At 73.1% G+C, this 56,920-nt stretch carries 50 protein-coding genes and 1 pseudogene (1 of these 51 only partly in view); 22 read left to right on the forward strand and 29 right to left on the reverse strand.

What is annotated here, in order from left to right; genetic code table 11:
- Window positions 1-112: 112 nt before the first annotated feature.
- Window positions 113-1,054 (reverse strand): AraC family transcriptional regulator, encoded by a 942-nt coding sequence (locus tag CXR44_RS15420; protein ID WP_101786733.1) that lies wholly within the window; start codon window positions 1,052-1,054, stop codon window positions 113-115.
- Between the two features lie 70 nt (window positions 1,055-1,124).
- Here CXR44_RS15420 and CXR44_RS15425 point away from each other — a divergent pair, with 70 nt between their 5' ends.
- Together CXR44_RS15425 and CXR44_RS15430 are read left to right on the forward strand one after the other, a co-directional pair.
- Window positions 1,125-1,970 (forward strand): SDR family oxidoreductase, encoded by an 846-nt coding sequence (locus CXR44_RS15425; protein ID WP_101786734.1) that lies wholly within the window; start codon window positions 1,125-1,127, stop codon window positions 1,968-1,970.
- Complete coding sequence (locus tag CXR44_RS15430; protein ID WP_144069975.1) at window positions 1,967-2,479, forward strand: DUF4440 domain-containing protein; 513 nt, start codon at window positions 1,967-1,969, stop codon at window positions 2,477-2,479. Before CXR44_RS15425 ends, CXR44_RS15430 begins: the two co-directional genes overlap by 4 nt.
- Window positions 2,480-2,538: 59 nt before the next feature.
- Here the strand turns inward: CXR44_RS15430 and CXR44_RS15435 are convergent, their stop codons facing one another.
- Window positions 2,539-3,702 (reverse strand): phospholipase D-like domain-containing protein, encoded by a 1,164-nt coding sequence (locus CXR44_RS15435; protein WP_219601818.1) that lies wholly within the window; start codon window positions 3,700-3,702, stop codon window positions 2,539-2,541.
- A 174-nt stretch (window positions 3,703-3,876) separates the two neighbouring features.
- Entirely contained in the window at window positions 3,877-4,497 is a 621-nt protein-coding gene (locus tag CXR44_RS15440) for a TetR family transcriptional regulator (RefSeq protein WP_101786736.1), read from the reverse strand.
- A gap of 69 nt (window positions 4,498-4,566) precedes the next feature.
- On the opposite strand from CXR44_RS15440, the gene CXR44_RS15445 reads away from it, so the two are divergent.
- From CXR44_RS15445 to CXR44_RS15460, 4 genes are all read left to right on the forward strand, one after another.
- Window positions 4,567-6,552, forward strand: coding sequence for a HelD family protein (locus tag CXR44_RS15445; RefSeq protein ID WP_219601819.1), 1,986 nt, complete (start codon window positions 4,567-4,569; stop codon window positions 6,550-6,552).
- A gap of 165 nt (window positions 6,553-6,717) precedes the next feature.
- Window positions 6,718-7,665 carry a pectate lyase family protein gene (locus tag CXR44_RS15450; RefSeq protein WP_101786737.1) on the forward strand — a complete coding sequence of 316 codons (948 nt, stop codon included), beginning with the start codon at window positions 6,718-6,720 and terminating at the stop codon, window positions 7,663-7,665.
- A gap of 376 nt (window positions 7,666-8,041) precedes the next feature.
- The gene (locus CXR44_RS15455; protein ID WP_245899180.1) at window positions 8,042-8,701 is read left to right on the forward strand and encodes a lysophospholipid acyltransferase family protein; all 660 of its coding nucleotides are present in this window, start codon (window positions 8,042-8,044) and stop codon (window positions 8,699-8,701) included.
- Between the two features lie 82 nt (window positions 8,702-8,783).
- Window positions 8,784-10,364, forward strand: a complete 1,581-nt coding sequence (locus CXR44_RS15460) for a penicillin-binding transpeptidase domain-containing protein (RefSeq protein WP_245899181.1) — start codon at window positions 8,784-8,786, stop codon at window positions 10,362-10,364.
- Between the two features lie 119 nt (window positions 10,365-10,483).
- Here the strand turns inward: CXR44_RS15460 and CXR44_RS15465 are convergent, their stop codons facing one another.
- The 3 genes from CXR44_RS15465 to CXR44_RS39445 form a co-directional block, all read right to left on the reverse strand.
- On the reverse strand, window positions 10,484-15,739 hold the full coding sequence (locus CXR44_RS15465) for a DNRLRE domain-containing protein (protein WP_101786739.1): 5,256 nt from the start codon (window positions 15,737-15,739) through the stop codon (window positions 10,484-10,486).
- Window positions 15,740-15,810: 71 nt separating this feature from the next.
- A complete protein-coding gene (locus tag CXR44_RS15470) occupies window positions 15,811-16,719 on the reverse strand; it encodes a hypothetical protein (protein ID WP_144069976.1) in 909 nt (302 codons plus the stop codon).
- Between the two features lie 232 nt (window positions 16,720-16,951).
- The gene (locus tag CXR44_RS39445) at window positions 16,952-17,125 is read right to left on the reverse strand and encodes a hypothetical protein (protein ID WP_180903450.1); all 174 of its coding nucleotides are present in this window, start codon (window positions 17,123-17,125) and stop codon (window positions 16,952-16,954) included.
- 247 nt (window positions 17,126-17,372) lie between these two features.
- On the opposite strand from CXR44_RS39445, the gene CXR44_RS15475 reads away from it, so the two are divergent.
- Window positions 17,373-17,864: a general stress protein gene (locus CXR44_RS15475; protein WP_101786741.1), complete on the forward strand. Its 492-nt coding sequence runs from the start codon at window positions 17,373-17,375 to the stop codon at window positions 17,862-17,864.
- 28 nt (window positions 17,865-17,892) lie between these two features.
- Here CXR44_RS15475 and CXR44_RS15480 read toward each other — a convergent pair whose 3' ends face one another.
- Entirely contained in the window at window positions 17,893-18,171 is a 279-nt protein-coding gene (locus CXR44_RS15480) for a DUF3040 domain-containing protein (protein WP_101786742.1), read from the reverse strand.
- 133 nt (window positions 18,172-18,304) lie between these two features.
- Between CXR44_RS15480 and CXR44_RS15485 the strand changes: the two genes are divergently transcribed.
- Window positions 18,305-19,348, forward strand: a complete 1,044-nt coding sequence (locus CXR44_RS15485; protein ID WP_101786743.1) for an Rv2578c family radical SAM protein — start codon at window positions 18,305-18,307, stop codon at window positions 19,346-19,348.
- 479 nt (window positions 19,349-19,827) lie between these two features.
- Window positions 19,828-21,240, forward strand: coding sequence for a glycosyltransferase family 4 protein (locus CXR44_RS15490; protein WP_101786744.1), 1,413 nt, complete (start codon window positions 19,828-19,830; stop codon window positions 21,238-21,240).
- On the opposite strand, the gene CXR44_RS15495 is transcribed toward CXR44_RS15490, so the two are convergent.
- Entirely contained in the window at window positions 21,177-22,082 is a 906-nt protein-coding gene (locus CXR44_RS15495) for a S1C family serine protease (protein ID WP_101786745.1), read from the reverse strand. The genes CXR44_RS15490 and CXR44_RS15495 overlap by 64 nt on opposite strands.
- A gap of 42 nt (window positions 22,083-22,124) precedes the next feature.
- Window positions 22,125-25,118, reverse strand: coding sequence for a DUF4082 domain-containing protein (locus CXR44_RS15500; protein WP_245899182.1), 2,994 nt, complete (start codon window positions 25,116-25,118; stop codon window positions 22,125-22,127).
- A 260-nt stretch (window positions 25,119-25,378) separates the two neighbouring features.
- On the opposite strand from CXR44_RS15500, the gene CXR44_RS15505 reads away from it, so the two are divergent.
- Window positions 25,379-26,110, forward strand: coding sequence for an HNH endonuclease family protein (locus CXR44_RS15505; RefSeq protein WP_101786747.1), 732 nt, complete (start codon window positions 25,379-25,381; stop codon window positions 26,108-26,110).
- A gap of 39 nt (window positions 26,111-26,149) precedes the next feature.
- Here the strand turns inward: CXR44_RS15505 and CXR44_RS15510 are convergent, their stop codons facing one another.
- Window positions 26,150-26,986 carry an SGNH/GDSL hydrolase family protein gene (locus CXR44_RS15510; protein ID WP_101786971.1) on the reverse strand — a complete coding sequence of 279 codons (837 nt, stop codon included), beginning with the start codon at window positions 26,984-26,986 and terminating at the stop codon, window positions 26,150-26,152.
- 205 nt (window positions 26,987-27,191) lie between these two features.
- On the opposite strand from CXR44_RS15510, the gene CXR44_RS15515 reads away from it, so the two are divergent.
- Window positions 27,192-28,415 carry an isochorismate synthase gene (locus CXR44_RS15515; protein ID WP_101786748.1) on the forward strand — a complete coding sequence of 408 codons (1,224 nt, stop codon included), beginning with the start codon at window positions 27,192-27,194 and terminating at the stop codon, window positions 28,413-28,415.
- A gap of 28 nt (window positions 28,416-28,443) precedes the next feature.
- On the opposite strand, the gene CXR44_RS15520 is transcribed toward CXR44_RS15515, so the two are convergent.
- From CXR44_RS15520 to CXR44_RS15555, 9 genes and pseudogenes are all read right to left on the reverse strand, one after another.
- Window positions 28,444-29,265 (reverse strand): nitrilase-related carbon-nitrogen hydrolase, encoded by an 822-nt coding sequence (locus tag CXR44_RS15520; RefSeq protein WP_101786749.1) that lies wholly within the window; start codon window positions 29,263-29,265, stop codon window positions 28,444-28,446.
- Window positions 29,262-30,188: a beta-keto acid cleavage family enzyme gene (locus CXR44_RS15525; RefSeq protein WP_101786750.1), complete on the reverse strand. Its 927-nt coding sequence runs from the start codon at window positions 30,186-30,188 to the stop codon at window positions 29,262-29,264. Before CXR44_RS15525 ends, CXR44_RS15520 begins: the two co-directional genes overlap by 4 nt.
- Window positions 30,189-30,216: 28 nt before the next feature.
- Window positions 30,217-32,682: a CoA transferase gene (locus tag CXR44_RS15530; RefSeq protein ID WP_101786751.1), complete on the reverse strand. Its 2,466-nt coding sequence runs from the start codon at window positions 32,680-32,682 to the stop codon at window positions 30,217-30,219.
- Window positions 32,683-32,764: 82 nt separating this feature from the next.
- Window positions 32,765-32,968, reverse strand: a pseudogene (locus CXR44_RS42185) (hypothetical protein); the annotation flags it as partial.
- Entirely contained in the window at window positions 32,938-34,341 is a 1,404-nt protein-coding gene (locus tag CXR44_RS15535; RefSeq protein ID WP_245899183.1) for an amidase, read from the reverse strand. The pseudogene CXR44_RS42185 and the gene CXR44_RS15535, both read right to left, overlap by 31 nt.
- Window positions 34,342-34,396: 55 nt before the next feature.
- Entirely contained in the window at window positions 34,397-34,636 is a 240-nt protein-coding gene (locus tag CXR44_RS15540; protein WP_101786753.1) for a hypothetical protein, read from the reverse strand.
- Window positions 34,633-35,097, reverse strand: coding sequence for a thioesterase family protein (locus CXR44_RS15545; protein WP_101786754.1), 465 nt, complete (start codon window positions 35,095-35,097; stop codon window positions 34,633-34,635). The genes CXR44_RS15540 and CXR44_RS15545 overlap by 4 nt, the downstream gene beginning before the upstream one ends.
- Complete coding sequence (locus CXR44_RS15550; protein ID WP_101786972.1) at window positions 35,094-36,041, reverse strand: 3-hydroxyacyl-CoA dehydrogenase NAD-binding domain-containing protein; 948 nt, start codon at window positions 36,039-36,041, stop codon at window positions 35,094-35,096. Before CXR44_RS15550 ends, CXR44_RS15545 begins: the two co-directional genes overlap by 4 nt.
- Before the next feature lie 5 nt (window positions 36,042-36,046).
- Window positions 36,047-37,411, reverse strand: coding sequence for an APC family permease (locus tag CXR44_RS15555; RefSeq protein WP_180903452.1), 1,365 nt, complete (start codon window positions 37,409-37,411; stop codon window positions 36,047-36,049).
- A 233-nt stretch (window positions 37,412-37,644) separates the two neighbouring features.
- On the opposite strand from CXR44_RS15555, the gene CXR44_RS15560 reads away from it, so the two are divergent.
- Window positions 37,645-38,529: a LysR family transcriptional regulator gene (locus tag CXR44_RS15560; protein WP_101786756.1), complete on the forward strand. Its 885-nt coding sequence runs from the start codon at window positions 37,645-37,647 to the stop codon at window positions 38,527-38,529.
- Between the two features lie 261 nt (window positions 38,530-38,790).
- Here CXR44_RS15560 and CXR44_RS15565 read toward each other — a convergent pair whose 3' ends face one another.
- The 3 genes from CXR44_RS15565 to CXR44_RS15575 all read right to left on the reverse strand — a co-directional run bounded on the left by CXR44_RS15565 (window position 38,791) and on the right by CXR44_RS15575 (window position 40,869).
- A complete protein-coding gene (locus tag CXR44_RS15565) occupies window positions 38,791-39,423 on the reverse strand; it encodes a YigZ family protein (protein ID WP_101786757.1) in 633 nt (210 codons plus the stop codon).
- Window positions 39,424-39,686: 263 nt separating this feature from the next.
- Window positions 39,687-40,304 carry an ATP-dependent Clp protease proteolytic subunit gene (locus CXR44_RS15570; RefSeq protein WP_101786758.1) on the reverse strand — a complete coding sequence of 206 codons (618 nt, stop codon included), beginning with the start codon at window positions 40,302-40,304 and terminating at the stop codon, window positions 39,687-39,689.
- Between the two features lies 1 nt (window position 40,305).
- A complete protein-coding gene (locus CXR44_RS15575) occupies window positions 40,306-40,869 on the reverse strand; it encodes a ClpP family protease (protein WP_101786759.1) in 564 nt (187 codons plus the stop codon).
- Window positions 40,870-41,060: 191 nt separating this feature from the next.
- Here CXR44_RS15575 and CXR44_RS15580 point away from each other — a divergent pair, with 191 nt between their 5' ends.
- Window positions 41,061-42,428, forward strand: coding sequence for a sensor histidine kinase (locus CXR44_RS15580; RefSeq protein ID WP_245899184.1), 1,368 nt, complete (start codon window positions 41,061-41,063; stop codon window positions 42,426-42,428).
- A complete protein-coding gene (locus tag CXR44_RS15585) occupies window positions 42,425-43,063 on the forward strand; it encodes a response regulator (protein WP_101786973.1) in 639 nt (212 codons plus the stop codon). Before CXR44_RS15580 ends, CXR44_RS15585 begins: the two co-directional genes overlap by 4 nt.
- Before the next feature lie 42 nt (window positions 43,064-43,105).
- Here CXR44_RS15585 and CXR44_RS15590 read toward each other — a convergent pair whose 3' ends face one another.
- Together CXR44_RS15590 and CXR44_RS15595 are read right to left on the reverse strand one after the other, a co-directional pair.
- Window positions 43,106-43,972 carry a DUF2268 domain-containing putative Zn-dependent protease gene (locus CXR44_RS15590; RefSeq protein WP_101786760.1) on the reverse strand — a complete coding sequence of 289 codons (867 nt, stop codon included), beginning with the start codon at window positions 43,970-43,972 and terminating at the stop codon, window positions 43,106-43,108.
- A 103-nt stretch (window positions 43,973-44,075) separates the two neighbouring features.
- On the reverse strand, window positions 44,076-44,846 hold the full coding sequence (locus CXR44_RS15595; protein ID WP_245899185.1) for a hypothetical protein: 771 nt from the start codon (window positions 44,844-44,846) through the stop codon (window positions 44,076-44,078).
- 56 nt (window positions 44,847-44,902) lie between these two features.
- Between CXR44_RS15595 and CXR44_RS15600 the strand changes: the two genes are divergently transcribed.
- From CXR44_RS15600 to CXR44_RS15635, 8 genes are all read left to right on the forward strand, one after another.
- Complete coding sequence (locus CXR44_RS15600; RefSeq protein ID WP_101786762.1) at window positions 44,903-45,904, forward strand: AAA family ATPase; 1,002 nt, start codon at window positions 44,903-44,905, stop codon at window positions 45,902-45,904.
- A complete protein-coding gene (locus tag CXR44_RS15605) occupies window positions 45,901-46,893 on the forward strand; it encodes a DUF58 domain-containing protein (protein ID WP_101786763.1) in 993 nt (330 codons plus the stop codon). The genes CXR44_RS15600 and CXR44_RS15605 overlap by 4 nt, the downstream gene beginning before the upstream one ends.
- Window positions 46,890-47,837 (forward strand): VWA domain-containing protein, encoded by a 948-nt coding sequence (locus CXR44_RS15610; protein ID WP_101786764.1) that lies wholly within the window; start codon window positions 46,890-46,892, stop codon window positions 47,835-47,837. The genes CXR44_RS15605 and CXR44_RS15610 overlap by 4 nt, the downstream gene beginning before the upstream one ends.
- Window positions 47,838-47,848: 11 nt before the next feature.
- On the forward strand, window positions 47,849-48,439 hold the full coding sequence (locus CXR44_RS15615; protein ID WP_101786765.1) for a class I SAM-dependent methyltransferase: 591 nt from the start codon (window positions 47,849-47,851) through the stop codon (window positions 48,437-48,439).
- Entirely contained in the window at window positions 48,436-48,975 is a 540-nt protein-coding gene (locus CXR44_RS15620) for a TrmH family RNA methyltransferase (protein ID WP_101786766.1), read from the forward strand. The genes CXR44_RS15615 and CXR44_RS15620 overlap by 4 nt, the downstream gene beginning before the upstream one ends.
- Before the next feature lie 58 nt (window positions 48,976-49,033).
- On the forward strand, window positions 49,034-49,834 hold the full coding sequence (locus tag CXR44_RS15625) for a glycerophosphodiester phosphodiesterase family protein (protein ID WP_101786767.1): 801 nt from the start codon (window positions 49,034-49,036) through the stop codon (window positions 49,832-49,834).
- Window positions 49,835-50,028: 194 nt separating this feature from the next.
- On the forward strand, window positions 50,029-51,471 hold the full coding sequence (locus CXR44_RS15630; protein ID WP_101786768.1) for an MFS transporter: 1,443 nt from the start codon (window positions 50,029-50,031) through the stop codon (window positions 51,469-51,471).
- A 277-nt stretch (window positions 51,472-51,748) separates the two neighbouring features.
- The gene (locus CXR44_RS15635) at window positions 51,749-52,093 is read left to right on the forward strand and encodes an RNA polymerase-binding protein RbpA (protein WP_101786769.1); all 345 of its coding nucleotides are present in this window, start codon (window positions 51,749-51,751) and stop codon (window positions 52,091-52,093) included.
- Between the two features lie 135 nt (window positions 52,094-52,228).
- Here CXR44_RS15635 and CXR44_RS40920 read toward each other — a convergent pair whose 3' ends face one another.
- The 5 genes from CXR44_RS40920 to CXR44_RS15660 form a co-directional block, all read right to left on the reverse strand.
- Window positions 52,229-53,620, reverse strand: coding sequence for a DUF5685 family protein (locus CXR44_RS40920; RefSeq protein WP_101786770.1), 1,392 nt, complete (start codon window positions 53,618-53,620; stop codon window positions 52,229-52,231).
- Window positions 53,621-53,756: 136 nt separating this feature from the next.
- Window positions 53,757-54,149 carry a hypothetical protein gene (locus CXR44_RS15645; protein ID WP_144069977.1) on the reverse strand — a complete coding sequence of 131 codons (393 nt, stop codon included), beginning with the start codon at window positions 54,147-54,149 and terminating at the stop codon, window positions 53,757-53,759.
- Between the two features lie 242 nt (window positions 54,150-54,391).
- Entirely contained in the window at window positions 54,392-56,008 is a 1,617-nt protein-coding gene (locus CXR44_RS15650) for a pectate lyase family protein (RefSeq protein ID WP_219601820.1), read from the reverse strand.
- 238 nt (window positions 56,009-56,246) lie between these two features.
- Complete coding sequence (locus CXR44_RS15655) at window positions 56,247-56,753, reverse strand: FxsA family protein (RefSeq protein ID WP_245899186.1); 507 nt, start codon at window positions 56,751-56,753, stop codon at window positions 56,247-56,249.
- Window positions 56,754-56,820: 67 nt separating this feature from the next.
- Window positions 56,821-56,920, reverse strand: partial view of a polyprenol monophosphomannose synthase gene (locus CXR44_RS15660; protein WP_101786772.1) — the end only. The gene runs 644 nt beyond the window's last position; the window shows 100 of its 744 coding nt (coding positions 645-744); its start codon lies off the right edge, out of view — the gene reads right to left on this strand; it ends in the stop codon at window positions 56,821-56,823.

Here is a 56,920-nt window from a genome sequence, read left to right on the forward strand (position 1 = left end):
GGCCACCCGCCCACCCCACTCGGACCACCGACCCACCCCGCTCGAACGACCGACCCACCCCGCTCGAACCGCCGACGCGCTCCGCCGAGCCTGCCGGACCGGTACGCCGGGGTTACCGGACCGGTACGCCGGGGCCTCCGGATCGGCGGTAGTCGCCGGGGGTGGTGCCGTACCACTGCTTGAAGGCGAGGTGGAAGCCGACGTCGGAGCGGTAGCCGACGCGCCGCGCGATGGCGTGGTGCGGCAGCGCGGTCTCCGTCAGCAGCCGCGCCGCCTCCTGCATCCGCCGCGCGGTCAGGTGCCGCATCGGCGCCTCCCCCACCAGCTCGCGGAACGTCGCGGCGAACGCCGAGCGTGATAGCCCCGCCTCCGCGGCGAGCAGGTCCAGCGTCCACGGCTCGGCGAACCTGCGCTGCACGGCCAGCAGCGCCGCCCCCACGGCCGGGTGGCGCAGTGCCCGCAGCACCGGCTCGCCGGCGGCCAGGCCGCTCAGCGCGGCCCGCAGCGCCAGCACGAAGGCCAGCTCGAACGCCCGCAGCGCCACCAGCGTCTGGCCGGGCACCGCCCGGTCCCACTCGGCGGCGAGGCCGGCCAGTGTGCCGGTCAGCAGTGGCTGCCCGGCCAGCACGGCCCGGTCGAGGACGAGGACGGGCGGCAGCGCCCGGTACAGGGGAGCCGCCGCCGCGGCGTCGTAGTGCAGGCCGCCGCAGAGCATCGTGGTCTCGGCGCCGGGGCCGTCGATCCGGACGCTCCGCGCCACGCCGGGCGGCCGCACGGGCAGCAGGCTCGCCAGCGGCACCGTGGCCCGGCCGGGGGCGTCGGCCAGCCGGTGGGCCGCCCCGTGCGGGAAGACGGCCAGGTCACCCGCCGCCAGCAGCACCGGGTCGTGGCCGGGCAGCTCGACCGTGCACGTTCCGGCCTGCACGTAGTGGATGAGCGCGCAGTCCTCGCCCTCGCCCGCCACGCCCCAGGGCGCGCGCGCCGTCCAGCGGCTGTGGAAGACGCCCTCCAGCCGCAGTGGCGCGAGCAACTCGCTGAGCAGATCATCGGTCATGGACGATCCTTAAAGACTCGCGGACCCGGCTTTATGGAGCGTACCGGCCGCGCGGCGCAGGCTGGTGGGCATGAGAGTTCTGGTGTTCGGCGCGGGTGGCGCGCAGGGCGGAGCCGTGGCCCGGCGGCTGGCGGACGAGGGCCACGCGGTGCGGGGGCTGTCCCGGACGGGGGCGGCGCCGGACGGGGTCGAACCGTTCCGGGCCGATCTGGGGGACGCCGGGCGGGTCGCGGAGGCGTTCGCCGGGGTGACGCACGCCTCGGTGGTGCTGCCGCTGGAGTTCGACCCGGTCCTGGTGGCGGCGTACGTCCGGAACGTGGTGGAGGCGGCGACGGCGGCCGGGGTGCGGCGGCTGGTGTTCTGCACCGGCAACCGGCTGCCGGCGGAGGAGACGGGGGTGCCCGCGTTCGAGACGCGGCGGGCCGCGGCGCGGGCGATGCTGGAGTCGCCGGTGCCGTCGGTGGTGCTGTGTCCCCCGCTGTACCTGGAGAACCTCGCGGCGCCATGGGTGCGGGAGGGGCTGGCGGCGGAGGGGGTGCTGCGTTACCCGGTCCCCGCGGGGGTGCGGGCGGCCTGGCTGAGCCACGCCGACCTGGCCGCCGCCACGCTGGCCGCGCTCACCGGTGAGGGACTGGAGGGCGCCACGCTGGACCTCGGGGGCGAACCGGTGACGGGCCCCGAGCTGGCCGCGGCCTTCGGGGCCCGCTACGAGGCGGTGGACGTGGACGCCTTCGAGGCGGGGCTGGCGGCGGTCGCGGGGGCGCGGACGGCCGCGGGGGTGGCGGCGACGTACCGGTGGATCGCGGGCCGGGGGCACGACCTGTACGCCGCTCCGGCCGGGGGCGCGGAGCGGCTCGGCATCACGGTGACGTCACCGGCCGCCTGGGCGTCCGCCCCGCGGTGGGCGTCCCGATGACGGCCCGGCCGCACGACGCCGAAGCGGACACGCCGCGGGCGGGCACGCCGCGGGCGGGCACGCCGCAAGCCGACGCGGCACAGGCCGACGCGGCACAGGCCGACGCGCCGGTGGCCGACGCGGCGGAGGCGGACATGGCGGAGGGGGTGCGGGCGGAGGTCGTGCGGCATCACCAGGTCATCGAGGGGTGGCTGGCCGGGACGGCGCCCCGGGCGTCGTTCGGGCGGTTCGCCGACGCGCACGCGCCCGGCTTCACGCTGGCCGCGCCGGACGGGCGGCTCCTGTCGCGGGCCGAGGTGCTCGCCGAGGTGGAGGCCGCGTACGGGCGGATGCCGGACGCGCGCATCGAGATCCGCGACGTCACCGTGGTGACCGCGACGCCGACCCTCGTCGTCGCCCGCTACGAGGAGTGGCAGGACGCGGCGGGCCGGCGGGCCACGGTCGTCCTGGAGCGCGGCCCGGCCGGGCCGCGCTGGCTGCACCTGCACGAGACCTGGCTGACCGGCTGAGCCGGGCCGCCGGAGCGGCCGCGGCCGCGGCCCCGGCCCCGGCCCCGGCCCCGGCCGGGTCAGGAGACCGGCGGGGCCACCTCGCGCAGACGCTCGAAGTTCGCCACGTACTGCCGGTAGATCGCCCTGTCGTTGAGCCGCAGCAGCGCCTCGTCGTTGCGGCGCAGCGACGTCTGGTTGTAGTTGTGGCTGCCGGTCAGCACCCAGTGGCCGTTGGCGGGGCCCTCGACCAGCAGGTACTTGGAGTGCAGGCGTCCCGGCAGCGTGCTGCCGCTGCCCAGGGCGCGCAGCTCGATGCGCGGCTCGGCCCGCAGCACCTGCTTGACCTCGTCGTCCATGATCCCGTGGACGATCCGCACCGTGCAGCCCCGCGCGGCGAGGTCGCGCAGCCTCTCCGCGATGGCCCTGCGGTACGCGTCCCACTCGGACATGCCGACCCTGACCGTGGCGCCGCCCTCGCAGGAGACCTTGTCCAGCTCGTCGACGACGGGATCTCCGTCGGCCTTGGGGAAGAAGGAGGCCCGCACGGCGCCGCCGGCGGCGCCGGTCCGGACGACGCGGTAGTAGTCGAGGGTCTTCCGCTCGGCCGCCAGGTCGGCGAAGTAGCCGTCGTAGGCCTCGTACAGGCGCCTGTTGCCCGGCAGCACGAGGGCGTTGTTCCAGTAGGTCGTGGAGTTGAGGTCGGTCAGGTTGGCCGAGGACTGCACGACCACGTCGGACGCGCCGCCCGTGCTGGAGAACAGGTAGAACTTGTTGTGCTGGCCCTTGTCGCCGATGCACGCGGCGGTGCCGCCGGACATCGGGCCGGTGCACACGTGCAGCCACGACCGGGCCGACACGTCGGTGCCGAGCGCGTCGGCCAGCCGCCGGGCCACCGTCTGGCCGCGGCTGTCGCCGTCCACGATGACCCGCACGTCCACGCCGCGCCGGTTGGCCCTGATCAGCTCGTCGGCGAACGCGGCGCCGGCGGTGCCGGACATGACGAAGTGGGCGACCTGGATGCTCGCCCCGGCGGGGGTCCGGCGGATCAGGCCGCAGAGGGTGCGGACGATGGCTTCGGCGTCTCCTCCCACCGGGTCGTTGAAGACGGCGTGGCGGGTCACCGGTGTGTCCGGCGCGTCCGCGCAGGTGGAGACGCTCGCCGCGGCCGGGGCGGCCGGAGCGGCGAACGCGGCCGCGGCCATGACGGCAGCGGCCAGCGCGGACGGGAACGTGCCTGGCATCGTGGTACTCCTTCACGTGGCGGACGTGTGCCGCCCGCACGGGGGCCTGGACAGCCTCGGGGGAAGGGCGCCGGTCGGCCCCGCGGCCCGCCCGCGCGGCTCCCCCGATCAGTGGCCGATCATGGCGTGCCCGTGGAAAAACGATCTGAAGGCGGGATCAACGGGGGACGAACGTCAGCGGGCCCCGCCCGAGGGCGCGCGGTCGAGAAGGGCGAAGGCGTGGTCGGCGGCGCGGACCGCCTCCGGCTCCACCTCGGCGATGGGCCGGCCGGCGGCGAGCGCCGCCCAGTTGCGCCGGGCCAGGACCCGCTGGGCGGCGAGCACCTGTCCGGCCAGCAGGTCTGCCGTGAGCGCGTCGGTCGTCTCGGCCAGCGTCTCGGCCAGCGCCCGCTCGTCCTCGGCCATGTGCTGGAACAGGCGGGCCGCCAGGCTGGGCGTGGCGAAGACCATCCGGTGGAAGGCCACCACCTGCGGGTCGTCGTTCAGCCCCGTGACGGGATCGTGGCGCGCCAGCCCGTCGAGGAAGTGGCGGCGCAGCGCCTCGACGGGCCGCTCCCCCTCGCCGCGCGCGCGCACCACCCGGGCCGCCTCGGCCCGGTGGTCGGCGATGCGGTGGAGCACCAGGTCCTCCTTGGCCGGGAAGTACTTGAACAGCGTCGGCTTGGACACCTGCGCCGCCGCGGCCACCTCGGCGACGCTCACCTCGTCGAATCCCCGCTCCAGGAAGAGCGAGACGGCCGCCGCCGAGATCGCCTCGTGCACCCGCCGCCGCTGCCGCTCGCGTAGTCCCGTCATGCGTCCACTCTAGCAAAGTGTTAACCTGGTCAAAATCTTTACTCAGTTAACGCTTTGGGGGTTCCCACCGTGGAAGGGCTCGACGAGGAGAGGCGGCACGCCGAGCGCTGCCGCGACGGGCTGCGCAGGATGCTCGACGCCGCACGCGACAACGTGATCACCGGGGAGACCGTGGCCGCCGACCGCTACAGCGCCGAACGCCTGGGCAGGCACCTCAAGAGCCTGGCCAAGGAGCTGAGCGAGGAGCCCGACGGGCCACCGTTCTTCGGCAGGCTCGACTTCGGCCGCGACTCCGCCGACCACGCCGGGCGGGCCTACCACATCGGGCGGCGGCACATCCCGGGCGAGCACGGCGCCCCACCGCTCGTGGTCGACTGGCGCGCCCCCGTCTCCCGCGCCTTCTACCGGGCCGGCGCGCGCGACCCTCAGGGGGTCGCGGTGCGCCGGCGGTTCGGCTGGTCCGGCGGCACGCTCACCTCGTACGAGGACGAACGGCTCGAACTGGGCGAGCAGGGCGAGCAGGGCGACAGCCGCATCCTGGCCGCCGAGATCGAGCGGCCCCGGGTCGGTCCCATGCGCGACATCGTCGCCACCATCCAGCCCGAGCAGGACGACCTCGTCCGCGCCGAGCTGGCGGAGTCGGTCTGCGTGCAGGGCGCGCCCGGCACCGGCAAGACGGCGGTCGGCCTGCACCGGGCCGCCTACCTGCTGTACGCGCACCGGCAGCGGCTCGACCGCGGCGGCGTGCTCGTCCTCGGTCCCAACCCGGCGTTCCTCGGGTACATCGCCGCCGTGCTGCCCGCGCTGGGCGAGGCGGGCGTGGCGCAGACCACGCTGGAGCGGCTGCTCGCCACCGCGCCCGTCCGGGCCACCGACGACCCCGCCGCCGAGGCGGTCAAGCACGACGTCCGGATGGCGGAGGTGCTGCGCCGCGCCCTGTACGCGCGGGTCGGGGAGCCGGACGGGCCGCTGGCGGTGCCCGACGGCTCCTACCGGTGGCGGGTGGGCGAGGACGAGCTGCGCGACATCGTCACCGGCACGCTGCGCGACGACCTGCCGTACCTGACCGGCCGCGAGCGGGTGCGCGCCCGCGTGGTCGAGCTGGTACGCCGCCAGGCCGAGGCCCGCGGCCAGGCGGCGAACGCGGCCTGGGTGCGGCGGATCGGCCGCGGCGTCACCCCGTTCCTGGACGCCGTCTGGCCCGCCGTGCGGCCGGAGGAGGTGCTGTGCGCGGTGCTGACCCGCCCGCCCGGCGACGGGCCGCTGACCGAGGAGGAGCGGCGCGCGATCACATGGGCGAGACCGCCGCGCACCTACCGGACCGCCGCCTGGTCGCGGGCCGACCTGGTGCTGCTGGACGAGGTCGCCGGGCTGCTGGAGCGACCGGCCGGGTACGGCCATGTGATCGTGGACGAGGCGCAGGACCTGTCGCCCATGGAGTGCAGGGCGGTGGCGCGGCGCAGCGAGCACGGCTCGCTGACCGTGCTCGGGGACCTGGCGCAGGGCACCACGCCCTGGGCCGCCCGCTCCTGGGCGGAGGTGATGGCCGCGCTGGGAAAGCCGGAGGCGCGGGTCGTGGCGCTGACGACCGGGTTCCGGGTGCCGGCCACGGTGGTGGAGCTGGCGAACCGGCTGCTGACGGCGCTCGACGCGGATGTGCCCGAGACCCGCTCGTACCGCCGCGACGGGCGGCTGCGCCTCATCCGCGTGCCGGGGCTCGAACGGGGCGTCGTGGCGGCGGCGCGCGAGGCGCTGACCTTCGAGGGGTCGGTGGGGGTGATCGCGGCCGACGACCACGCCGAGGCGCTGCGGGCGGCCCTGTGGGACGGCGGGCTCGATCTGGGCGAGCGGCTGAGCGTGCTGCCCGCGTCGCTGGCCAAGGGCCTGGAGTTCGACCACGTGGTGGTGGCCGAGCCGGCCGCCATCGTGGAGGCGGAGCGGCGCGGGCTCAACCGGCTGTACGTGGCGCTCACCCGCGCCGTCTCCCGGCTCGACGTGGTGCACGCCCGGCCGCTGCCCGCCCAGCTTGAGGCCTCCGACCTGGCCCGGACCTGAAACTTTCACGGCCGGTCAACGGAGATGTCACCCCCTGGCCTGCGGCGACGCGCCAGGCGGCGGCCGCGGTCCGGTGGCCGGCTTTGACGGTTCGGAAAGCGCTTTCCTATGGTTGCGGCGTCCGCGTGTTCCACCCCCACCCATCCCCCTGGGAGGAATCCACAGATGCGCGCCCCACGACGTACCCTGATCGCCGGCCTGACCGCCGCCCTCGCCCTGACCGGCCTGGCCGCCGCCACGACCCAGCAGGCCGCGGCCGACACCGCCCTGGTCGGCTGGGCCACCCAGGGCGGCGGCACCACCGGTGGCGGTTCGACCCCGCCCACCACGGTCACCTCCTCCTCGGCGCTGTCCAGCGCCCTGTCGTCCGCCTCCCCCGCCGTGATCCGGGTGTCGGGGACGATCTCCTGCTCCGGCATGCTCCGGGTCGCCTCGAACAAGACCGTCATCGGCAACTCCGGCGCGACGATCTGCGGCTGCGGACTCAACGTCTCCAGGGCGGCCAACGTGATCATCCGGAACCTCACCTTCCGCGGCTGGAACGACGACGCCGTCAACGTGCAGTACTCCACCCGCGTGTGGATCGACCACAACACCTTCACCGACGGCGACGACGGCGCGGTGGACGTCAAGCGCGCCAGCGACTACGTCACCGTCTCCTGGAACAGGGTCCACGACCACGACAAGTCCATGCTGCTCGGCCACAGCGACGACAACGGCGCGGAGGACCGGGGCAAGCTGCGGGTGACGTACCACCACAACTGGTTCGACGGCTCCAACCAGCGCCACCCGCGCGTCCGCTTCGGCAACCCAGTGCACGTCTTCAACAACTTCTACGCCGACAACGGCGGCTACGGCGTCGCCTCTACCCAGGAGGCGGGCGTCCTGGTCGAGGGCAACTCCTTCGAGAACGTCGACGACCCCTACCACCGAGGCGAGGGCAGCTCCCCCGCCGGCAACCTGGTGGCCCGCGACAACCTCCTCGTCAACTCCGGCAGCGGCGACGCCGGCGGCAGCGTCAAGGCGATCCCCTACCCCTACCAGCTCGACGCGCCCTCCAGCGTCAAGTCGATCGTGACGAACGGCGCCGGGGCGGGCCGCATCTCCCTCTGATCCACGCCCGGCTCTGCCGATCCGCCCGACGGGCGGGGATTTCCGGCGGCCGTCCGGGGCGCCGCCACGCGCCCGCGAGCTGCGGGCCGGCCGCGCAACCCAGCGAGATGGGACGAGGATCTGACCGATTCTTTGGGCCGGATGGAATACGGATCACCGGATGTCCGTTAGAGTCGAATGGCCGATGTGGTCTGTGTCCCCCGGGCCGCAAATTACCGCCTTCACGGAATACCGTTCGGCTGGAGCCGTGTTGTGCATCTCGCCGAGGAGGCGACCGCCACATCGGCCTCAACGCTTTTCCCAGGCGCTCCGGCTCCGGCCGGGGCGCCTGCTCTATGGTGGGGTGGCCGACCGACGACCCTCCCAGGAGAGCCTGTTGCTGTACCAAGTGGTCAAGTTCGCCGCGACACCATTCGCCCACATGATGTGCCGCCCGCACATCTCCGGGGCGGCCCACGTGCCGAGGACGGGCCCCGCGATCCTGGCCGCCAACCACCTGTCCGTGCTCGACTCGTTCCTGCTGCCCGCGCTGCTGCCCCGGCACGTCACCTTCGCCGCCAAGAACGAGTACTTCAACGGCAACCCGGTCTCCGGCTGGTTCATGCGGCTCGGCGGCAGCCTGCCGACCGACCGCGAGAGCGCCCACGCCGCACAGGCCATGCTCGACGCGGCGGCGGACCTGCTGGAGCGGGGGGAACTGTTCGGCATCCATCCCGAAGGCACCCGCTCCCCCGACGGCCGCCTCTACCGCGGCAAGATCGGCGTCGCCTGGCTCGCGCTCAAGACCGGCGCCCCGGTGCTGCCCGTCGCGCTCAGCGGCACCGAGAAGGTGCTCCCGGTCGGCGCCACGGTCCCCCGGCCGGCCAGGATCGGCATCACGATCGGCGCGCCGATGACGTTCGACGGCGACCATCGCAACGCCCGTGACCGCCGCCGGGTCACCGACGAGATCATGCAGGCCATCCAGAAGCTGTCCGGCCAGGAGTACGTGCCGACCTACGCGGCGAGCTTCAAGGCGGCACAGGGGATGTCGTAGATCTTGGCTAGGCTCTGAGATCCTGCCCAGCGGGCGCTGCCGACCGATCAGGGGGCTGACAGTGGCGCGTGGCCGTACCATCGTGATCATCTCGAGCGTCACCGTGCTGGCGGCGGGGGCCGCCGGCGGTGGCGCCTACTGGCTGCTGCACACCAGGGGGTCGCCCGCCGAGACCGCGCAGCGCTTCGCCGCCGCCTGGGAGCGGGGTGACACCGCGGCGATGAGCGCCGAGCTCACCGCCCCGCAGGCGCTCACCGCGTACGAGCAGATGCGCAGCGGCCTGGGCGTGGAGTCGACGACGGTGCGGCTGGGCCGGGCCACCGAGGCCGACGGCCGGGCCGGCGTCCCCTACACCGCGACGCTCACGCTGAAGAACCTCGGCTCGTGGACCTACGAGGGGAAGCTCGACCTGGCGGTGGCCGACCGCACCTGGAAGGTGGCCTGGACGCCCGCCGCGCTGCACCCGGCGCTGACCCCGGGCACGACGTTCAAGCTCAGGACGCGCTGGCCCGAGCGGGCCGAGATCACCGACGCCGAGGGCGACCGCATCGACACCGGCCAGGCCGGCGGGTCGGTGCAGCAGCTCGTCGGCTACCTCGACAAGGCGACCAAGAAGGACGTGGCCAGGCTCGGCTCCGCCTACCAGCCCGGCCAGGCGATCGGCCGGGGCGGGCTGCAGGAGACGTTCCAGAAGCAGCTCGCGGGCACGCCGACGACGGAGATCCAGGCCGGCGGCAGGACGCTGCACACGATCAAGGGCGCCGCCGGCGAGCCGGTGCGCACGAGCCTCGACCCCCGGGTGCAGGCGGCAGCCGTCGCCGCCGTGAAGGACGTCGACAAACCCACCTCCCTGGTCGCCGTCAAGCCGGACAGTGGCGAGATCCTGGCCGTGGTCAACAACCGGGGCGGCTTCAACCGGGCGCTCGACGGCCGCTACGCGCCCGGCTCGACGTTCAAGGCCGTCACCGCCATCGGGCTGCTGGCCGGCGGGATGTCGCCGCGCGACACGGTGACGTGCCCCAAGTACGCGACCGTCGGCGGGCTGCGGATCCGCAACTCCGAGCGGGCGGAGTTCGGGTCGCTGTCGTTCCTCGACTCCTTCGCCCACTCGTGCAACACCACGTTCGCGCCGCTGGCGCAGCAGCGCCTCGGGGCGGCCAAGCTGCTGGAGACGGCCGAGCAGGTCGGCTTCAACCAGCCGCTGGCCGTCGGGGTGCCGGCCACCAAGGCGAGCGCGCCCCGCGCGACGTCCGACGCCGAGCTGGCGGCCGAGTCGTTCGGGCAGGCGAAGATCACCGCGAGCCCGCTGTCGATGGCGTCGGTGGCCGCCGCGATCGCCGACGGCACCTGGCGCCCGCCCACGCTCGTGCCGGGCCTGAAGCAGAAGGCGGCCGAGCAGCCGCTGCCCGACGGCGTCAAGGACGACCTGCACGCGATGATGGCGGCCGTGGTCACCAAGGGCACGGCGAAGGCGGCCGGCCTGCCGGCGGGGACGCGCGGCAAGACCGGCACGGCCGAGTACGGCTCGGGCGAGAAGCTCGACTCGCACGCCTGGTTCATGGGCTTCCGGGGCGACGTGGCGTTCGCGGTGGTGGTCGAGGGCGGCGGCGGGGGCGGCAAGGTCGCCGCCCCGATCGCGGCCGACTTCCTGCGCGGCCTCTGACACGCGGCGCCTTCCCGCGCGGCCTCTGACACGCGGCCTCTGCCGCCCCCGTCGCGGCCGGCTTCCCGCACGGCCTGTGCCGCCCCGCCCGGGAGAGCCGGGCGGGGGCGGCACAGGGCTCAGTACGGCCGCTGGAGGAAGCGGCCGAGCGACGGGTCGTACAGGCGGCCCGACACCAGGACCGTCCCGTCCAGCGTGGTCGGGTGGAGCGCACCGCCCAGCCAGCCGAGACGGCGCGGCCCGGACGCCACCCCGAACTCGTCGTACCCGGCCACGGTGGCCAGGCCGCTGTCGAGCTCCAGCTCGGTGCCCACGTGCCCGTCGACGGTGAGCAGCTGCAGGCGCACCGCCCCGGTCGCGCCCGTGAGCGCGGCCAGGTCGGCGCCGACGCCGGTCACGTGCCGGACGACCGCGCCGCCCTCGGCCGTCCAGGAGGGGCGGTCGCCGTCGGAGCCGTAGTGGTGCACGGTGACCGCGCCCGCCTCGGTGGTCTCCGACCTGATCCGGCCCGCCGGGTCGCGCCGCCACGTCAGGCTCCGCGGGCCGGAGGTCTGCCGGGCCGGCAGGCCGTCGGCGAAGTAGCCGACGGTCCGGCCTCCCGGCAGCGCGGTGGCGCGGCCCGCCGGGTCGTGGCCGTAGCCGTCGCCGGTCAGCCTGCCGTCGAAGGTGTAGGCGTACGTCGTGACGCTCGCGGCGGAGTCGTCGGCCACCGGGCAGTCCTCGTCCGACGCCTGCACGGCCAGCCGGACCCGGTTGCCCGCGCCGTCGTGGTCGTAGCGGCGCAGCGTGCACAGCGGCAACGCCATCTCCAGCACCGAGGTGAGCTGCCCCGCCTTGTCGTAGCCGTGCTGCCGCTCGGCCATGGTGTCGGTGCGCAGGCGCAGCTGCTCCTGCCCGTGCGCGTTGCGGCCGACCTGGTCGATCATCAGCGGGCCCTCCAGCCCGTCCCGGGTGTAGATCCGGGCGTAGTTCTGCCCGCGCTCGTCGTACGGCGACTGCACGTGCAGCCCGCCCGGCAGGTCCCCCTCGATCTGGCGGCCGTCGGCGTCGTAGCGGGCGCTGAAGGTGCCGGCGACCGAGTCGGTGACCGAGGTGGGCAGGCCACGCGGCTCGGCCGCGTGGTCGTAGGCGTAGACCCGGGTGGACGGGACCGAGTCGACGACCTTGGCCGGGCGGTCGAGGTCGTCGTACTCGGTGCGGGTCAGGCCGCCGTCCGCGTCGGTGTGGGAGACGGCCCGGCCGAGCCGGTCGTAGGCCGTCACGATCTTCTCGGTGCCGCGCCACCGCTCGGTGGCCCGGCCGGTGGCCGGGTCGTAGCCGATGCCGATCTCGGCCTCCTCTCCGGCCTGGATCGTGACGGGCCGCCCGGCCTGGTCGCGCCGGATCGTGGTGACCGTGCCCCCTTCGGTGATCGTGTGCGGCAGGCCGGAGGCGGTGTGGTAGGTGTACGTCCGCCCGTCGTCCTGGCACACCAGGCCGGCCCACTCGCTCCGGCCGCCGCACGGGCCTTCGCCGGTCGCCGTGTACCTGGCGGGGCCGGCGGCGCCGGCGGTGACCGCCCGGCCGCCGGGGTCGCGGACCGTCCTGACCTGCCGCCCGGTGGCCCAGTCGTAGGCGATGGCGGTGGTCCTGACGTCCACGTCGGGCTTGGACTCGCGTCCCACGATCGCCGCGCCGACCCTGACGGTGGTCGGCAGGTCGCGGGCCGTCGCGGAAGCCGGCCGTCCCTCGTCGTACGTGCTGACGGTGCGGGTCCTGGCGCCGATGGCGTACCCGACGCCCAGGTCGTCCACGTCGGACTCCAGGTTCACGATGTGGACCGGGCTCAGCTCCTCCACCTTGCGCCGGCCGGAGGCGTCGTAGACGGAGCGGGTGGACAGCAGTTCGGCGCGCTCGGCCGGGCCGTAGCCGGTGATGGCCAGCTCGACGAGCCGGTAGTCGGTCTCGGGCCGCTGCGACAGCTCCCTGTTCGCGGCGGTGAGGGCGCGCACGGTGTGGCCAAACCGGTCGTGGTCGGCGGCGGACAGGTGCCCGCCGGGGGTCAGCACGTTGACCGCCCGGCCCGACTCGTCCAGGTAGGTCACGGTGGGGCGGGTCGTGGAGCCCGGCGGGTGGACGGCTGTGGCCGTCACCGGCGCCGTGGCCTGGCCCCAGGCGGCGACGTGCGGGGCCGTCACGTCCGCCGGGCCGCCGCCCGCCGTGGTGAGCGGCACGCCGTAGCCGACCGTGGTCCGCGCCTCGCCGGCGACCTGGTCGGTGGTGCCGGGCCTGAGCGTGGGACGGCTGACGGAGCGCAGGCGGCCGTCGGCCTCGTAGCCGAAGGACCACAGCAGCTCGCCGGGCGGGGTGAGCGTGGCGACGCGGCCGGCCGCGTCGTAGCCGTAGAGCGTCTTCAGCGGCGGGCTGATCCGCGGGTCCCACGTCTCGGCGAGCCGGCCGGCGGCGTCGTAGCCGTACCGGGCGATGACGGCTCCCTTGAGCGAGACGGTGGCCAGGCGTCCGGCCGCGTCGTAGCCGAACTCCAGCGTGTGCCCCGACCGGGTGATCGACGTGGGCCGGAGCCGGTCGCCGGCCTGCTCGTAGGTGTGGCCGTCGGGGACGTACACGTCCCCCTGCCTGGTGAAGGAGGTGACCTCGCCGCGGGAGTCGGTGAGCGTGTACGTGCCGGTGAGGGTGAGGTCCTCGGCGCCGGGCTCCGGTTCCCAGCCGTCGCCGGTCCTGGAGAACTGCACCGGCGTGCCGTCGGCCCGGGTCAGCTCGACGGAGGTGGGCGAGGTCTCCCTGAGCACGGTCAGCACGGGCGACCACGCGGCGCCGGGGTCGCGGGAGCGGGCCGTACGGGTGAGCTCCAGGCCGGCGAAGGGGGTGTCCACGGCGGTCCGGAGGCGGTAGTCGCCGGTGAGCAGGTTCAGCACGCCGGGCCCGATCCGGCTGGTGGCCGCCCGGGTGGCGCGGCGGTCCACGACGACCTCGGCCGGGCGGGACTCCACGCCGGTCCCGGACGGGCCCGCGACCAGCGCGCGCACCTGGACCGCGGCGTCGCCGAGGTGTGCCCCGGCGTCCCAGGTCAGGCCGGACACCCCGTCGGGCGCCGCCACGGGCCAGGCGGTCAGCGGCCTGCCGTCGGCGCCGGTGACGTGCGCCACGGGCAGGTCCGCCCAGGCGTCGGCGCCGGACCGCCGGTACTGGAACCTGGCCTGGGTGAAGGCGGTGCCCGTCACCGCGAGCGGCACCCTGCCGGCGCTGCGCAGGCCGTCGGAGGGGGCGACGAGCGAGGCCACGGCGGCGCCCGACCCCACCTTGAAGGCGTACGTGGTGGCCGGCGAGGCGTTGCCGGCCCGGTCGATCGTGTGGACGCTGAGCGTGTGCGCGCCGGTCGTGGCGGGCGTCAGCCGGGCGGTGACCGCCGCGCCGGTGGTGAGCACCTTCGTGGTGGCGCCGCTGTCGAGCCTGTAGGCGATCCAGCCGGCGTCGGTGTTCGCCGGGGTGAGGGTGAACGTGCCCGCCTTGCCGGCGTCGCCGTGCCAGCCGCCGTCGCTGGGGTAGTCGGCCGAGGTCACCCTGGGGGCGGGCGGCTTGACCGTGTCGACGGAGAACGTCCTCGCCAGGTACGCCTTCGAGGTCAGGGAGCCGTCGTTCGCCCACGTCCGGGCCGTGTACGTCCTGCCGTGGGCGAGCCGGCCCGCGGGCACCTTCGCGCCGGAGAAGCCGTTGCTGGCCACGTACGCGCCGTGGAGGTCGTCGACGAGCGGCGTCGAGCCGGCGTACACGTCGAAGATGCCGCGCACGTTCCCGCCGTCGGGGTCGCGCACGTGGTTGCGCAGTTCCGGGGTGAGCGTGTTGGTCCAGTGGACGCCGTCGTAGGCGCTGTGCGGTGAGAGCCAGGCCGAGACCGGGGTGCTCGGGTAGGAGTTGTACGTCACGGAGACGACCGGCACCTTCGACGGGGCGTTGCCCGAGTGGAACCGCTTCCAGGCGTACGCGTCCGACTCGCCGGCGGCTCGCAGGGCCATGCCGGACTCCTTCCAGCCCCGGTCGGCGTAGTGCTGCACCAGCGAGGTGACGTCGGCGGTGACCCAGCCGTCGGCGCAGCCGCTCCCGTAGCCCTTCGTCTGGCTGGAGGTGGCGTACCTGGCGGCCGCGTGCGGGCCCGGCCAGCGCGTCGACGTCGTGGCCCGGTCGGCCGACCAGACCTCCCACGAGCGGGCGTCGCACGACCACGAGTGGTGGTTCCAGAGCTTCAGCGTGGCCGAGAGGATCTTCCTGCCCGCGATGCCGGGGGTCTTCCAGGTGATGAACGACCGGGCGACCTGGCCGCTGCCGTTGTTGCCGATCTTGAGTTCGGTGGCGCCCGACTGGTCGGTGCCGTAGCCCTCCTGCACGAACGTGTCGAACACCTGGCCCAGGTTGAGCGACGGGTCCACGGTGACGGGATAGGTCGTGGCGGGGTCGTCGAGGAAGGCCGGGTCCGGGGTCAGGACCAGGTCCTGGCCGGAGATCCTCATCTCGACGGGGGCGCGGCGGAGGTGCTCGCCGGAGACCGGGTGCGTGCGGGCGTCCCACATGACCGGCGCGGGAATGGTGACAGCGGTCCGGCCCCTGGCGTCGACCAGTTTCACGCCGCCGTCGGCCGAGCGGCGCGCGTCGAGGCCCGGCGCCTTCAGCCGCAGCGTGTACGTCAGCGGAGCGGCCGGGCGGGACCTGAGCAGCAGGAACTGTTCGGCGCCCGTCCTGGTGGCGGTGACGACCAGGTCGGCGCCCGGCATGACGTCCGGGTACGTGGCCGTCTCGCCGGACAGGCGCGGGGCGGGCAGCGCGCCCTTCCACTGCATGGTCACCTTGGCGGCCCCCTCCCCGATGGTGATCAGATCGGTCGGCCCGGACGCCCCGGCCTGCCGGGCGGTCGCGCGGGGGCGTCCGGCGCCGAGCCTGAGCCCGCGGCCGTGGCCTCGGGTCACGATCTCGCCCGACGGCGCCCTGGCCAGGGTGATGTCCACCGGGGCCCACTCGCCCTCGCGGCGGAACCTGACGGGACCGGCGAACGAGTCGACCGTCAGCGTCCCGTCCGGGTTGGCGTAGGTGGTGGTGGTCTCGGAACGGGCGTCCGCGACCTCGACCCGCCGGCCGCTCAGCCGGGCGGACAGCCGGGCGGAGGCTTCGTCGGGCGCGCTCGGCTCGGCCGCGGGGCCGGCGGGTGCGCTGGGGTCGTCCGCGGGCTTCGACGCGGCGACGGCGGGTGCTGTGGCGGGTGCTGTGGCGGGGGCGGTGACTGGTGCTGTGGGGGGTGCGGCGGCGGCGGGCGACCGAGGCGCGGCCAGCGGGAGCAGCAGGAGGGCGAGACCACCGGCGAGGGCCCGTGGCGTGAGGGCAGGCATGGGAGCTCCGGGAGGTGTGCGCGTAGGACGACGCCCCCGCCGGGGCGGCGGGGGCGTCGGATGGTGCCGGGTTACTTGCTCTGGCAGCTCTTCTTGCGGACCTCGTACCAGACGATGCCCGGAGCCTGGAACCGGATCGCGAAGCACTGTTTCTTGTTGGCCGCTTCCCGGATCTTGTAGATGACCGAGGCGCCGCCCGCCGTGTAGGCGATCTTGCAGATCAGCTTGGCCTTGCCCTTGAGCTTGTCGCAGGCGCCCTTCATCGCCTCGATGGCGCCGGCGACGCCGGCGACGAGCCAGACCCCGTAGATCTTCTTGGTGAGCTTCTTCGAGAAGATGAGCCGGCACATGGCCTTCCACCACTCGCACTGCAGCTTGAGCGCGGGGTCGGCGACCACGGGGTAGGCGGCGCCCGCGTGGTCGACCGTCTGGACGAGCGTCATGCCCTCCACCCGGTACGAGGTCGGCACCGCGTTGCCGTTGGCGTCCTTGGCCCAGGGCAGGTCGATCTCGGCCAGGTAGAAGTCGTTGTTGTAGATCAGGACGGTGCCGTCGTCCTCCTCGACCTCCAGCATGCTGCCCTCGGGGGCGGAGATGGGGAACCGGTACTCGGTCGGCGCAGAGGAGTCCTTGATGATGGTCAACGCGCGGGCGATCTGGCCGGTGCGCTGGTGGGCGTAGGCGACGCTGGGCTGCCGGGCGGCGTAGGTGACCAGGCCGGGCAGCGGCTGGTTGCCGTCACCGGCCGCCTCGGGCATGCCGATGCCGATGTCGGTCTCGCTGACGGTCGCGACCAGGGTGCGGTCAGGGTCCGTCGCGACGGCGAAGGGCCGCTGGACGTCCCCTTCGGGGATCTCGGTGGGCGGGACCGTCCTCGCCTCTTCGACGATCTCGGGGACCACCTGGGTGAGGGCCGCCAGAGCGGGGTCCTCCTGCGCGACGGCCGGGCTGCCGGCCGTGTACACGCTGCTGAATGCCATGGCTGTCGCCAAGGTGACGACGAATGCCCGGGCGGAGACACGCATGGATGTCCTTCCACGTGCTGTGGGGGGCATGGCACGAACGCCGTAAACGTAAAGATCATCGGCGTCCATTCAGGTGATCATGGATGGCCGGGCGGTAAACGTTTGCCGTCCTCAAGATCCCTTACGTTCCCCCACGCGGACACCGGTCCCCGCCGGACCGCGCGGCCACCGGCACAGCCGTGTCCGGTCAGGTCGCCTCGCCGTCGGGGGGATCCGGTGCATGCCGTCCCGGAGGCCGCAGCAGCCGGTCGGCCTGGCGGATGACGCCCGCCAGGTAGCGGCGCGCCGCGGCCGGATCCCCGACCGAGGCGGGGTCGATGAGCATGCGGTACATCGCCGCGCCCACGACCATGTCGATCACGCCGTCGACGGCCGGGTCCCCCCACCCTTCCTTCGCAAACGCATACGGATGCGTTTGCGTAGATCGCGGCCGTGGGGTCCGTGTCAGCCCGGCGGCGACGCCGACGGCAGCCCATGAGATCCGCGACGCCCGAGCCGTCTTCGCGAGCTCAAACCTGTAACTCTGTGTTTAAGTTTTCTCCAAATGGAGATCTATAGGAATGAGGGCCACCTCGGCTTCCGCCCTGCGCCCGAAAAGGAGGGTCGCGATGCGCCTCACCGGCACGCCCAGCACCCCACCGGCGGACCCGGCGCTGCGCACCCCGGTCGGCTCCTATCCCACCTACGAGCAGGCCCGGGAAGCGGTGCGCTTCCTGGCCGACAACGACTTCCCGGTGCAGCGGGTCTCCATCGTGGGCTCCGACCTGAAGACCGTGGAGACGATCATGGGGAGGCTCACGCACGCCCGCGCCGCCGGCGCCGGCGCGGCCACGGGAGCGTGGTTCGGCCTGCTGGCCGGGCTGCTGCTCGGCCTCCTCACACCCGGCGCCGCGACGCCGGCCATGGCCGTCGGCGGCCTGCTCTACGGCGCCGCGTTCGGCGCGATCTTCGCCCTCGTCACCCGGCTGGCCGCCCGCGGCCGGGGCGACCTCGTGTCGCACAGCACGATCGTGGCGGACCGCTACGAGGTGCTCACCGACCACGCCGTGGCCGAGGACGCGCGCAACCTGCTGATCAAGCACGAATGGCGCACGGCCTGAGCGGCAGGGCCGGGCAGGCGGCGGGCGGTCAGAGAGATGCGGCCAGAGCCAGGCCGACGGCCTCCTGGCGCAGGACCATGATGAGCAAAGTGGTGATCAACGTCGCGATGAGCAGCCAGCTGACCAGGATGATGACGGTCGAACGGCGTGGCATGCGCCGGGACCCGGCGGCGCCGGAGGCCCGCGCCTCGTTGCGCCGCGCCCGGTCGTTGAACGACTCAAGTCGCGCCACGAGCCGTGGATCGTCGTCGACGAGGTGACGCTCGATCTGTGCCAGCATCCTCTCCTCGTCCTGCGACCAGGCCATAGATGCACCTCCGGAACGCAAGCTCTGTGCGGGGTTTCTGCCCAACCCTGAAGATCATTAGCCGCCGCCTGGTCAGGTAATTGCAGCCTCTTTCCCTTTGCGATCACGGTCGAATACCTGTTCTCATTCACGTATGCGGTGGGACAATCTGCGCCTTGACGGCACCGATCAGGATGATCCGGTCGTGCCGCTGTTCGCCCGCGGCGCGGTGGCCCGGACGTTCGACACCCCCGAGTTCCGGGGGACGACCTTCTACGAGATCCACGCGCGGTCGATCATCAACCGGGTCCCGGCGGGAAGCCACGTCCCCTTCGGCCACACCATCAACCCCTACCGGGGCTGCGGGCACCGCTGCCTGTACTGCTTCGCCCGGGGCACGCACCGCTACCTCGACCTCGACGCCGGGGCCGACTTCGACTCCAAGATCATCGTCAAGGTCAACGCGGCCGAGCTGGCCCGCAAGGAGCTCGCCGCGCCACGCTGGCGCGGCGAGCACGTGGCCATGGGCACCAACGTCGACTGCTACCAGCGCGCGGAGGGCCGCTACGGGCTGATGCGCGGCATCCTCGCGGCCCTGCGCGACGCCGCCAACCCGTTCTCCGTCCTCACCAAGGGCACGCTGATCCTGCGCGACCTCGACCTGCTCACCGAGGCGGCCGAGGTGACCGAGGTGGCCACCAACGTCTCGGCCGGATTCCTCGACTCCGACGCCTGGCGCTCGACCGAGCCCGGCACCCCGCACCCGGCCCGGCGCCTGGAGACCTGCGCCACGCTCAACGACCACGGCGTGCCCTGCGGGGTGCTGATGGCGCCGATCCTGCCCTACCTCACCGACTCCCCCGGTGAGCTGGAGCGCACGGTCAGGGAGATCGCCCAGGCGGGCGCCACCCATGTCACGCCCATCGTGCTGCACCTGCGCCCCGGCGCGCGCGAGTGGTGGCTGACCTGGCTGTCCCGGGAGCATCCGCGCCTGGTGCCGCGCTACCTCGAGCTCTACGGCAGGGGCGCCTACGCCCCCAAGGCCTACCAGCAGCGCGTCACGGGCCTGGTCAAGGAGCTGGCCGAGTGCCACGGCGTCGGGCGGGCCGGCCCCGCGCGGGCCCGCCGCCTCCCCGCGCGCCCCTCGAAGCGGCCCACCCCCCGCCCGGCCGGGCCCGAGCAGCTCACCCTGCTGTGAATGGGCGCGACGAATGGCACTATGTCGTTTTCAGTGCCAAATGGGTACTACGTCGCTTAGTGTGCCGAAGTAGCACACATGGTTCATACGGGGGTAAACCATGTCTGATACCAAAAAGAAACCGGCCGTCAAGTCCGGCAAGGCCAAGAAGCAGGCGATCAAGACCGGCAGACAGGCCAAGGACGCCAAGAAGGAAGCCCGCAAGCCGGACGAGGCGTGACGCCCACCTGACCCGGTGACCTGGCGGGCGGCCGGGACGCCGCCCGCCTCCCCCTCCGCGACGGCCCCGCGCGAGACTTGTCCCGATCAAGATGCAACCTAAAGACCATTTGTCGCGTCTAAAGATCATAGGTGGGGATAGTGCCACGGGGATGCACGGTGCACTCCGCCTGAACGAGACAATGTGCCGGCGGTGGGGCGAATCCTCAGCGCCGGCCACGCGTGTTTTCCGACACTTGACGCCAAGGGGGATCCCACAGGTGCGCGCACTGGCACGCAAGGGCAGGTCAGCGATGGTCCGGTTGTACCGGGGGTACAACCGGCGCAAGGCGCGCAACGCGCCGCCCCCCTCCGCCGACCGGGTCCGCATCCTGCTGCTCCACGCCAACGGCATGGGCGGCACGATCCGTACCGTGTTCAACCTCGCCAGCTACCTGGCCCGCGACCGGGACGTGGAGATCGTCTCCATCCTCAAGGAGGCCGAGGAGCCGTTCTTCCCGATCGACCCCCGGGTCAAGTTCCGCTTCCTGGACGACCGGCTCAACCCGAGCGCGGACCCGCTGCGGGGAATGCTGTCGAAGATGCCCAGCAGGCTGATCCCCAAGGAGGAGACGGCCTACCATCGCTTCAACCTGTGGACCGACCTCAAGCTGGCCCGCTACATCCGCTCGCTTGACGGCGGGGTGCTCATGGCCACCCGGCCCGGCCTGAACCTCGCCATGGCGCAGCTCGCGCCGCCCGGCGTCATCACGATCGGCCAGGAGCACGTCGCCCTGCGCACCCAGGCCGAACCGATGCAGGAGCTCATCAAGTGGCGCTACCGCCGCATGGACGCCCTCGTCACCCTCACCAAGGCCGACCTGCGCGACTACCGCGAGACCCTGCCCAAGAAGCCGAAGCGGCTCGTCCGCATTCCCAACGCGGTGCCGCCGATGACCGGTGACCTCGCCAGGCTCGACGCCAAGGTAGCCATCGCGGTGGGCCGGATGACCCGCATCAAGGGCTTCCACCGGCTCGTCGCCGCCTGGGAGCAGGTCGCCCAGGCGCATCCCGACTGGCAGCTGCGCATCTTCGGCGCGGGCCCGCAGGAGGACAACCTGCGCACCCAGATCGCCGAGGCCGGGCTGGAGGGCAAGGTGGTCCTGCCCGGCGCCACCACCGACGTGGGCGCGGAGCTCGAACAGGCCTCCATCTACGTCCTCAGCTCCCGCCACGAGGGCTTCCCCATGACCATCCTCGAGGCCATGGCCAAGGGACTGTCGATCGTGAGCTTCAACAGCCCGCACGGCCCCAAGGAGATGATCACCGACGAGGTCGACGGGCTGCTGGTCAAGCCGCGTACCAACGCCAACCTCGCCGCCGCCATCATCCGCGTCATCGAGGACGAGGAGCTGCGACGGCGGCTGGGGGCCGGCGCGCTGGAGACCGCCCGCACCTACGACCTCGACGCCATCGGCGCGCGCTGGGACGCGCTGCTGGACGAGCTGGTCGCCCGCCGCAACGGCACCTGGGTCCGGCCTCAGCCGGCCGACAGCCCTCAGGCCGCCGACAGCGCCCCGACAGGCGACAGCCCTCAGGCCGCCGACAGCGCTCAGTCCGCCGACAGCCGTCAGACGGGCGATACGAGCTCCACCGGCTCGGCGATGACGTCGACCAGCGCCCCGTTGCGGTAGACCGTGATCGGCAGCGGCCTGCCGATCGCCTCGGCGAACATCAGCCGCTGCAGGCCCTGCGCGTCGCCGACCGGGTTGCGGCCCGCGCTCAGCACGAGGTCGCCGGCCCGCAGGCCCGCCCGGTCGGCGGGCGAGAGGGGCACCACCTCCATCACCCGCAGGGCGTTGTCCTGCCCGGTCCGCTCGCGCAGCGGCTCGGGCAGGGGCGCCGGCGACGTCACCAGGCCGAGGTAGGCGCGCCGGACGCGGCCGTCCCTGACCAGGGCGGCGACGATCGAGCGGGTGGTGGCGTTCACCGGAACGGCGAGGCCGACTCCGACTCCGGCGACCGCCGTGTTCACGCCGACCACGCGGGCGCGCGCGTCGGCGAGGGCGCCGCCGGAGTTGCCGGGGTTCAGCGCGGCATCGGTCTGGATCACGTCCTCGATCAGCCGGACGGCGGAGCCGCTGCGCGCGGGCAGCGAACGCCCCAGCCCCGAGACCACGCCGGCCGTCACCGATCCGGCGAGGCCGAGCGGGTTCCCCACCGCCACGACGAGCTGGCCGACGACCAGTTCGTCGCTGTCGCCCAGTTCCACCGGCTCCGGTGTGGCGCCGTCCGCCCTGATGACGGCCAGGTCCGACAGCGGGTCACGCCCCACCACCCGGAAGGCGCTCGACGACCCGTCGGCGAACGCCACCGTCCCGGACGCGGCGGAGCCGACCACGTGCGCGTTCGTGAGCAGGAGCCCGCCGGGGGCGAACACCACCGCCGAGCCGCCGCCCCTGCCGGCCCGGACGGCGGCGACCTTCGGCAGCAGCTCCGCGGCGACCGACGAGACGATCTGCGAGTAGGAGTCCATGCTTACATCATTACGCCGCAACGCCGGCAGCGCCACGGCAGCTCAGGGGTCGGCGGTGAACACCACGTCCACCCAGTAGTTGCTCGCCTGGTAGCTGGCGGTGGGGAAGCTGTGGGCCGCCCCGTACCGGTACACCCCGTTGCCGCCGACCGCGCCGGTGTCCGGCGCGACGAGCGGCCCGTTGGCGTAGGGCGCGGAGAAGTACGACCTGTTCAGCGCGTAGAACCCGGACGGGGTGTGGTAGGAGACCACGTACGTGGTGTTCGCGGTGATCGCGACCGGCGTCGCGAAGTCCATCCGCTGCCAGCCGCTCGCCGTCTCCCCGGTGAACGTCACCGACGCCAGCAGCCGGCCGCCGCTGGTCCACAGGCTGCCCGTGTGCGTGCCGGTGTTCTGGGCGCCCTTGAAGAACCTGACGCCGCGCACCGTCCCGCTCGTCGTGGCCCTGAACTTCAGGCCCAGGGTCACCGCGCTCGGATCGTCCGCCGACTGCACCGCCGGAAGCGTGGCGTCGCTCCACAGGCTGCTGGTCACGGGAGGCTGTCCGGAGGGGGTGAACACGACGTCCACCCAGTAGTTGCTGGCCGCGTAGGTCCGGGTGGGGAAGGCGCTGCCCGTGGCGTAACGGTACACGCCGTTGCCGCCGCTCGCCCCGCTCGCCGGCGCCGTGAGAGGCCCGTTCACCACCGGGGCGGTGAAGTACGAGGTGTTCTGGGCGTACTCGCCGTTGGGCGCGAAGTACGAGGCGACGTAGGTGGTGCCGGGGCTCACCTGGACCGGTGTCGAGAACCGTGCCTGCTGCCACCCGCTGGGCGTCTCGCCGGTGAACGTCACCCTCGCCAGCAGCTGGCCGCCGCTGGTCCACAGGCTCCCCGTGTGCGTGCCGGTGTTCTCCGGGCCCTTGTAGAACCTGATCCCCGTCACGGTGCCGGGGGTCGAGACCTGGAACTTCACGCCGAGCTCGACCGAGCGGGTGTCGTTCGCCGAGGCCACGGCGGGCACCGCGGACGACGGGAAGATGCTGCACGGGCAGCTCGAGGAGACGGTGAGGGTGGTGGGGGACGTCTGGAGGTTGCCGCTGTCGTCCACCGCCCGCACCATGATCGTTTTCTCGCCGCTGCCCTCGATCGTCCAGGTGGTCTGCCAGCTCGCGCGGCCCGTCGCCTGACGCCACCTCGTGCCGCCGTCGGTGGACACCTCCACGGCGGCCACCACGCCTCCCCCGGAGTCGGCCGCCGTGCCCTGCACCACGATCGAGCCGGAGCCCACGCTCTCCCCGGCGGCCGGGCTGGTGATCGTGACGGTCGGCGGGGTGGTGTCGGTCGACGCGGTGGCCGCTACCAGGCCGGGCTGGAGGCTGGCCGGCTGGGCGCGCATGTCGGCCAGCAGGTTGACCGTGGCCTGCCGCATCCGGGTGTCCGCCGGGGTGCCGGGGAAGTCGTGGTTGGCGTCCAGGCCCCACGACCACTGCACGGTGCCGGCGCCGAAGACGAGCGCGCCGCTCGGCGCCCTGTACAACGTCAGGCTGTGCGTCGCCGTACCGGCGCCGTAGACGGTGCCGAAGTCCTGCAGGTACTTGGACGAGGTGGACACCGTCGTCCGGGAGAGCCGCACCGTGCCGGGCGGCGAGAAGTCGTTGTCCGGCGCCTCGTCCCACTCGAAGCCGAGTGTCCCCACGGGAAGCGTCGCCGTCTGCCCCGGTTGCAGGGCGGCCACCGAGGTGTCGCGCCAGAACCGCATCGGCCCGTACTCGGCCGGGACGACGATGGGGTCGCTGACGGGGCCGTTGACCATGAAGAAGGTCCCCGTCGCGCGGTTCTCGGGCCGGCCGCCGTCCGACGGGGGCGAGAACCGGGGGTCGCGCCACGTCCCGGTCCATTCGGGGCTGGGATCGATCTTGGCGTTGGCGTGCGTCTCCTTGTAGCACACCAGCGTCCGGAACGGCGTGCTCGTACCGTCGATGCTCGGCTCCCACCGGGCCTTCCAGAAGATCTCGTTGCCGGAGAAGAACGCCACGTTGACGCCGTCGTCGCGGGCGCTCTCCACGTTGTCCCGCATCTCGTTCGACCAGTATTCGTCATGGCCGACCGACAGGAACACCCGGTGCTCCACGAGCTCCTGGCCGCGGGAGGCGGTGTCCACGCCGGAGAAGTAGCTCACGTCGTAGCCGTTGGCCTCCAGCCAGCGCACCATGGGGTACTCGGCGCCGAAGAAGAAGGACTCCGGGGCGTCGCTGGTGGTGGTGCCGCGGGTCCGGAACGGGCGGTTGTAGCTGACCTTGTAGGCGCGACCGGCGGGCGAGCCGAAGTAGAGGCTGTTGCCGCCGTACCTGTTGTAGGCCTGCCAGGTGGTGTCGGAGGTCTGCAGCAGGATGTCCGACCCGCGGGTGTCGTCGCGCACCACGAAGATGATGTGACTGGCGCCGGTCGGGCCGTCCTCGCGGACCAGCTTGGCGATGTAGACCCCGGACACCGCGGTCGCCGGCACCACCCAGGACGCCGACACCGCCCAGCGCCCGCAGTCGATCAGCCCGGTCTGCGTCTCGACGGCGCACGCCGGCTGCTGCTGGGGCAGCGTGGCCGACGGCTCCACGGTCGCGACCTTCCGCGCGCCCATCCCGCCGTAGTAGCCGATGCGATAGATGTCGAGGCGGTAGTTCGTCGCCACGGTCTCCACCTTGAACCGCACGGTCTCGCCCAGGCCGACGCTCATCTGCGTCGCGTAGCCCTGGATGGCGCTGCTGCCCGCCCCCGCGATGTCCCATTCGCTGGGCGGGTTGCCGGGTTTGTTGTTCTCCTCGCAGATGACGGACGCGCCCGCGCACACCGCCGCCTTCGCCGCGGCTCCGCCGCCCGCGCGGATCTCCCTCTCCTGCTGCCGCGCCCCTTCGGCGGCCAGGGCGGCGAACGCGGCCGCCCCACCGGCGCGACCACCCGCCGGACGGCTGTCGGCGGCCGGCGCCGACGGTGACACCAGGGCCACACCCGCGGCCAGCGCGACGGCGGACCAGATCCGGAACAGCATGCGCCCAGCCACGCCCCGCCCCCATCAAACGATCATCGGTACCCGGGGATACTAGGCAGAACGCGTGGCCGCATATCGCCATAGCGAGGAAACGACGCCCCTGGGCAGGAAAAGGGCGTGTCGCTCCAGTTGGAAAGGTAAACAGGCATAAATCCGTACCTGTCACGTGGAGCGAGAGGCTTCCACGGAACAGCTGCCGCGACACCGTGTCGAAGCGGCAGAACTCGGGCATCTCTAGAGAAGTGCCGGTCTCCCCACCCCCGGAGGCGCGCTTGACCACCAAAGACGTCGTCGCCCTGCTGGCCGGAGCCGTGATCCTCGCCGCGCTCGCCGGCAAGGGCACCGGCGCCGGCGAGGCCGCCGCCGGCCACGCCGCCGCCGCCAGCCCGCTCGGCAACGCCGGCGGCACCCTGCCGGGCCTCGCCCCCGTCACCGGCCGCGCCGACCGGGCCGCCGCCCGCGCCCTCGTCCACGACCTGCGCGTACGAGGACGCGGCCCCAGCACCGGTTACGCCCGCACCCGCTACGGCGACAACTGGGCCGACACCGCCACCGGCGTCCCCTACGCCCGCAACGGTTGCCGCACCCGCGACGACCTCCTCGCCCGCGACGGCCAGGACCTCGTCTACCGCGAGGGTTCGCCGTGCGTGGTGGTCGCCATGCGCCTCACCGACCCCTACACGGGCCGGACGATCGACTGGCGCAAGAGCCACGCCGACGAGGTGCAGGTGGACCACGTCGTCCCGCTCGCCTACGCCTGGCGGATGGGCTCCGCCCGCTGGCCCATGTCCAAGCGGCTCGACTTCGCCAACGACCCGCTCAACCTGCTTCCCGTCTACGGGGCGGCCAACGAGCAGAAGGACGCCTCCGGCCCGGCGAGCTGGCTGCCGCCGCAGCGCCGCATCCGGTGCGCCTACGTCACCCGCTTCGCGCAGGTGGCGCTCAAGTACGACATGCCCGTCACCAGAGCCGACAAGAGCGCCATGCTCACCCAGTGCCGGTGAGGCGGGGCCCGCGGCGGTGGCCCGCGCGGCCCCGGGGCGTCAGCGGGTGTCGGCCCAGTCGAACCCGCGCGGGAAGGTCAGGTCGGCGAGCGCCCGCTGCCCGGCCGCGTTCGGGTGGAAGTAGTCCCACCCGCTGATGTGGTCGAGCGTGAACCTGTAGCGGAACACCGCACCGCCGTCGGTGCGGCACGCCTCCCCCAGGGCCGCGCACGCCTCGGCGGCCTCCCGGTTGTAGGCCATCACCCGTTCGCGGACCCGGTCGCGCCGCTCCACGTCGGCCCGCTTCACCGACGTGGGGCGCGCCAGCATCGTCTGGCAGATCCGCCCCACCGCCCAGAATCCCCGGGCGAACCCGTTGCCCTTGCCGACCTGCCACAGCCGCCGCAGGTCCGGGATGCTCGCCACGAACACCCGCACGCCGGGCACCCCGTCGCGCAGCGCGGTCAGCGCCTCGTCCAGGCGCCGCCGGTAGGTCTCGACCGGGGTCATCTCCCGTTCTGTGCGCATACAGGCGTCCTGGGCGCCGATGAGGACCGTCACGTAGCCCGGCTTCAGCTCGATCGCCCGCCGCACCTGCGCCATCAGCCCGGCGCTCGTCGCGCCCGGCGTCGCCAGGTTGGTGTTGTGGCCCCTGATGCCGCCGTCCAGGCGCAGCAGCCGCCGGTAGTGGCTGTCGACCGCGGCGTGGTCGCCGGTCGACCATGACCGGGACGCGCACGAGATGTACCAGCCGCACACGTTGAACGCCGCCGAGATGGAGTCGCCGAGCGCCACCATCGTGCCCGGCACCGGCACCCGCGACGACACGGCCTGCGCCGTACCGGAGCCGGCGAGGACCGCGACGGCGGCGGCCACGGAGGTCATGCGACTGATCATGGGGTCACGGTAGGGACCACGCCGGCGCCCCACCATGACGTCACCGCCACGACGGCCATTTCCGAACCCACTTCATATCGCCGCTTGACAGTGCGAAGTCGAGCTGGATGCCCTCTATGGGGGCCATATCCTGGATCGGCACAGTAACCGGGCATTCGCGGGGGTCCCAGTCGAACGTGTTCAGTTCCCGCATAGAGTGTCTTGGGTGAGTGTCGCGCTCGGAACAACCCGCCCGCTGCCGGTTCGCACAACCCCTGTGAGCGACCCCGGCGACCTGCTGGCAGCTCTCCCCAGGACCGCGCCGTACGCGTGGGTCCGGCACGGCGAGGGCCTCGTCGGCTGGGGAGAGGCGGCCCGCGTCACGGTCCCACCGGGGCCGGGTCGCTTCGCGTGGGCGCGCCGGTGGCTGGCCACCGTCCTCGGCGAGGCCGACACCGCCGGCCCGCTCAACGGCCCCGGCCCGGTCGCCTTCGGCACCTTCACCTTCGACGAGGACTCCCGCGGCTCCACCCTCGTCGTCCCGCAGACCGTCCTGTCACGCCGCGACGGGCGCGCCTGGCTCACCACCGTCGGCGAGTCGCGTCTGCACACCTTCGGCCCGCCGCGCCCGCCGGGCCGCATCCGCTACGGCGACGGCAGCCTGACCGCCCCCGAGTGGGAGCACATCGTCGCGCGCGCCGCCCGCCGCATCCGCGACGGCGAGCTGGAGAAGGTGGTGCTCGCCCGCGACCTGGTCGCCACCGCCGAATACCCCATCGACGTCCGCCTCCTGCTGGCCCGCCTGGCGCGCCGCTATCCCGAGTGCTACACGTTCTCCGTCGCGGGCCTCGTCGGCGCCACCCCCGAGCTGCTCGTCCGGCGCACCGGCGAGCAGATCGAGTCCCTGGTCCTGGCGGGCACCACCCCGCGCGGCACCAACGCCGCCGACGACCTCGTCCGGGGCGCCGCCCTGTTCGCCTCCGAGAAGGACCGCCACGAGCACGAGTGCGCCATCGCCTCCGTGCGCCAGACCCTCGCCCCCCTCTGCGCCGAGCTGCACACCCCCGACGAGCCGGAGCTGCTCGTCCTGCCGAACGTCCAGCACCTGGCCAGCCATGTCAGCGGCCGGCTCGCCGACGGCGCGTCCGTGCTGGACGTGGTCGCGGCCATGCACCCCACCGCGGCCGTCGGCGGCACCCCCACCGACACCGCGATCAAGGTCATCCGCGAGCTGGAGGGCATGGACCGCGCCGGCTACGCCGGGCCCGTGGGCTGGATCGACGCCCACGGCGACGGCGAGTGGGGCATCGCGCTGCGCTCCGGCATCATCGACGGCCGCCGCGCCCGGCTGTTCGCCGGCGGCGGCATCATGGGCGACTCCGACCCCGGCTCCGAGCTGGCCGAAGCCCAGGCGAAGTTCCGCGTCATGCAGTACGCCCTGGAAGGCTGACCCTCCATCCGGAGTGCCGGTTCCGCGGTCAGCCGCCGCCGGTCCCCTCGTCCCCGGCGCGCTCCACGGCGAGCGCGCCGTAGAGCGCGGGCCTGCGCTCGGCCACGTAGCCGAAGACGGCCCGGGCACCGTCGACGGCGTCGGTGTCGATCGTGGCGCACACGAGGTCGGGGCCGGTACCGGCGGCCGCGAGCTCGGTGCCGTCCGGACCGATGACGCGGCTGCGGCCGACGTACGCGGTCGTGCCTTCGCCGCCGCACCGGTTGACGTAGGCGAGGTGGACCTGGTTCTCCCAGGCTCGGGTCCACATCACGTGGTCATTGACGGCGCCGTACGGATGCATGTTGGCGGTCGGCACGAGCACCACGTGCGCGCCCGCGAGCGCCGCGACCCGCACGGGCTCCGGGAACTCCGCATCGAAACAGATCACGACGGCGCACCGCACGCCGTGGTAGTCGAAGACAGCCGTCGGCGCCTCTCCTCCGTGGAACCGGCGGTCGATCTCACCGAACAGATGGGCCTTGGCGTAGCGGGCCAGCACCTCGCCACCGTCGTCGACGACGACGGCCATGTTGCCGACGCCTCCGCCTGGCACGACGGCGGGCAGGCCCGCGACGATCGCGATGCCGCGGGCGGCCGCGATGGTGGCGACCCGCTCGGTCAGCGGCAGGGCGGCGAGCTCGGTGACGTCCCCGACGTCGTATCCGGTCACGAACATCTCCGGAGTGACGAGCAGGTCCGCGCCGGCGGCGGCCGCGGCGGCCGCGGTCGAGTCGAGTTCGGCCAGGTTCGCTTCGACGTCACGGCCGTGGCCCGCGCTCTGCAGGCATGCGATCCGCAGAGTGCTCATGACGGGCGCACCGCGGCGAGCTCGGCGCGCAGCTGCTCCGGAGTGGCGATCGGGCGCTCCAACTGGCCGGCGATCGCCACGGCCGCCGCGACGAGTTCGGCCGAGTCGGCGGCCTGTCGGCGGCGCCGGATGCGCAGGTTGTCCTCGACCCCCACCCGGACGTCCATCCCGGACGCGGCGGCGATGGCGCCGAGCCGGAGCTGCCCCGGGTAGCCGACGCCGGCGACGCTGACGGCGGCCAGATCGGGTCCGAGGATGCGGTCGGCCGCCTCACGCAGCGCGAACAGGTCGTGCGGGCTGCCGCCGACGCCGCCGAGCACGCCGAGGATGAACTGGATACGGACCGGTGCGGTGAGAGTACCCTCGTCGAGCAGGAATCGGGCCATCGACAGGTGACTGAGGTCGTACACCTCGAGCTCCGGGGTCACCCCGAGCTCGCGGAACGTCGTGGCGAACCGGCGGATCGTGGCGAGCGTGTTGGTGAAGACCACCGAACCGGACTGCTCGAGGACCTGCCGCTCCCAGTCGTGGCGCACCTGCGGCCACCGGGAAGGGGTCGGGAAGCCCTCGAAGTTCATCGTGCCGAGATTGAGCGTCGCGATGTCCGGCGTCACGGCCATGACTCCCTCCAGCCGCTGGTCGGGCGTCATGTCGACGGATCCGCCGGTGGTGATGTTGATGACGACGTCGGACTGCTCGCGCACCCCGGCGACGATCTCCTTGAACATCGAGGCGGAGCCCGTGGGGCGGCCGTCGGCCTCCCGCGCGTGCAGGTGCACGACGGTGGCGCCGGCCCGTGCGGCCGCCACGGCCGCCTCGGCGATCGCTTCTGGCCCGCACGGGACGGCGGGGCTCTGGCTGGGCAGGACGTCGCCTCCGGTGACGGCGGCGGTCAGGACGATGGGGTCGTACGGCGCGCGCATCGAGCGCTCCTTCCGGATCGGGTGTTGTTCAGGCGGGCAGGTAGGTGTGGTCGGCGGTCCAGCCGTCGGCGATCGCGCCGTCGGCGGCCATCGTCTCGATCTCGGTGGGCGTGAAGCCCAGCTCGGCAAGCACCTGGCGGGTGTGCTCGCCGTAACGCGGGGCGTCGGACGGCATCCGCACCGACGCGTGCCGGGGCCGGATGGCTTGCGGGGCGATGAGGTCCACCTCGCGGCCGCTGGGGTGCCGGTCATGACGGACGAACACCGCCGATCCGCGCAACGGGACGGGCCCGGCGCTCTCCCGTACCAGCCCCCGGGAGCGCAGGGCGGCGATGTGCTCGATCCGGTGCACGGCGACCCCGTGCGGGCCGAGCAGCTCGGCCCACGTTTCGAGCGGGTGTTCCCGGAACCGGGCCGCGAGCAGGTCCTGCGGCGCGGCCGCGTCGAGACCGAGCCCGGCCGCCACCACATCGGCCGGGCCCGCGAGGAAGAACCATCCGTCCGCGGCCGGGTAGCACCGGTATCCCGCCCCCTCGCCGAGGACGTCGGGACCGGCCGGCTCCGGCACGTCGTCGCGGCCCGCTCCGTCGAAGAGGAACGGGATCTGCAGCAGCTGCCCGGCCGCGGCGAGGGAGGTGCGCATCACCGGTGCATGTTCGCCTCGTCCGGCCAGCGCGGCGACGACGGCGAAGGCGCCGCAGAATCCGGCGAGGGCGTCGATCGTCCCGAGGTGCGCGTGCTCCTCCGGGGTGTCCGGGCCGCCCCCGAACCGGGTCATGATCCCGGTGCACGCCTGCACGTTGTCGTCGTATCCCGCCGCGTGGCTCCGCGGCCCGTGGCCCGGCCCGCCGTAGGCGTCCACCCGCACGAGCACGATCCCCGGCCGGATGTCCCGCAGCCGTCGCGGGTCCAGGCCGAGATCGCCGAGCTGGCGCTCGCTGCCGTTGAACGTGACGACGTCGACGGTACGCAGGAGCCGGTCGAGCACCTCACGACCGGCCGGAGTGCGCAGGTCCGCCAGCACGCTGCGCTTGCCGCGCTGGGCGTGCATGCCGATGACCACGGCGTGGTACGGGTCGAAGCCGGGCGTCGGTGGGTCGATCTTGACAACCTCGGCGCCGAAGCGGGCGAGGGTCGCGCCGATCATCGGCCCGGCGATGACATTGGTGACGTCGAGGATGCGGACGCCGGCCAGCGGGAGCCCGCACGGCGCGCCCGGCGGGTCTGCCGGCGGGTCCACCGGCGGGTCCGGCGGCAGGTCGGCGAGGATCGCGGCCCGGTCCGCGTCGAGCGCGGGAGCGGGCCGGCGTCCGAGTGGGGTGCCTTCTGTCCAGACGACGGGGCCGGGAACGGTCAGCTCGCCGTGAACCGGATCGTCGACGGTGGCGACGAGCCCGGCGGCGCGCGGGTGCTCCGAACGCATCCATTCCAGGCTGCTGCGGTGGGCGGCCCCCGGGATGCCCGCCGCGTCGAAGCGCCGTTCCCACTCCTCCGCCGGATGCCGCCGGAAGGCGGCCGCCATCAGCTCCGACAGCCGCGCCGCCCAGCGGGCGGAGAGCGGGTAGGCCAGCAGCGTGCAGTCGGCGTCGTCGGGCCAGCGGTCGGAGGACAGGTAGGGGTCGACCGTCGGGATGCCCTCCGCGCGGACGGTGTCCCAGATGCCGAGCAGTTGCAGTGACCTGATCGCGTGAGTCCGGTGTGCGGGGCAGCAGTGGTAGAACAACCGGCCGTCCTGGCAGGGGTAACTGCGGTAGAACGGATCCAGGAGTTCCTGCAGCTGCGCGTAGGTGAGATCCATCGGCTCCCCGGCGGCACGCCGGCGGGCGACCTCCTGCTCGCGCAGCGAGAGGTAGCGCGGGGGCAGATCGGAGACGGCGAGCGAGTTGAACGCCAGCCCTTCCAGCACGGCTTCGGCGAGCGGCACCTCGAACGCGTCACCGCGGCCGGTGCGCTGCCTGGCGACCAGCCCGACGCCGACCGCGAGCGCGCCGAGCGCCGCGGCGTAGGCCGAGGCCAGCGGCAGCGGCGTGTACGACGGGTCGACGCCCATGAGGATCCGGTTCAGTCCCATGTCCGTGAAGCCGCCGGTCGCCGCCAGCACGATCCCCTCCCAGGCCGGTAGGTCGCGGCGCGGGTCAGCCGCGGCGAAGCCGGGCAGTGACAGGTGGATCACGCGAGGGTTGAGCGTGAGCGTGTCCTCCGGTCCGAGCCCGAACCGGGACATGACGCCGGGCCGGAAGTTCTCGACCACCACGTCGGCACCGGCCACGAGCCGGCGGGCGGTCATGGCGTCGGCGGGCTCGGTGAGGTCCAGCACCATGCTCCGCTTGCCCGCGTTGAGCGCGGAGGCCGCGGGAGTGGTCCACCGCGGACCGCCGGGCGGGTCGATGCGGATGACTTCGGCGCCCAGGTCGGCGAGCAGCAGGGCGACGGCCGGGCCGGCGACGTACTGGCCGAAGTCGAGGACGCGGATGCCGTGCAGTGGCGCGCTCATACGCGGCTCCTTGCGGTGAGGCGGCGGCGATCAGTTCGCCGGTTGCAGGGGCGGGCGTCATGCCCGGGTGGCCATGCCCGGTGGCGGCGACGATGCCGGGCGGATCTCTCGGACAGTCGGCGGACCGTCCGGGGTCATGGGACGGGCACCGCACCGCCCACGACGCACGGCCGCGCACGTCGACCCGCGCGCCCGCCCGGGCGAGGCGGTGGGCGACGAAGGCGGCGGCCACCGCGGCGTGGGCGTCCGGCGCGCTCATGTCCCGATCTCCGGCCAGTGTGGCCGCTGCTCGACCGCCACCCCGATCCGGAAGGGCGTGGTGTCGTCGAACGGCCGCCCGACGATCTGCACGCCGGTCGGCACGCCGTTGCCGGCGACGCCGGACGGCACGGCCAGTACGGGGCAGCGGTTCATGATGTTGAACGGGAGCGCGAGCAGCGATTCCAGGTAGTGCCCGAGCCGCTCACCGTCGACCTGCGGGCCGTGGTCGAGGTAGTCCTCGCCCGCCACCAGTCCCTGGGTGGCTGCGGTCGGGCAGACGAGCGCGTCGAACCGCTCGAACAGCTCGCCGACGGGCCGGTACAGGTCGGTTTCGATCGCGAATCCGTCGAGCAGGCCGGCGCCTGCCGCGCCTTCGGCCGCCCACCGGGCGAACTCCGTCGCGTACGAGGTGAGACGGGCGCCGGGCCTGCGCGCCTCGGCCGCGATGGCGGCGCCGAATCCATGGTGGAAGTGGATGGCCGCCGCGCGCAGCACCTGTGCCCGCGGCACCCGGAGCCCGACGTCCTCGACACGGGCCCCGGCCGCTCGCAGCCGCTCGCCGAACTCCCGGGTGTTGCGACGGACCGTCGGGTCGACCGCCCAGTCACCGAGATCCTCCGACAGGGCGATCCGCATCCCGCGCAGGTCGCGGCCGAGTTCGGCGGGGTCCGGCAGCACGTGACGGGGCCGCAACGAACCGATGTCCCCCGCATGGGGCCCGGCCACGACGTTCTGCGTCAGCGCGACGTCGGCGACGGACCGGGCCAGCACGCCGGAGTGCACATAGGTGTCGAGGTGGTAGGGCGGGTCCACCGGCACCCGGCCGTGCGGGGGCTTGAACCCGACCACGCCGCTGAACGAGGCGGGCACCCGGATCGATCCCGCGGTGTCCGAGCCGGTCGCCAGCACCGTCGACCCGGCGGCGAGCGCCGCGGCCGAGCCACCCGACGAGCCGCCAGGGGAGAACACGGGATTCCACGGGTTGCGGGTAACGCCCCAGAGGTCCGAGTGTGTGAACGCAGCGGAGGCGAACTCCGACGCCGTGCTCCGGGCGTGCACGATCGCGCCGGCGTCGAGGAGCCGCTGGACGAAGACCGAGGTGTGCCCGGCGACGACGTCGCGGTACAGCAGCGAACCCTGGGTCCAGGGTTGCCCCGCGACAGGTTCGTCCTCCTTGACGACGGTGGGCAGCCCCTCCAGCGGTCGCGGCGGCCCGTCCTGGCCTGCGTAGCGGCGTTCGGCCTGCTTGGCCTGCCGCAGCGCCTCGTCGAAGAACCGGTGGCACAGCGCGTTGACGACCGGCTCCGTACGTTCGGCGCGGGCGATCACCGCCTCGGTCAGCTCGACCGGTGACAGCTGCCGGGCGCGAAAGGCGCGCAACGCGTCCGTCGCCGACATGTGGTGCAGTTCATCCATTAGGATCTCGGCTCTCGTCGTGGTCGGCGCGCCCGGGTCACCAGGCGACTTCCTGTCCGGTGCGCAGCGGTTCGGGCATGGGCGGTCGGCACGTGTCGACGACCACTGCGGCGGCGGGGCAGAGAACGGTGGAGCGCGCGCCGTCCGGACCGCCGCCGATCCTGTCCGGTTGCCCGGCGTCACCCGTGGCCGGCGTCGCGACCGCGGCCCGGCGGGTCGCGGTCGCCGCGTCCAGGTCGAACAGGGCGTCCGCGCCGGTCGCGGTGAGCAGCCTCATCGGCGCCCCACCCGGCCGGCTGCCGGCGGCACCGGGCGAAGCCGTGCCCGGGCGGCGGCGCGCACCCCGTCCGGGAAGGGACGAGACGTGCCGCTCGGGATGTCGACGTGGACGCCGAGCACCTCCGCCGTGGCCCGCAGCCGCCCGCCGGCGGCCATCTCGTGCCACAGCAGCAGCCGCTTCCCGTCCGCCCCGATCACCATCGTGCGCACCTCCAGCCGCTCGCCCGGCAGCACCTGGCCGAGGTAGCGCAGATGGGCCTCCACCGTGAACAGCGAGCACCCCGTCTCGGTGCGGTAGGCCGACGTCATGCCCACCTGCGCCATCGCGTGTTCGGTGGCCTCTCCGAATACCAGCACGTAGTACGCCTCGCTGAGGTGCCCGTTGGCGTCGATCCACTCGTCCCGCACGGACCGGTGCAGCGGCGGGATCGGGTGCGCGCCGCTCGGAGCGCCGCTCATGCCTGCGCCTCTCGCAACGCCCGCAGGACCGCGATCAGCCGGCGGTCCCGCTCGGCGATCAGGTCCGCGGTGGACCGGCCGGCGGTGACCTGAGCTGCCCCCGTCACCAGCGTGTCCCGCAGGTCACCGGTCAGCGCCGGGCCCGGCAGCCTGCTCCACGGGTTCTCCAGCCCGAAGTGGTCGAGTGCATGCGCCATGCCGCCTTCGCCGCCGGCGAGGTGGAAGGTGCTGCACGGGCCGTGGAACGGCCAGCGCAGCCCTGGACCCGCGGTCACCGCGGTCTCGATCTGGGCCACGGTGGCCTCGCCGGCGGCGAGCATGTGCAGCGCCTCCCGCCACAGCGCCTCCTGCAGGCGGTTCGCGATGAACCCGGGCACCTCGCGGTCCAGCACGATCACGGTCTTGCCGGCCAGCGTGTAGAACTCCTCGGCCCAGGCGACCGCAGCCGGGTGTGTGCTTTCCCCTCCGGCGACCTCGACCAGCGGCACCAGGTAGGGCGGGTTGAAAGGGTGGCCGACGACGAGGCGTTCGGGATGCGCGGCGGCACGCTGCATGTCGGTCATCCGGTAGCCGGACGTCGACGAGCCGATCACGACGCCGGCGGGCGCCGCGGCGTCGACGCGGGCGAGCAGGTCGGACTTCAGCGCGAGGTCCTCCGGTGCGCTCTCCTGCACGAACTCTGCGTCGGCGACGGCCTCCTCGAGCGTGCCGACGACGGTGAGACGGTCGCGCGCGGCGCCATCGGCGAGCCCGAGCGCCTCCAGCGCGGGCCATGCGGCATCGACGAGCCGGCGCAGCCGGTCCTCGGCGTCGGGTGCGGGATCCCACGCGGTGACCCGGTGGCCGCGGGCCAGGAAGTGCGCCACCCAGCCGCCGCCGATGACGCCGGCTCCCACGCAGGCGATCCGGTCGACGGCGTCGGGTGCGATGGACGGTTGCCACATGCTCATCACCTCGAGTTCTCGTAGGTCGGGGTCCGATCGCCGATACGGCGGGCGGCGTAGAGGGTCATGGCCAGGGCCAGCACACCGAGCCCGATCAGCTCGTCGCGCCAGCTGCCGTAGCCGGTCAGTTCCGGGTTGAGTGCGGCGACTGCCAGCAGGAGCAGGTTGATCGCGGCAAGAACGGCGGCGATCGGCATCCAGCACCGGTGCAGGCGAAACGCCCGGTCAGGGGTCGTGTTCGCCCGCCGCAGCCGCAGGTAGCCGCAGAGCGCGACGACGACCGCGATCATGTAGCCGATGTTCGAGGCGAACACGACTCCCAGCAGGTTGCCGATGAACACGACCAGGCCGACGTTGACCAGAAGGCCGACGGTCATGGAACGGGCGGGCATGCCCGCGGCGTTGAGGACGCCGAGGCTGCGGACGGTCAGCCCCTCGACCGCCATACCGTGCAGGGCGCGCCCGCTGTCAGCGGTCGCCACCGACATGAGGTTGAGCATGGCGAGGCACAGCACGACCACGGCGAGCCAGCCGGCACCGCCGAACAGGTTCTCGAACATCACGACGGTGAACCCGAGAGGCTCGGCCATGATCGCCGCCTCACCCGTCGTGCCCGCGGCGAGCACCGGCATGAGCACGAACACGGCCAGCGCGGCGATGCCCGACGAGACGAGCGCCCGGGGAGCGTCCGAACGCGGGTCGCGGTACTCCGGGGTGAACGTGGCGGCGATCTCTGTGCCGTAGACGGTCCAGCCCATGAGGAAGAGCCACACGCAGGCGACCACGAACGGCGATCCGCCGTCGCCGCCCAGGCCCCAGGTCAGCCGGTCCAGGTGCAGCTTCCCGGTGAGGAGCGCCGTCACGGCGGCCGCCGCGAGCACCAGCAGCACCAAGGTGTTGACGATCGTGCTCAGCCGGACAGCGGGCCGGATCCCGGCCAAGTTGAGCAGCCAGACCAGCACCAGCGCGGCCACCGCGACAGCATGTGCGCCGCCCAGGTGCAGCGGGCCGACCTCCAGTGTCCCGGTTCCGGGGAACCACTGCGCCTCGATCAGCCCGCCGACCACGAGGGCGTTCCCGGCCAGGCCGAACGACCATCCGATCCAGTAACCCGCCGCGGCGAGGGCACCGAGTGGACGGCCGCGGCCGCCCCAGGCGGCCGAGGCGTACAGCGCGATGCCTCCGGGCTTGTCCGGGAACATGGCCGCCATCTCGGCGTACACGAAGTTCTGGCAGATCGCGAGCAGCCCCGACACGGCGAGCAGCGTGACGGCCGCCCATGCCCCGAGTGCGCCGGTCCAGTAACCGACCAGTGCGAACGCGCTGGCGGGGAGCGTGATGGCCAGCGAGAACGCGTCCCGCCAGGTCATCACGCGATGAAATCGCTGTGGAGGCTCTTCGACATGGGTGGGAGGTTCGGACATGGCGGTTTCCTTCCATCGCCGTTGCCCAGAAAGGCGATCACTCCGGTCCGCGTCTGAGTGGCGGCGGAGAGCTAGCCGCGAAGGAGATATGTGGCGGCATGGGAGAAATCGTCATCTCTCATTTGAGATAAGTCAATTCTCGTATTTTGTCGTAGACCTATAAGTGATAACTTCTGCTTGTGACGCTGGACGATCTACGAGTGTTCGTCGAGGTCTGCGAACGGGGCAGCTTCACCGCGGTGGCGCGGGCCCTGTCATGCAGCCAGTCCGCGGTGAGCCAGCACGTGCGCCGCCTGGAGCGGGAGTTCGGCTTGAGCCTTCTCGAGCGGCGCCCACGGGGGGTGCTGCCCACGGCGGCCGGGCGGCTGCTGCGTGACGCAGCCCTCGCCGGAGTGGGCCGGATCGACGCGGCGGCGCTGCAGCTGCGCGCCCTGGCGGCCGGCGGCGTCGGTGAAGTTCGGGTCAGCTCCGGCGCCGCCACCATCCGGCACTTCATGCCCGAGGCGATCCTGGAGATGCGCCGTCGCCACCCCGGCGTGCAGCTGACCCTGCGCACACAGCCGACCAGCCGGGCCTGCCTGACCGACCTGGCAGCGAACCGCGCCGACATCGCCCTCATCACCATCAGCGGCCCGATCGCCGACGTCGAGCTGCGCCCGCTGGTCGATCTGCAGTGGTCGCTGGCGGTCAATCGGGACGACCCGATGGCGGAGCGGGCGAGCCTGAGCACGGCCGAGCTCGCCGACATCCCGAACATCGTGCTGCCCACGTCGTCGAGCTCCCGGGGACGGCTCGAAGCGGTGCTGGGCGAGGACGTCCTCCCGTCCCAGGCCGTCTCCGACTGGGACACCGCGCTGCTGCTCGCCGAGTTGGGGGTGAGCCGAGCCGTCGTGGCGACCGTTCCCCGTTGGGCTCCATCGGCGCACCCCGCGCTCCGGCTGGTGCCGATCCCTGAGCTGCCCGGACCGACTGCGGGCTGGGCCGCGCGGTCGTGGGCCGGACTGGAGCCGCATACCGTCGAGTTCGCCGAGCTGGTCGCGCGGCAGATGGCGGGTCCGCGATGACCGCCCGCCGCCGCGCCCGGGGGCGGCAGAGCGGCGGGCGCGATGGCCGCCGACAGGGCACACCTCCCCCACGGTGACCGCTCCCGCCTGCGCCGATGTCCCATCGAGGCCATCCGCCGGAGACGACCGGCCGAGCGACCCGCCGGAGACGACCGGCCGAGCGACCCGCCGCGAGGATCGTGCCGCCGCTCAGGAGTCCAGGGCGGGTCGAAGCCGGCCGCCTGCCCATGCGGCCGGTGGTTCACCCATGCGGCCGGTGGTTCACCCGGCGGCGACGTGGATGCCCTCCCCCCGGTGCACGCGCGCACGACCGGCCGTGAGCGTGGCCACCCACTCGGCGAACGCGTCCACCTCGTCCTCCCCCACCGCCACCGCGAAGTCGACGACCGACCCGTAGGCCACCTCGCGCAGGGCGTACCGGGAGGCGCGCAGGTCGTTCTCCACCCGCCCGGCCTGATCGTGGGCGACGGACACGCGCACCACCCTGGCGGGCACCATGCGCACCACCACCCCGCCCGCCTCGGCCCGGTCCAGCGTCTCCGTCACCGCCGAGCCGTACGCGCGGACCAGGCCGCCCGCCCCCAGCAGCACCCCGCCGAAGTAGCGCGTCACCACCGCCACCACGTCACTGAAGCCCCGGCCGACCAGCGCCTGCACCATCGGGGTTCCCGCCGTGCCGCCCGGCTCGCCGTCGTCGTCGCCCTTCTGGACCCGCTGCCCCACCACGTAGGCCGTGCAGTTGTGCGTCGCGGCGGGGTGCAGCCGGCGCCGCTCCGCGATGAACTCGACCGCCTCCTGCACCGTGCGGGCCGGGGCGACGGCGCAGACGAAGCGTGAACGCTTCGCCTCGGTCTCGTGCTCGACGCGGTCGTTGACGGTGAGGTAGGAGGTCACGCTGTCAAGCTATCGCCTTTACAAAGTAGATCAACGCGTGACCCCGCCCCGATCTCTCGGACGCCAGCACCTCACGGCGACGCCGAGCGGGGGCCCCGACGACGGGCCCCCACCACGACGCCGACCGAGGGCACCCCACGACAGGCCACCCACCACGACGCTGGGTTAGGGCACCCCACGACGGGCCCCCACTACGACGCCGGCCGAGGGCATCCCACGACGGGCCCCACCGCGGTGCTGGGTGAGGGCGGCGGGTGGGTGGGTCAGCGGGACGGGGTGAGGGTGCGTTTACGGGAGGCGTAGATGTCGTCGATCAGCCCGTACGTGCGCGCCTGCTCGGCCGTGAAGACGCGGTCGCGCTCGATGTCGCGCCGGATGTCCAGCTCGGAGCGGCCCGTGTGCCGGGCGAGGATCGTCTCCTGCTGGTCGCGCATCCGCAGGATCTCGCGGGCGTGGATCTCCAGGTCGCTGGACTGGCCGCGCGCGCCCTCGGTGGCCGGCTGGTGGAGCAGGACGCGGGCGTGCGGCAGGGCGGCGCGCTTGCCGGGAGCGCCGGCCGCCAGCAGGACCGCCGCGGCCGAGGCGGCCTCGCCGATGCAGACCGTGTGGATCTCCGGCCGGACGAACTGCATCGTGTCGTAGATGGCGGCCATCGCGGTGAACGAGCCGCCCGGCGAGTTGATGTAGAGGCTGATGTCGCGATCGGGGTCGATCGACTCCAGGGTGAGCAACTGGGCCATCACGTCGTTGGCCGAGGTGTCGTCGATGGGCGTGCCCAGGAAGATGACCCTGTCCTCGAACAGCTTGTTGTACGGGTTGAGCTCCTTGACGCCGTAGGAGGTGCGTTCGGTGTAGGAGGGCAGCACGTAGCGTCCGGTCATGTCAGTTGATCCCTTCGGCGATGTGGTCGACGAAGCCGTACTCGAGCGCCTCCCGCGCCGTGAACCACCGGTCGCGGTCGGAGTCCGCCTGGATGCGCTCCAGCGGCTGGCCGGTGTGGTGGGCGATGATCTCCGCCATCCGGCGCTTGGTGTAGAGCATGTTCTCGGCCTGGATCTGGATGTCGGCGGCCGAGCCGCCGATGCCGCCGAGCGGCTGGTGCATCACGACCCGGGCGTTGGGCAGGATGTAGCGCTTGCCCGGGGCGCCGGCGGACAGCAGGACCTGGCCCATGGAGGCGGCGAAGCCCATGGCGACCGTCGCCACGTCACACGGCACGAACTGCATCATGTCGTACAGCGCCAGGCCGGCGTGCACCGAACCGCCCGGCGAATTGATGTAAAGGGTTATGTCGCGCTTCGGGTCCTCGGCGGCCAGCAAAAGCAGCTCTCCGCAGAGCCGGTTGCATATGTCGTCGTCGACCTCCTGGCCGAGAACGAGGATGCGTTCTTTGAGCAGGCGCTGGCTGAGCTGGTCGGGCCAGGACGCGCGCATGGTCTCCGTCATCGGTCGCCTTTCCGCCGCGGGCCGCGGGCCGCGGGCCCACGGGCTTTTCCGCAGCCGTCGAACTGGTGTCGAACTATTTCCCAAACGCTAGACCCGGCGCGTGGCCATTCTTCGAGTTTTTCGCTGGCGGCGCATTTCTCTAAAAGCGCATTACTCCCGTAGCGAATTCACATCGACATATAATCCCCGGTGTGAGAGTGAACCTCGCCCGCCGCTGGGCCTGCCTCATCCTGGGCGGGGCGCTGTTGATGCCGTACATGATGGTCGGCGTGCTGGTCTCCGGCCTGACCGGGCAGGGGGCGGCCACGCTGATGATGCCGGCCGAGCTGGGGGTGTTCGTGGCGGTGCTGCCGGTCGTCGCGCTCACCGGCCTGTTCCTGCCGGTGCGCGGGCTGGAGGTGAACGCGGCGCAGGGGCTGCTCGGGGCACGGGTGGTGACGCCGCCGCGGCAGGCGTACCGGTCGTGGCAGGAGCGCCGGCGCACGGCGGCCTGGTTCACGCTGCACCTGTCGGTCGGCGGCGTGGTCAGCGGGTGCACGCTGGCGGCGGTCCCGTTCGCGGTGTTCACGATGGCGCAGCCGTTCGTCGCGGGGCCGACCGACGTGTTCGGGCTGCGGGTGGCGACGGGCTGGCCGGAGGCGGCGTGGGCGCTGCTGGGGGTGGTCGTGCTGGCGTCACTGGTCGCCATGGCGGCGGGCTCGGGCGCGCTGCTGGCCCGGCTGGCGCCCGTCCTGCTCGGCCCGACCCCGGGCGAGCGGCTGGCGGCGGCCGAGGAGCACGCCCGCACCCTGGCCGAACGCAACCGACTGGCGCGGGAGCTGCACGACTCGGTCGGCCACGCGCTGAGCGTCGTCACCCTGCAGGCGGCCGCCGCCGGCCGGGTGCTCGACCACGATCCGGCGACGGCGCGCACGGCGCTGGCCGCGATCGAGCAGTCGGCCCGCTCGGCACTCGACGACCTCGACCACGTCCTCGGCCTCCTGCGCCGCGGCGAGACGCCGCCCGGGCAGGAGGCGTCCCCTGGGCAGCAGGCGTCCCCTGGGCTGGAGACGCCACCCGGACGGGAGAGGGGGGAGCCTTCCGGGCGGGAGCGAGCCGCGTCCTCAGGGCAGGAGGAGGACGCGCCTTCCGGCACGCGCGCGCCGCAGACCACGTTGGCCGACCTCGACAGGCTGGTGGCCGCCTCCGGGGCGCGGGTGCGGCACGAGGTGGGCGACCTGTCCGGCGTCCCGGCGGTGGTCTCGCGGGAGGCGTACCGGATCGCCCAGGAGGCGCTGACCAACGCGATCAGGTACGGGCGGGGGCCGGTCCGGCTGACCGTCGGCGTCCACGACGGCGAGCTGCGGCTGGAGGTGCGCAACCCGATCGGCACGCGGACCGCCCGGCCGGGGGGCAGGGGACTGACCGGCATGCGCGAGCGGGTCCGGCTCCTGCACGGCGAACTGGAGGCCGGCCCCCTCCCCCCACCCGCGGACGCCACCGGGGACGGCGAGGGCGGCGAGGCCGCTGAGGGCTGGTGGCGCGTCTCCGCGCGGCTGCCGCTACGGTCGGGCGCATGACAGTCAGGATCGTGATCGCCGACGACGAGGACCTCGTACGTACCGGCCTGCGCGTCATCCTCGAGTCGGAGCCCGGCCTGACCGTCGTCGGCGAGGCGGCCGACGGGGCGGAGGTGGTGCCCGTGGTGCGCCGGGAACGGCCCGACATCGTGCTGATGGACGTGCGCATGCCCGCGCTCGACGGCATCCAGGCGACCCGGCGGCTGGTGGCGATGGACGAGCCGCCGAAGGTGCTGGTGGTGACGACGTTCGAGAACGACGACCACGTCTACGACGCGCTGCGCGCGGGCGCCGACGGCTTCCTGCTCAAGCGGACCCGGCCCGACGAGCTCGTCCGCGCGGTCAAGCTGGTGGCCGCCGGGGAGACGCTGCTGTTCCCGGCGGCGATCCGGACGCTGGCCGGCCGCCGCCCCACCGTGCGGGTGCCGGGCGTCGACCGGCTGACCGGCCGGGAGGGCGACGTGCTGCGCCTGATGGCCAGAGGCCTGAACAACGGCGAGATCGCCGCGGAGCTGACGCTCGGCCAGGAGACGGTCAAGACCCACGTCGGCAACGTGCTGGCCAAGCTTGGCGTCCGCGACCGCACCCAGGCCGTCATCGCGGCCTACGAGTCGGGGTTCGTCTCACCCCGCTGAGACGGCTCACCCCGCTGAAACGGCTCACCCCGCTGAGACGGCTCACGCCGCTGATCCGCCCCGTGACGCCTCCAGGACGCGCGCGGCGGGCAGCAGGGAGGACTCGGTGGCCGTCATGCCGGTGGCCGCCAGGTGGGCGTCCACCAGCCTCAGCCCCACGGCGTATCCCGCCATGTCGGGGATGCCGCGCGGTTCGGCGCCGAACCGGGTCATGGCGGTGTCACCCAGCACGTACGCGGGCGTGTTGGCCATCCCGGGCAGCTCGGCGTCGGCCATGATCCTGGCGTACGCGGCGTCGAACGCCTCCCCGGTGACCATCGACGACCACGGCCCCATGGCCTCGGGCCCCGACAGCTCGCGGACGAACGCCTCGGCCAGCCCCTCGGCGACCACGTGCTCGGCGACGGTCACGGTCGCCGGGTCCCACGGGACGCTCCGGTAGCGCACGTTGTGGTGGAACTCGTGCACCGCGCAGTGCGCGATCCTGCCGATGGTGTCGTCGGTGGGCCAGGCCAGCAGGTAGAGCCACCCGGGCGAGCCGCCCATGCCGTAGTAGCCGCCCGCGACGCGCATCAGGTAGTCGTCGTCGGGGTCGCCGAGCATGAGCATGACCTGGAGGGGGTCGCCCTGACGGGCGTCGAGCCGTTCGGCGGCGCGGGCCAGCTCCCGCTCGACCTGGCCGAGCACGTCGGCGTCGATCATGCGGCGGACCGCGGCGAGATAGCGGTCGTCGTCGGCGTCCACCCGGAAGCCTGACCCCAGGTGATGGATGTCGACGATGTCGCCCGGCATCGGGACGGCGGAGCGCATGGGGGCGAGCAACTCGCGCAGCGCGTCGGGGCGGTCCTTCAGCGGCCGCTCCAGCAGGGCGGCCATGGCGGTGAGCGTGTCGTGCACGATGAACGTCATGCCGCGGACGCTAAAGCCTCCCCCCACGTGAGGCTCAAGCCGGAAAGCCCCGGACGTCGGAGCGGCCCCTCCGACGGGTCCTCGCCCTGCGACGGGCCGGGTGTCAGAGCGGCCCCTCGTCCAGCGGGTCCTCGCCCTGCGACGGGCCGGGAGTGCCGGGCCCCGACGTCGAGGGCGACGGGGACGGGCTCGGGGAGGGCTGGCGCGGGTCGGGTGAGACGGGCGTCGGCGGCGGGCTCGGCTCGAAGCTGGTGGGCGGCAGCGGCCGGGGCACCTGCTCGGTGTCGGCCCGGCCGAGCAGCATGAGCAGCGCCATGACGGTGAGCAGCAGCACCAGCCCGACCAGCACGAGCAGGGCGGTCAGCACCCTCTTGCGCGTCTCGGTCAGCGGCCTGCGGCCGGGCGGCGGGCCGGGCAGCGCGGGTGTCCGGTCGGTCAGCCAGTAGGGGACGAAGTCCGGGCCGTGCGCCGGCCCGATGAACGTGCCGCCGACCATGACGGGCTCCAGGAACCGTTCGGCTCCCGGCCGGCCCGGCGCGTACGGCACGGCCACCCACGGGGCCCGGCCGGTGTCCATCGCGAGCACCTCGGGCGCGTCCTCCAGCACGGCGGCGCGCGCCCGCACGGCCCGGCCGAGCCAGCCGCGCACGCCGCTCCGCGTCTCCGACTCCCTGATGGCGGTGACGAACCGCTCGCGCGCCGCCGCGTCGAGCGCCGCGCCGCGCGTCAGCACCGCCAGGGACACCGCGCGCCCGTCGGCCGCCTGTCCCAGGTACACGAACCCGGCCGGCGCCACGTGCAGGCGTGCCTGGACCATGAACGGCCCCAGCCGGGGAGGATCGCCATACTGCAGCGGACTTGCCACGTTTGCCATGAAAGCACAGACGTGGCGTGGTGCACGTTCGCGGCGCGTTTGGTGGAATGGGCTGCATGAGCGTCGCCGAAGAGTTGCCGGGCGGGACCGACGCGGCTGTGCTGCGTCAGGCCCTGGACGAGGTCCGCAGGGTCATCGTCGGGCAGGAACACATGGTCGAGAGGCTGATCGTCGCCTTGCTGGCACGCGGGCACTGCCTGCTCGAAGGGGTTCCGGGCGTCGCCAAGACCCTCGCCGCCTCCACCCTCGCCACCGTGGTGGGCGGTTCGTTCGCCCGGATCCAGTTCACCCCCGACCTGGTGCCCAGCGACATCGTCGGCACCCGCGTGTTCCACCCGTCCAACGAGAAGTTCGACGTCGAGCTGGGCCCGGTCTTCGTCAACTTCCTGCTCGCCGACGAGATCAACCGCGCCCCGGCGAAGGTGCAGTCGGCGCTGCTGGAGGTCATGGCCGAGCGCCAGGTCACGCTGGCCGGCGTCACCCACCCGCTGCCCAGGCCGTTCATCGTGCTGGCCACCCAGAACCCGATCGAGTCCGAGGGGGTCTACCCGCTGCCGGAGGTGCAGCGCGACCGGTTCCTGTTCCGGGTCCGGGTGCCGCACCCCTCGGCCCACGAGGAGCTGGAGATCCTGCACCGGATGAGCGTCAAGCCGCCGACGCCCGAGCGGGTGCTCGACCCCGAGCGGCTGCAGGCCCTCCAGGAGGCCGCCGAGCAGGTCTCGGTCCACCAGCTGGTCGCCGACTACGTCGTCCGGCTCGTCATGTCCACCCGCGCGCCCGCCGAGTACGGCCTGGGTGAGCTGGGCGACACGATCGAGATCGGCGTGAGCCCGCGCGCCACGCTGGGCCTGGTGTCCGCCGGGCGCGCCCTGGCGCTGCTGCGCGGCCGCGACTACCTGCTGCCCGACGACATCCGCGACGTGGCCGTGGACGTGATGGCGCACCGGCTGATGCTCACCTTCGACGCCCTGGCCGACGGTGTCGACCCCGAGCAGGTCGTCCGGCAGATCCTGCACGCGGTGCCGCCGCCCCTCGTCGTCTGGAACCAGCAGCGGTGACGACCCCGCCGACCCCCCCACCGACACCACCGGCGCCACCCCCGACCCAGCGGACGACGACGGCCGAGCAGGCCCTGCGCCGTCTGGAGCTGAAGGTGCTGCGCAAGCTCGACGGCCTGCTGCACGGCGCTCACCAGGGGCTGCTGCCCGGACCCGGCAGCGAGGCCGGCGACAGCCGCGTCTACGTGCCGGGCGAGGACGACGTGCGCCGCATGGACTGGGCGGTCACCGCGCGCACCACGGTGCCGCACGTGCGTGACCTGATCGCCGACCGGGAGCTGGAGACCTGGGCGCTGGCGGACCTGTCGCCCAGCATGGACTTCGGCACCGCCGACACCGACAAGCGTGACCTGGTCGTGTCCGCGATCGGCGCCATCGGGTTCCTGTCGAGCCGGCTGGGCGACCGGTTCGGCGCGATGGTGATCCACGACGAGCACGTGCACCGCATGCCCGCGCGTTCCGGCCGCCCCGCCCTGTACGGGCTGCTCCACTCGCTGATGGACGCCCCGCGCGGCCGGGTCGTGGCCGATCCGCCCGACCTGGCGGAGGGGATCGACGTGCTGGCGGCCGCCCGCAGGCGGCGCGGCATGCGGGTGGTGGTGTCCGACTTCCTCGACGCCCGGCCGGTGCTCGACCCCGACGCCGAGCGGCCGTGGGAGCGGCCGATCCGCCGTCTGGCGGCCCGCCACCAGGTGCTCGCGGTCGAGGTGATCGACCCCCGCGAGCTCGAGCTGCCCGACGTGGGCCGGGTCGCGTTCGCCGACCCCGAGACCGGGAACGTACGCGACGTGCACCTTTCGCCCAGAATCCGCCGCGCCTACGCCGAGGCCGCCGCGCTCCAGCGTGACGGCACCCGGGCGGCGCTGCGCCGCGCGGGCGTCGCGCACCTGGTGCTGCGCACCGACCGCGACTGGGTGTTCGACATCGCGCAGTTCGTGCTCCGCCAGCGGCGCACGGGTCATCTCGTGCAGCGGAGGGCGGCGAGATGACGTTCCTGTCCCCCGGATGGCTGTGGCTGTTCGCGCTGCTCGTGCTGCTGGTCGCCGGGTACGTCGTCGCGCAGCTCGCCCGGCGCCGCTACACCGTGCGCTTCACGAACCTGGCGCTGCTGAACCTGGTGGCGCCGGCCGGGCCCGGCTGGCGGCGGCATGTGGCCCCGCTGCTGTTCCTGGTGATGATGTCGCTGCTGGTGATCGGCGCGGCCAAGCCCGCCGACCAGGTGCGGGTGCCGCGCGACCGGGCGACGATCATGATCGCGCTGGACGTGTCGCTGTCGATGGAGGCCGACGACGTGCAGCCCGACCGGATCACCGCCGCCAAGGCCGCCGCGCAGGCGTTCGTCAAGGAGCTGCCCGACCGGTTCAACGTGGGCGTGGTGTCCTTCGCCCGCTCGGCGAACGTCGTCATCTCCCCCACCACCGACCACCAGGCCGTGGTGACTTCGATCGGCAACCTGTCGACCCGGCCCGGCACGGCGATCGGCGAGGCGGTGTTCAACGCCCTCGACTCGGTGCGCTCGTTCGACCAGGAGGCCGCCACCGACCCGCCGCCCGCCGCGATCGTGCTGCTGTCCGACGGCGACAACACCTCCGGCCGCTCGGTCGCCGAGGCCATCGAGTCGGCCAAGCAGGCGCGGGTGCCGGTCTCCACGATCGCGTACGGCACGCAGGAGGGCACCGTCGAGATCGACGGCCGGCCGGTGAACGTCCCGGTCAACAAGCAGACCCTGCAGACGCTGTCCGAGGGCACCAGCGGCCGGGCCTACGCGGCAGAGTCGGGCAGCGAGCTGCGCGACGTCTACGAGCAGATCGGCACCTCGCTCGGCTACAAGCTGGTGGACCAGGAGATCACGCAGTGGTTCCTGGTGGCGGCGATCGTCGTGGGGACGCTGATGGCGGGCGCCGCCGTCCTGCTCGGCACCCGGATCCCGTAACGTCTAGGCCTGTGGCGCACTACTTCTCCGAACGGCCGGGCACGGCGAGCAGGCCCGGCAGCGTCGACCTGGTGCTGCCGGACCTGCACCTGCGGCTGGAGACCGACAGCGGCGTCTTCTCGCCCGAGCGGGTCGACCTCGGCACCCGGATCCTGCTGGAGACGGTCCCGCCGCCGCCGGGCGAGGGCGACCTGCTCGACCTCGGCTGCGGCTACGGCCCGATCGCGCTGACCATGGCCTCGCGCGCCCCCCGGGCGACCGTGTGGGCCGTGGACGTCAACCGGCGCGCCGTCGAGCTGACGGAGCGCAACGCCCGGGCCGCGGGCCTCGACCGCGTCAGGCCGGTGCACGCCGACGAGCTGCCGGACGGGGTGACCTTCCGGGCGATCTGGTCCAACCCGGCCATCCGGATCGGCAAGCAGGCCCTGCACGACATGCTCACCAGGTGGCTGTCGCGGCTGGCGCCCGGCGGCGTCGCCTACCTGGTCGTCCAGAAACACCTCGGCTCCGACTCCCTGCAGCGCTGGCTCGGCGAGCAGGGCTGGCAGGCCTCCCGTGAGGCCTCCCGGGCCGCCTACCGCATCCTGAAAGTGGAACGTTGAGAAGGCAACTACGACCCACCGACGTCAAGCGGCTCAACCGCACCTGGCGGCGGCAGACCGGCAACAGGCTCTCCCTGATCCTCGAGTCGGTGACCGGCCCGTTCAACGTGGGCTCGATCTTCCGCACGGCCGCGGCGTTCGGCGTGGACCAGATCTGGCTCGCCGGCAACGCCACCCCGCCGACCAACCCCAAGGCGGGCAAGACGGCGCTGGGCACCGACCGGCTGGTCACCTGGCACGAGCCGACGCCGGTCACCGAGGCGGTCAAGGCCGCCCGCGACGACGGCTACACCGTCCTCGCCATCGAGCTGACCGCCGAGGCCGTGCCGCTGCACCGGGCCGACCTCGGCCGCGACGTGTGCCTGGTGGTCGGCAGCGAGGACCACGGCTGCTCCCCGGCGCTGCTCGACGCCGTCGACGGGGCCTGCTACATCCCCCAGGTCGGGCGGGTCGGCTCGGTCAACGTGGCCGTGGCCGCCGCCATCGCGCTGGCCGAGGCGCGCCGCCAGGAGTGGCAGAATCTGCCTGATTCGTAAGCCACTTCTTCACTGTCGGACTTCATCCACAGATCACGCGGAAGGCATACTTCAGGACGTGTACGCCCGCCGATTCCCCTTCCTCGACCATCCCGGCCCGCTGGCCTTCGCGCACCGCGGCGGAGCCGCCGAAGGTGCCGAGAACTCCGCCGAGGCGTTCGAGCGGGCCGTGCGGCTCGGCTACACCTACCTGGAGACCGACGCCCACGCCACGGCCGACGGCGTCCTGCTGGCCTTCCACGACCACACGCTGGACCGGGTGACCGACCGGCGCGGGCGCATCTCCGAGCTGCCCTACCGGGCGGTCAGGCAGGCCCGCATCGGCGGCGTGCACGAGATCCCGCTGCTGGAGGACCTGCTCGGTTCCTGGCCGGAGATCCGGTTCAACATCGACGTCAAGGAGGCGGCCGCCATCGCCCCGCTCGCCGAGGCGGTCCGGCGGACCGGCGCGCACGACCGGATCTGCCTGACCTCCTTCTCCGACGAGCGGCTGGCGATGGCCAGGGCCGCCCTCGGCAACGAGGTCTGCTCGGCGCTCGGCCCGCGCGGCGTCGCGGCGCTGCGGGCGGCCGCGACCACGTCCGGCTACGGCCGTCTGCTGGCCCGCCTGTCGCGCGCGGGCGTGCCGTGCGCGCAGGTGCCGGTGGGCTTCCGCGGGCTGCGGGTCACCACCCGCCGCCTGGTCCGTACGGCACACGCCATCGGCATGCAGGTGCACGTATGGACGATCAACGACCGCGACCGCATGGAGCAGCTCCTCGACCTCGGCGTCGACGGCATCATGACCGACGACATCACCGGCCTGCGCGACGTGCTCGACCGACGCGGCCTGTGGCACCCCCAGGGCAGGGCGGCGTGATGCGTGCCCCCGCGGCCCGATCGGCTCCGCCCGGCGCGCACCCGGAAAACGCGCCCCGGCGGCGTGGGACATGGCTTGCCGTCGCCCTGTACCTTCTTGGTGGTCCACGGCCCAGCCCGGCCGACTGACCGTCCGACCGTCCGATCCGGGGCCCGGCATCCGCGCGGGCCACGCCTGAGGAGCGACCCGACACCATGTCCGCATCCGCACCCCCCGCGGCCTCCGACCCCGCCGCCGAGTCACCGGCCGCCCGCCGGCGCGAGCAGCGCGGCTGGTACGTCTACGACTGGGCCAACTCCGCCTTCAACACCACGGTCATCTCGGTCTTCCTCGGCCCGTACCTGATCCCGGTCGCCCGCACCGCGGCCTGCGCCCAGGACTTCCCGGACGTGCCGGCCGCGACGTGCGCGAGCGACTTCGACCGGCTGACCGCCGCCTCCCCCGGCCTGGGGTACGTGGACGTGCTGGGCTTCGACGTGCGGCCGGCGGCGTTCTTCGGCCTGGTCGTGACGATCTCGGTGTTCCTGCAGATCGTGTTCCTGCCGATCGTGGGCGCGCTGGCCGACCACACCGGACGCAAACGGGAGATGCTCGGCGGGTTCGCCTATGTCGGCGCGCTCGCCACCATGGGCCTGTACTTCGTCGAGGGCGACCGCTACCTGCTGGGCGGGGTGCTGTTCGTCGTGGCCAACGTGGCCTACGGCTCGTCCATCGTGGTCTACGACTCGTTCCTGCCGCAGATCTCCACGCCCGACGAGCGGGACGCCGTCTCCTCGCGCGGCTGGGCGATCGGCTACCTGGGCGGCGGGCTGCTGCTGGCCCTGAACCTGGTGCTCTACCTGCGGCACGAGAGCCTCGGGGTGGGCGAGGGCATGGCGGTGCGCATCAGCATGATGTCGGCCGGCCTGTGGTGGGCGATCTTCACGCTCGTGCCGCTGCTGCGGCTGCGCAACCGGCCCGTCCCGGCGCACGAGACGACGGCGCTGCGCTCGGTGGGCGGCAGCTTCCGCCAGCTCGGCCGGACGCTCCGGGAGCTGCGCCGCTACCCCCTGACGCTGCTGTTCCTCGTGGCGTACCTGGTCTACAACGACGGCATCCAGACGGTCATCGGCAACAGCGCGGCGTTCGCCGCCGAGGCGCTCAAGCTCGACAAGACGGTGCAGATCAGCGCGATCCTCATGGTGCAGTTCGTGGCGTTCTTCGGGGCGCTGCTGCTGGGGGCGCTGGCGCGCAGGCTCGGCACCAAGCGCACGGTGCTGGGCAGCCTGGTGGTGTGGACGGCCATCGTGATCGTCGCGATGTTCGTCCAGGAGGGGCAGGCGCTGCAGTTCTACCTGATGGCGCTGGCCATCGCGATCGTGCTGGGCGGCACGCAGGCGCTGTCCCGGTCGCTGTTCTCGCAGGTGATCCCGAAGGGGCGCGAGGCCGAGTACTTCAGCCTGCTGCAGATCAGCGACAAGGGCTCGGCGTTCATCGGCTCGCTGACGGTGACGATCGCGTTGCAGCTCACCAACAGCTACCGGATCGCCATCGTCTCGATGATCATCTTCTTCGTGCTGGGGTTCGCGCTGCTGGCGCTGGTCAACCTGCCGAAGGCGATCCGCGCCGCGGGCAACGAGGTGCCCGAGCGGATCTGAGTCCTCCGACCGGCCCGGGTCAGGAGCGGCCGACCGTCATCGTGCCGCGGCTCGGTCGCGCTGACCTGCGGCCGGAGCCGCCACGGACATTTCCTGACATCCCCAGACACGAGAGAAAGGCCGTCTCCTGTGGGGCTGTCGCGCCCGACAGGGCAACTCCTGGGGGCCGAGGAGATTGGATCACCCCGCAGGTGGGAATCCCATCACGGTACCAAGCGTTAGACACCGTGGGAGACAGACCCCCCACGCATGGGGGCCCTGTAGGAGGCATTTAGACATGGGCGAGCGCGCACTTCGTGGCACCCGGCTCGGGGCAACCAGCTACGAGAACGACCGTAACACGGATCTGGCCCCGCGCCAGGAGGTGCCCTACACCTGTCCGAAGGGCCACAACTTCGAGGTTCCGCTCGCCGCCGAGGCCGAGATTCCCGCGACGTGGGAGTGCCGGATGTGCGGGGCGACCGCTGTCCGGGTCGATGGCGAGCAGCCGGAGTCCAAGAAGACCAAGCCGCCGCGGACGCACTGGGACATGCTGCTGGAGCGGCGTTCCATCGAGGACCTGGAGGAGGTGCTCAACGAGAGGCTGGCCGTCCTGCGCGCCCAGCGTCGCAAGAGCGCCTGATCCGATTCCACGGTGTGAGCCCCCGGGCACCCGCCCGGGGGCACCTTTGTGCCCGCCCCCGCCCTGGGGGGCGCCTTTGCGCTCATCACCGGCACTCACCCGTGCCCGCCGCGGCCAGGCGCGCCGGCAGGCTCCTCATTCGCAGCACGAGCACGCGCAGCACGAGCAGTTGGCGCAGCAGTCGCAGGACTCCCAGCAGTCCTGGTTGCATACGTAACAGCGGGATGCGCAGGAGCCGCCCCGTTTGCGGCTCCACCGCGGGCGCCACAGACCGCAGGTGAGAAAGGTGCCCGCACCGGCCGCCGTCCTGCGGATCCACCCCGGCCGCCGATACGAGCCGGTGGCGACCCCGGTGCCGGACGCCGGGGCGGCCCCGGCCGGGGGACGGCAGGCCACGGCGCCGAACGTCCGCTCCACCGCCCGCCGCACCTCCGTGACGAGCAGCACCTCCACCAGGTGCCGTTCCGCCAGCCGCAGCTCCCGTACGGCGAGCGCGAGCCCGTGCGCGGCGTCGTCGCACAGCCGCCGCGCCTCCTCGCGGGACGTGCCCGTGACAGTCAGCGGGTTGAACGCGCCCCGCTCCGCGTCCTCGGCCTGGTCCTCCACGGCGTCGAGCAGGTGCGCGATCCGGCCGAAGAACCTGCCCGCCTCGGCCAGCGGCTCGACGTTGCCCGGCAGCCCGGCGAGCACCGCCGTATGGGCGAACGCCTGCGCGACCGCCTCCTCCGCGGGAGCGGTCAGCTCAAGCAGCGTCACCGGCCCTCCTGCCCCCGCGCCGGGTCTGGCCGTCCCCGCGCTGGGCATGCCGGTCCCCACGCCGCTGCCGGTCCCCACGCCGCTTCCTGCTCCCGCGCCACTTCCTGCTCCCGCGCCACTTCCTGCTCCCCCGCCGGACCCGGCCGGCCCGGTGCCGGGCGCGCCTGTCCTCGTGCCGGGGTCTCCCCATTCCGTGACGGCGCGGTGTTCCAGGGCGAGCTGGCGGTCCACGGTCGAGGCCAGCGTCGTTGTGTCGAAGCCGACGGACGCGCCCAGCCTGGCCCCGGCCGCCTCCCAGCGGGTCGCGAGCCGGCGGCGGGCCGCCGCGGCACCTCCCGCCACGCCCCCCACCATGCCGACCAGTGTGCTCACCGGGCCCGCCGTGCTGACCGTCGTGCCCGCCGCGCCGATCCTGCTGACCGTCGTGCCCGCCGCGCCGTCGCCGTCGGCCGCGTGGTCGCGCAGCCGACCGGCCGCCAGCATGAGGGAGACCGCCGCCGCGAGCCGCGCCCCGCTGCCGCCCGAGTCCACCACCTCGGCGGAGCGGAACCCGCGCAGCGCGCACGGCCCGGCGGTCCGGCGCGGGGAGGAGGACGGCAGCTGGGCCTCGGCGAGCGCCGAGACGATCAGCGTGTCGTAGTTGGTGGCCAGCCGGGCGGACTGGCCCTGCCCATCCCGCAACGTCAGGCACAGGCCGCACAGGTGCGCCCGCCATGCCTCGCGCAGGGTCGCGCAGGCATGCGCGGAGCAGGGGCGGATGATTCCGAACACACGACCTCGCCAGCTTCGTCCAGCTCCATACGGGTGATCGCAGGATCGTACTGGGAACCAGCCGAATGTCGCCTTCGGGGGTGCCCGCCCGGCGGCGATGGGCCACCGGGCGGGAGGCGGGGCAGCCGCGAGGAGGTCAGTAACCGATCTTGCCGACGCCGGCGCCGACCTGGACGACGGCCGGCACGTCGGCGGGCGAGTCGGCGATGTAGGGGTAGTAGGTGCGCGGCTCGCTCACGCTGCCCCGCGTCTCGATCGGGTGGTTGCCCGCGACGAGGATGTTGTTCCGCTCGACCAGCCGGCCGAGGTCGCCGCTGAAGTCCACCCGCCCGGGATTGTTGACGCTGTGGAAGTAGTCGCCCTCGGCCGGCACGCCCGCCTCGTAGGTGGAGGCGATGCCGTAGCTGCTGTCCCGGTAGTAGTTGTTGTAGACGTGCACCAGCTCGACGGTGGCGAACCCGCTGACCGGCTCGGCGGCCGCGGCCTGGACGGGCTGCGTGACGGGGCCGGTGACGACGGCGGCGGTCACCAGGGCCACCACCGATGACGGACGTGCGCGCCGCGCGCCATCGTGACGGCGGCTCGGGGGTGAGGGCCGGCGTGTGGCCGGGAGCGGTTCCGGGGGGCATGATCGCTCTGCTTTCTGTACGGCACCGGCCCGCGGGTGACGCGGGACGGCGGAGACCTACGGGGGCAGGGGTGCGCGGCTCGCCGTGCGGTCGGATCGAAGGTCCGGGCACATCCGGAAGGGCCGGGCGCCCGGCGCGGGCGTCAGGCGCCGATCTTCCCGACGCCCGCGCCCGCCGTCACGGCGGCCTTCACGGAGTTCGGGTCGTCCAGCGTGTAGGCGTAGAAGTCGCGGGCCTCGCGGACGCTGCCGCCGCAGTCGGGCCGGCCGGACTCGACGAACACGTTGTCGCGGGCGACGCACCTGCCGGACGGGCCGGCGTAGCTGTTGGTGACCGGCTCCTCGACCAGCTCGAAGTAGTTGCCCTCGACCAGGCATCCGGCGTTCGCCTGGCAGGCCACCCCGGCGTCGGTATTGTAGACGTAGTAGTTGTTGTAGACGTGCACCGGCTCGCCGAACCTGACCCGCGGGTTGCGCTGCGGCGTCCGGTCGAACCAGTTGTGGTGGTAGGTGACCATCAGCCGGCCGACGTCCTGCGCGGCGTTGCCGTCGGAGTGGCCGAGCAGCATGTTCTTGGTGTGCTGGTGCGCGTGGTTCCAGGACACGGTGACGTACGAGGAGCCGCGCTTGATGTCGAGCAGCCCGTCGTAGCCGCAGCACAGGTCGTTGTGGTCGATCCACACGTGGTGCGAGAACATCTGCACGTTGATCGAGTCGTCGGTGGCGCCGCGGAACACCAGGTTGCGGATGATGACGTTGTGCACGGCGTTCGCGGGCGGTGAGGTGACGGCGTCGTCCACGGGCAGGCCGATGTTGAGCCCGCCGCCGGTGATGCCGGAGCCGGAGCCGACGCCGACGATCGTCTTGTCGGAGGCGACGTTGTGCATCCCCGCCGGAACGGCGATCATCCCGCGGACGCAGACGTTCAGCGGGCCGCTCTGGCCGATCGCCATGATGAGCTCGTTCGCCGTGTCCACCTCGACCGTGGGCCCGCCGGCGCCACCGGTCGTCCCGTTCTGGCCCCAGGCGTTCACCGAGGCGAACCCGGACGGCGTCCCCGAGGTGGGGCAGTCACCCGGCGGCGGAGGCGTGACGGTGGGGGTGACCGTGGGGGTGACCGGCGGCCCGCTCGGCCCGCCCACGTCGGTCACCAGCACGTCGTCGAACGAGGCGCTCGCGTAGTAGCCCGCCAGGCCCGCCCGGCCGGAGGAGTAGGTGGCGTCCATCGCGGAGACGACCTCGACGCCGTCGACGAAGCCGCGCAGCGAGGTGCCGAACGCCTCCAGCCGCACGGTGTACCAGGTGCCCGGCGTGACCGTCGCGGCCGCCGTCGCCAGGGTCACCGGGCCGCCACCGGAGCGCTTGCCGAGGACGACGCCGCCGTCGCCCACCCCGAGGAAGTAGTGGGCGCTGGTGCTCTGCGCCCTGGCCAGTACGGCGGCGTACCGGCCGGTGCCGTTGAAGGCGATCGGCCTGACCCGCGCCTGCACGGACTGGCCGGTCCAGCCGGCGCCCGCGAGGGCTCGGGCGTCGGCGCCGGTGCCGGACTGCCGGTAGGCCCTGGAGCCGTCGGTGACCACCGACCAGCTGCCCCCGGACCGTGACCAGCCCGTGGTGTCGCCGTCCTCGAAGTCGTCGCCGAACAGCGTCGCGGCGGACGCGCTGGGTACGAGCGCCAGCGCTCCGAGTAACGTCGCGGCGATGGCCGCCGCCAACGCGGCGAGCAGTGATCGGGTGCTGGTCGCTTTCCTGAGTCGCACGGGGGAGCCTCCGCTGGCAAGCCGTGACCACGGAACCCGCTCGTGAACGGATTCCTTACCGGATGTGGTGCTGTGCGTCAGCTCGGCCGGGCTTGACCCTCTTTATGCAACCGATTGCGGTACGCGTCAAGGCGCAGCGCTGTGCAGTTTTGTTGCAGGAGTCCAGGTCGCTTCCCCAGCGGGAGCTGCGCGACCCTCAGAACACGCAAGCCTTCTGCAATCGCTTGCAGGCAGCCGTCTACGCCTCGCGGTCGTCGCGGATGACCTCGCCGTGCACGACCTTGCCGTGCACGGCCCCGCCGTCCGCCCCCAGGCCCGGCCCGGGCGCGCCGGGCTGCGTCGGGAACAGATGCGCGTACGGCGAGGCGGCCGCCATCCGCCTGACCCGGCGCTCGAAGAACCAGGAGCCCAGGCGGCGCATCATCGGCCGGGTGACCGGCAGCAGGCACGCCATGCCGACGACGTCGCTGAGGAAGCCGGGCGTCAGCAGCAGCGTGCCGCCCACGAGGATGATCGCGGCGTCGGCCAGCTCACGGTCGGGCATCCGGCCCGACTGCAGCGACTCCTGCAGCGCCCGCCAGGCCCGCCGCCCCTCGCGGCGCACCAGCCAGGCGCCGAGCATGCTGACGGCGACGAGCACGGCCACGGTCGTCCAGCCGCCGATGGCCTGGCCCACCTGGATGAGCAGCCAGATCTCCAGGACCGGGATGACCAGGAAGGCCAGGAAGAGCAGCAGCCGCATCATGTCCTCGTCTCAGCGCAGCGCACACGTACGTCTGGAACAACGCCCGGCGGGGCCGGAGCGTTCCGGGTCAGCGGCGTCTGCCGCGCAGCCGGGCGGGCAGCCCGGCGAAACCCCACACCGCGATCCGCCAGAACGCCTCGACCATGATCCGGCGGCTCATCTTGCTC

This window comes from Nonomuraea indica (genome assembly GCF_002850745.1).
In the GTDB taxonomy this organism is placed as follows: domain Bacteria; phylum Actinomycetota; class Actinomycetes; order Streptosporangiales; family Streptosporangiaceae; genus Nonomuraea; species Nonomuraea indica.

What these genes read in the sequence shown, in the direction of transcription:
- CXR44_RS15440 (WP_101786736.1), bottom strand. Translation starts at nt 4,497, where the DNA reads ATGACGGGACTACGCGAGCGGCAGCGGCGGCGGGTGCACGAGGCGATC.
- CXR44_RS15480 (WP_101786742.1), bottom strand. Translation starts at nt 18,171, where the DNA reads ATGGCCTGGTCGCAGGACGAGGAGAGGATGCTGGCACAGATCGAGCGT.
- CXR44_RS15535 (WP_245899183.1), bottom strand. Translation starts at nt 34,341, where the DNA reads ATGTCGGCGACGGACGCGTTGCGCGCCTTTCGCGCCCGGCAGCTGTCA.
- CXR44_RS15550 (WP_101786972.1), bottom strand. Translation starts at nt 36,041, where the DNA reads ATGTGGCAACCGTCCATCGCACCCGACGCCGTCGACCGGATCGCCTGC.
- CXR44_RS15435 (WP_219601818.1), bottom strand. Translation starts at nt 3,702, where the DNA reads ATGCCAGGCACGTTCCCGTCCGCGCTGGCCGCTGCCGTCATGGCCGCG.
- CXR44_RS15595 (WP_245899185.1), bottom strand. Translation starts at nt 44,846, where the DNA reads ATGGCAAACGTGGCAAGTCCGCTGCAGTATGGCGATCCTCCCCGGCTG.
- CXR44_RS15495 (WP_101786745.1), bottom strand. Translation starts at nt 22,082, where the DNA reads ATGGACTCCTACTCGCAGATCGTCTCGTCGGTCGCCGCGGAGCTGCTG.
- CXR44_RS15450 (WP_101786737.1), top strand. Translation starts at nt 6,718, where the DNA reads ATGCGCGCCCCACGACGTACCCTGATCGCCGGCCTGACCGCCGCCCTC.
- CXR44_RS15475 (WP_101786741.1), top strand. Translation starts at nt 17,373, where the DNA reads ATGCGCCTCACCGGCACGCCCAGCACCCCACCGGCGGACCCGGCGCTG.
- CXR44_RS15470 (WP_144069976.1), bottom strand. Translation starts at nt 16,719, where the DNA reads ATGGCATTCAGCAGCGTGTACACGGCCGGCAGCCCGGCCGTCGCGCAG.
- CXR44_RS15485 (WP_101786743.1), top strand. Translation starts at nt 18,305, where the DNA reads ATGCGGTGGGACAATCTGCGCCTTGACGGCACCGATCAGGATGATCCG.
- CXR44_RS15600 (WP_101786762.1), top strand. Translation starts at nt 44,903, where the DNA reads ATGAGCGTCGCCGAAGAGTTGCCGGGCGGGACCGACGCGGCTGTGCTG.
- CXR44_RS15610 (WP_101786764.1), top strand. Translation starts at nt 46,890, where the DNA reads ATGACGTTCCTGTCCCCCGGATGGCTGTGGCTGTTCGCGCTGCTCGTG.
- CXR44_RS15465 (WP_101786739.1), bottom strand. Translation starts at nt 15,739, where the DNA reads ATGCCTGCCCTCACGCCACGGGCCCTCGCCGGTGGTCTCGCCCTCCTG.
- CXR44_RS15510 (WP_101786971.1), bottom strand. Translation starts at nt 26,986, where the DNA reads ATGATCAGTCGCATGACCTCCGTGGCCGCCGCCGTCGCGGTCCTCGCC.
- CXR44_RS15525 (WP_101786750.1), bottom strand. Translation starts at nt 30,188, where the DNA reads ATGCGCGCGCCGTACGACCCCATCGTCCTGACCGCCGCCGTCACCGGA.
- CXR44_RS15630 (WP_101786768.1), top strand. Translation starts at nt 50,029, where the DNA reads ATGTCCGCATCCGCACCCCCCGCGGCCTCCGACCCCGCCGCCGAGTCA.
- CXR44_RS15590 (WP_101786760.1), bottom strand. Translation starts at nt 43,972, where the DNA reads ATGACGTTCATCGTGCACGACACGCTCACCGCCATGGCCGCCCTGCTG.
- CXR44_RS15430 (WP_144069975.1), top strand. Translation starts at nt 1,967, where the DNA reads ATGACGGCCCGGCCGCACGACGCCGAAGCGGACACGCCGCGGGCGGGC.
- CXR44_RS15425 (WP_101786734.1), top strand. Translation starts at nt 1,125, where the DNA reads ATGAGAGTTCTGGTGTTCGGCGCGGGTGGCGCGCAGGGCGGAGCCGTG.
- CXR44_RS15540 (WP_101786753.1), bottom strand. Translation starts at nt 34,636, where the DNA reads ATGAGGCTGCTCACCGCGACCGGCGCGGACGCCCTGTTCGACCTGGAC.
- CXR44_RS15520 (WP_101786749.1), bottom strand. Translation starts at nt 29,265, where the DNA reads ATGAGCACTCTGCGGATCGCATGCCTGCAGAGCGCGGGCCACGGCCGT.
- CXR44_RS15555 (WP_180903452.1), bottom strand. Translation starts at nt 37,411, where the DNA reads ATGACCTGGCGGGACGCGTTCTCGCTGGCCATCACGCTCCCCGCCAGC.
- CXR44_RS15545 (WP_101786754.1), bottom strand. Translation starts at nt 35,097, where the DNA reads ATGAGCGGCGCTCCGAGCGGCGCGCACCCGATCCCGCCGCTGCACCGG.
- CXR44_RS15530 (WP_101786751.1), bottom strand. Translation starts at nt 32,682, where the DNA reads ATGAGCGCGCCACTGCACGGCATCCGCGTCCTCGACTTCGGCCAGTAC.
- CXR44_RS15635 (WP_101786769.1), top strand. Translation starts at nt 51,749, where the DNA reads ATGGGCGAGCGCGCACTTCGTGGCACCCGGCTCGGGGCAACCAGCTAC.
- CXR44_RS15585 (WP_101786973.1), top strand. Translation starts at nt 42,425, where the DNA reads ATGACAGTCAGGATCGTGATCGCCGACGACGAGGACCTCGTACGTACC.
- CXR44_RS15655 (WP_245899186.1), bottom strand. Translation starts at nt 56,753, where the DNA reads ATGATGCGGCTGCTGCTCTTCCTGGCCTTCCTGGTCATCCCGGTCCTG.
- CXR44_RS15575 (WP_101786759.1), bottom strand. Translation starts at nt 40,869, where the DNA reads ATGACGGAGACCATGCGCGCGTCCTGGCCCGACCAGCTCAGCCAGCGC.
- CXR44_RS15570 (WP_101786758.1), bottom strand. Translation starts at nt 40,304, where the DNA reads ATGACCGGACGCTACGTGCTGCCCTCCTACACCGAACGCACCTCCTAC.
- CXR44_RS15420 (WP_101786733.1), bottom strand. Translation starts at nt 1,054, where the DNA reads ATGACCGATGATCTGCTCAGCGAGTTGCTCGCGCCACTGCGGCTGGAG.